Below are 57,671 nucleotides of genomic sequence, written 5' to 3' on the forward strand. Positions count from 1 at the left end.
CGGACCGGCCGATCAAGAAACTTCCGACCCTGCGCGGCCGTACCGTCGTCAACCTCTTCTTCGAGGACTCGACGCGGACCCGTATCTCCTTCGAGGCGGCCGCCAAGCGGCTCTCCGCCGATGTCATCAACTTCTCCGCCAAGGGCTCGTCCGTCTCCAAGGGCGAATCGCTCAAGGACACCGCGCTGACCCTGGAGGCGATGGGCGCGGACGCCGTCGTCATCCGGCACGGAGCCTCCGGCGCCCCCTACCGGCTCGCCACCTCCGGGTGGATCGACGGCGCGGTCGTCAACGCCGGGGACGGCACGCACGAGCACCCCACCCAGGCGCTGCTGGACGCCTTCACCATGCGCCGCCGGCTGGTCGGCGTGGAGGCCGGAATCGGGCGGGACCTGGCCGGCCGCCGGATCACCGTGGTGGGCGACGTCCTGCACAGCCGGGTCGCCCGGTCGAACGTCCATCTGCTGCACACGCTGGGTGCCCAGGTGACCCTGGTGGCCCCGCCCACCCTGGTGCCGATCGGCGTCGAGCACTGGCCCTGCGAGGTGTCGTACGACCTGGACCGGGTGCTGCCCAAGTCCGACGCGGTGATGATGCTGCGGGTGCAGCGGGAGCGGATGAACGCCGCCTTCTTCCCGACCGAGCGCGAGTACGCACGCCGCTACGGCCTGGACGGCGACCGCATGGCGCGGACGCCCGAGCACGCCATCGTGATGCACCCCGGACCGATGAACCGGGGCATGGAGATCACCGCCGACGTCGCGGATTCCGATCGCTGCACGGTGGTCGAACAGGTCGCCAACGGCGTCTCCATCCGGATGGCCGTCCTGTATCTGCTGCTCGGCGGCTCCGAGCCCGCCCCTACCACGCGTACCGAGGAGAGCAAGTAACGATGAGCAAGATCATGATCCGTGGTGCGAAGGTGCTCGGCGGCGAACCGCAGGACGTCCTGATCGACGGCGAGACGATCGAAGCGGTGGGTACCGGCCTGTCCGCCGAAGGCGCCGAGGTCATCGAGGCGGAGGGCAGGATCCTGCTGCCCGGCCTGGTCGATCTGCACACCCACCTGCGGGAGCCCGGCCGGGAGGACTCCGAGACCGTCCTCACCGGTACCAGGGCCGCCGCCGTCGGCGGATTCACCGCCGTGCACGCCATGGCGAACACCTTCCCGGTCGCCGACACCGCCGGTGTCGTCGAGCAGGTCTGGCGGCTCGGCCGGGCGTCCGGCTACTGCGACGTGCAGCCCGTCGGCGCCGTCACCGTCGGCCTGGAGGGCAAGCAGCTCGCCGAGCTCGGCGCCATGCACGATTCCGCCGCCGGCGTGAAGGTCTTCTCCGACGACGGCAAATGCGTCCACGACGCGGTGATCATGCGCCGCGCTCTGGAGTACGTGAAGGCCTTCGACGGAGTCGTCGCCCAGCACGCCCAGGAGCCGCGTCTCACCGAGGGCGCCCAGATGAACGAGGGCGTGGTCTCGTCCGAACTCGGGCTCGGCGGCTGGCCCGCGGTCGCCGAGGAGTCGATCATCGCCCGTGATGTGCTGCTCGCCGCACATGTCGGTTCCCGTGTGCACATCTGCCATCTGTCGACCGCCGGCTCCGTGGAGATCGTCCGCTGGGCCAAGTCCAAGGGCTGGAACGTCACCGCCGAGGTCACCCCGCACCACCTGCTGCTCACCGACGAGCTGGTGCGCACATACAACCCGGTCTACAAGGTGAACCCGCCGCTGCGCACCGAGACCGACGTGATGGCCCTCCGGGAGGCACTCGCGGACGGCACCATCGACTGCGTCGCCACCGACCACGCCCCGCACCCGCACGAGGACAAGGACTGCGAGTGGGCCGCGGCCGCCATGGGCATGGTGGGCCTGGAGACCGCGCTCTCCGTTGTTCAGCAGACGATGGTCGACACCGGTCTTGTGGACTGGGCCGTCGTGGCCGACCGGATGTCCTTCCGGCCCGCGGCCATCGGCCGGCTGGCCGGACACGGCCGCCCCATCGCGGCCGGCGAGCCCGCGAACCTGACCCTTCTCGATCCGGCTTACCGTGGAGAGGTGGACCCCGCGGGCTTCGCCTCCCGCAGCCGCAACACTCCCTACGAGGGCCGCGAGCTGCCGGGACGCGTCACCCACACCTTTCTGCGGGGCCGGGCAACGGTCGTGGACGGGAAGCTGGCGTGACACCTCTCAGCACACTTCACCTCGCAGCGGATCAGAAGTCGGCGCAGGTCACCGACTGGTCTGGGCGGATCGGCTGGATCGTCGGCCTGCTGCTGTTCATCGCACTCCTCTACTGGCTGATGCGCGAGGGCTGGAAATGGCGAGGAACGCTCCAGAGCGACCTCCCCGAACTCCCTGGCGCGCCGACCGAACCCGGTACGGCCGGACTGAGCATGAGCGGCCGCTATCACGGCTCCACCACGGCCGGTCAGTGGCTCGACCGGATCGTCGCGCACGGCCTGGGTACCCGGAGCAGAGCCGAGGTGACGCTCACGGACGCCGGACTGGACGTCGTACGTCCGGGGGCGAACGACTTCTTCATCCCGGCCGCCCAACTGCGTGAGGCCAGGCTCGACAAGGGCATCGCCGGCAAGGTCCTCACCGAGGGCGGACTGCTCATCGTCACCTGGCAGCACGGCGACAAGCTGATCGACTCCGGCTTCCGCTCGGACCACGCGGCCGAACAGAGCGCCTGGGTCGAGGCCATCAATTCCATGAAGCACCCGGTTACGACGGAAGGCACCGCACGATGACCCTCTCCACCAGGGGGGCCGCCCAGGCTCCCGCCGTACTCGTCCTGGAGGACGGCCGAAGCTTCCGCGGCCGCGCCTACGGGGCCGTGGGGGAGACCTTCGGTGAAGCGGTGTTCAACACCGGCATGACCGGTTACCAGGAGACCCTCACCGACCCCTCGTACCACCGCCAGGTCGTCGTGATGACCGCCCCGCACGTGGGCAACACCGGCGTCAACGACGAGGACGACGAGTCGAAGAAGATCTGGGTCGCCGGCTACGTCGTGCGCGACCCCGCACGCGTGCCGTCGAACTGGCGCTCCCGGCGCTCCCTCGACGAGGAACTGACGCGGCAGGGCATCGTCGGGATCAGCGGTATCGACACCCGCGCCCTCACCCGCCATCTGCGGGAACGCGGCGCCATGCGGGTGGGCATCTTCTCCGGCAACGCACTGCCCGACGAGGGCACCCTGCTGGCCAAGGTGCGGCAGGCCCCCGAGATGAACGGCGCCGACCTCTCCGCCGAGGTCGCCACCACCGAGACCTACGTCGTCCCGGCGATCGGGCCCGACGGCGAAGCCGTCCCGATCGGCACCGCGAAGTTCACCGTCGCCGCACTCGACCTCGGCATCAAGGGCATGACCCCGCACCGCCTGGCCGAGCGCGGCATCGAGGTGCACGTGCTGCCCGCCACCGCGACCGTCGACGAGGTGTACGCGGTCGACCCCGACGGTGTGTTCCTGTCCAACGGACCCGGGGACCCCGCCACCGCCGACCTCACGGTCATCAAGGCCGTCCTCGACCGCAGGACACCGCTCTTCGGTATCTGCTTCGGCAACCAGCTGCTCGGCCGTTCGCTCGGCTTCGGCACGTACAAGCTGAAGTACGGCCACCGCGGCATCAACCAGCCCGTGCAGGACCGCAGCACCGGCAAGGTCGAGGTCACCGCGCACAATCACGGGTTCGCCGTCGACGCGCCGCTCGACACGGTCTCCGACACGCCCTACGGCCGGGCCGAGGTCTCGCACGTCTGCCTCAACGACAACGTGGTCGAAGGCCTCCAACTGCTCGACCGACCCGCGTTCAGCGTCCAGTACCACCCCGAAGCAGCCGCCGGCCCGCACGACGCCGCGTACCTCTTCGACCGCTTCACGTCTCTGATGAACACAGCCCAGATGGAGGGCCAGCGTGCCTAAGCGCACCGATATCCAGTCCGTCCTGGTCATCGGTTCCGGACCGATCGTCATCGGCCAGGCTGCCGAGTTCGACTACTCGGGCACCCAGGCCTGCCGGGTCCTCAAGACCGAGGGCCTGCGGGTCATCCTGGTCAACTCCAACCCGGCCACGATCATGACCGACCCGGAGATCGCCGACGCCACCTACGTCGAGCCGATCACACCGGAATTCGTCGAGAAGATCATCGCCAAGGAACGCCCGGATGCCCTGCTGCCGACCCTGGGCGGCCAGACCGCGCTCAACACCGCGATCTCCATGCACGAGAACGGTGTCCTGGAGAAGTACGGCGTCGAGCTGATCGGCGCCAACGTCGAGGCGATCAACAAGGGCGAGGACCGCGACCTCTTCAAGGGCGTCGTCGAGGCCGTCCGCGGGAAGATCGGCTACGGCGAGTCCGCCCGCTCGGTCATCTGCCACACCATGGACGACGTCATCGGTGGCGTCGACGAACTCGGCGGCTACCCCGTCGTCGTGCGCCCCTCCTTCACCATGGGCGGCGCCGGCTCCGGCTTCGCGCACACCGAGGAGGAGCTGCGCCGGATCGCCGGCCAGGGCCTGATGCTCTCGCCCACCACCGAGGTACTCCTGGAGGAGTCGATCCTCGGCTGGAAGGAGTACGAGCTGGAGCTGATGCGCGACAACCACGACAACGTCGTGGTGGTCTGCTCCATCGAGAACTTCGACCCGATGGGCGTGCACACCGGCGACTCGATCACCGTCGCACCGGCGATGACGCTGACCGACCGCGAATACCAGCGGCTGCGTGACATCGGCATCGCGATCATCCGCGAGGTCGGAGTGGACACCGGCGGCTGCAACATCCAGTTCGCCGTCAATCCGGACGACGGCCGGATCATCGTGATCGAGATGAACCCGCGGGTCTCCCGCTCCTCCGCGCTGGCGTCGAAGGCGACGGGCTTCCCCATCGCGAAGATCGCTGCCCGTCTCGCTGTCGGTTACACGCTGGACGAGATCCCCAACGACATCACCGAGAAGACCCCGGCATCCTTCGAGCCGACTCTCGACTATGTCGTGGTGAAGGTGCCGCGCTTCGCCTTCGAGAAGTTCCCGGCCGCCGACGCCACCCTCACCACCACCATGAAGTCGGTCGGCGAGGCCATGGCCATCGGCCGCAACTTCTCCGAGGCGCTCAACAAGGCGCTCCGCTCGCTGGAGAAGAAGGGCTCGCAGTTCTCCTTCACCGGCGGACCGGGCGACAAGGACGCGCTGCTGGAGACCGCCAGGACCCCCACCGACGGCCGGATCAACACCGTCATGCAGGCCATGCGGGCCGGTGCGACCCCCGAGGAGGTCTTCGAATCGACGAAGATCGACCCGTGGTTCGTCGACCAGCTCTTCCTGATCAAGGAGCACGCGGACGAGCTCGCCGCCGCCGAGAGACTGGATCCCGAGCTGCTCGCGGACGCCAAGCGGCACGGCTTCTCCGACAGCCAGATCGCCGAGATCCGGGGCCTGCGCGAGGAAGTCGTCCGTGAGGTGCGGCATGCGCTGGGAGTCCGCCCGGTCTACAAGACGGTGGACACCTGCGCCGCCGAGTTCGCCGCGAAGACCCCGTACTTCTACTCCTCCTACGACGAGGAGAGCGAGGTCGCGCCGCGTGAGAAGCCCGCAGTGATCATTCTGGGTTCGGGCCCGAACCGGATCGGGCAGGGCATCGAATTCGACTACTCCTGCGTCCACGCCTCCTTCGCGCTGAGCGACGCGGGCTACGAGACGGTGATGGTCAACTGCAACCCCGAGACCGTCTCCACCGACTACGACACCTCCGACCGGCTCTACTTCGAGCCGCTCACCCTGGAGGATGTCCTGGAGATCGTGCACGCCGAGACTCTCGCCGGCCCGGTCGCCGGAGTCGTCGTGCAGCTCGGCGGCCAGACCCCGCTCGGGCTTGCCCAGGCGCTCAAGGACAACGGCGTGCCGGTGGTCGGCACCCCGCCCGAGGCGATCCACGCCGCCGAGGACCGCGGCGCTTTCGGCCGGGTGCTCGCCGAGGCCGGTCTGCCCGCGCCCAAGCACGGCACCGCGACCACTTTCGACGAGGCCAAGGCCATCGCCGACGAGATCGGCTACCCGGTGCTGGTACGCCCGTCGTACGTGCTCGGCGGCCGCGGCATGGAGATCGTGTACGACGAGGCCCGGCTCGCCTCGTACATCGCGGAGTCCACCGAGATCAGCCCCACCCGCCCGGTGCTGGTCGACCGCTTCCTCGACGACGCGATCGAGATCGACGTCGACGCGCTCTACGACGGCACCGAGCTCTACCTCGGTGGCGTCATGGAGCACATCGAGGAGGCCGGCATCCACTCCGGCGACTCGGCCTGCGCACTGCCCCCGATCACCCTCGGCGGCTTCGACATCAAGCGGCTGCGCACCTCCACGGAGGCCATCGCCAAGGGCGTCGGGGTCCGCGGACTGATCAACATCCAGTTCGCCTTGGCCGGCGACATCCTCTACGTCCTGGAGGCCAACCCGCGCGCCTCCCGCACCGTGCCCTTCACCTCGAAGGCAACCGCGGTGCCCCTCGCCAAGGCCGCTGCCCGCATCTCGCTGGGCGCGACCGTCGCCGAGCTGCGCGCCGAAGGCATGCTGCCGGCCACCGGCGACGGCGGAACCCTGCCGCAGGACGCACCGATCTCCGTCAAGGAGGCCGTGATGCCCTGGTCGCGCTTCCGCGACATGCACGGACGCGGCGTCGACACCGTGCTCGGCCCGGAGATGCGCTCCACGGGCGAGGTCATGGGTATCGATTCGGTCTTCGGCACGGCGTACGCCAAATCGCAGGCCGGCGCGTACGGCCCGCTGCCCACCAAGGGCCGGGCGTTCATCTCGGTCGCCAACCGCGACAAGCGCTCGATGATCTTCCCGGCCCGGGAGCTCGTCGCGCACGGCTTCGAACTGCTCGCCACCTCGGGCACCGCCGAGGTACTGCGCCGCAACGGCATCAAGGCCACCGTGGTCCGCAAGCTGAGCGAGGGCGAGGGGCCCGCCGGTGAGCGGACCATCGTCCAGCTCATCCACGACGGCGAGGTCGACCTCATCGTCAACACCCCCTACGGAACCGGCGGCCGCCTCGACGGCTACGAGATCCGCACGGCGGCCGTGGCCCGCTCCGTGCCCTGCCTCACCACGGTCCAGGCGCTGGCCGCGGCAGTCCAGGGCATCGACGCGCTCAACGGCGGGGACGTCGGAGTGCGTTCTCTCCAGGAACACGCACAACACCTGACCGCCGCGCGCGAGGTCTAGCAGCCCAGGAGGGGGACACCGGACACGGTGTCCCCCTCTTCATGAGCCCCGGTCTTCCTGAGGAAAAACCTGATGTACAAACTCTTCTTCACTCTGGTCTTCAAGCGGATGGACCCGGAGCAGGCGCACCACCTGGCCTTCCGCTGGATCCGCCTCGCCGCCCGCGTCCCGGTGCTGCGCACCTTCGTCGCGGCTGCCCTGGCTCCCCGGTACGAGGAGCTGCGCACCGAGGCCCTCGGCCTGCGGATGCACGGTCCGTTCGGGCTCGCCGCCGGATTCGACAAGAACGCGGTCGCCATCGACGGTATGGCCATGCTCGGCTTCGACCACATCGAGGTCGGTACGGTCACCGCCCAGCCGCAGCCGGGCAACCCCAGGAAGCGCCTCTTCCGCCTGGTGCAGGACCGTGCGCTCGTCAACCGCATGGGCTTCAACAATGAGGGCTCCGCGGCCGTGGCGGCCCGGTTGGCGGCCCGGAAGGCCGTCTTCCGTACCACCGTCGGCGTCAACATCGGCAAAACCAAGGTGGTGCCCGAGCAGGAAGCCGTCGCCGACTACGTCGCTTCGGCCGAGCGGCTGGCCGGCCACGCCGACTACCTGGTGGTGAACGTCTCGTCCCCGAATACCCCGGGGCTGCGGAACCTGCAGGCCACCGAGGCGCTCCGCCCGCTGCTCACGGCGGTCCGCGCGGCGGCCGACCGCGCGGTGCCCTCCCGGCACGTACCGCTCCTGGTGAAGATCGCTCCCGACCTGGCCGACGAGGACGTGGACGCCGTCGCCGACCTGGCCGTCGAACTCGGCCTCGAGGGCATCATCGCCACCAACACCACCATCGCCCGCGACGGCCTCGGCCTGGGGTCGCACCCGGCGCTCGTCAAGGAGACCGGCGGCCTCTCGGGTGCGCCGCTCAAGGAACGCTCGCTGGAGGTCCTGCGCCGTCTGTACGCCCGGGTGGGCGACGACCTCACCCTCATCGGGGTCGGCGGCGTGGAGAGCGCGGAGGACGCCTGGCAGCGCATCCTCGCCGGTGCGACCCTCGTCCAGGGATACAGCGCCTTCATCTACCGGGGCCCCTTCTGGAGCCGCACGATCCACCAGGGCCTTGCCGCCAGGCTCCGGGCCAGCCCGTACGCCACCCTCGCCGACGCCGTCGGCGCCGAGCACCGGAAGGCCACCCGATGAATCTGCCCGAACCCTTCGGCGCCCGTCTGCGCCGTGCCATGGACACCCGCGGTCCGCTCTGCGTGGGCATCGACCCGCACGCCTCCCTGCTCACCGCCTGGGGCCTGGGCGACGACGTCGCGGGCCTGGAGCGCTTCACCCGTACGGTCGTCGAGGCATTGGCCGACCGGGTCGCCGTGCTCAAGCCGCAGTCCGCCTTCTTCGAACGCTTCGGCTCGCGCGGAATCGCCGTGCTGGAGACCGCCGTCGCCGAAGCACGCGCGGCGGGCGCCCTGGTACTGATGGACGCCAAACGCGGAGACATCGGCTCCACCATGGGGGCCTACGCGGCGACCTATCTGGAGAAGGACTCACCGCTCTTCTCGGATGCCGTCACCGTTTCGCCGTATCTCGGCTTCGGCTCGCTGCGCCCGGCGCTGGACGCGGCCGTCATCAGCGGCTCCGGTGTCTTCGTGCTCGCGCTGACCTCCAACCCCGAGGGCGCCGAGGTCCAGCGGTCCGTCGCAGCCGACGGTCGGGCCGTGGCCCAGCTGCTGCTCGACCGGGCGGCGGCCGAGAACGAGGGCGTCGCCCCGCTCGGCTCGGTCGGCGCCGTCGTCGGTGCCACGCTCGGCGACGCGGGGGTGCGGCTGGACATCAACGGCCCGCTGCTCGCCCCCGGCATCGGAGCCCAGGGAGCCACCCCCGCCGACCTGCCTGCCGTGTTCGGCTCGGCGGTCGGCAATGTACTGCCCAGCGTCAGCCGGGGGGTGCTGCGGCACGGTCCGGATATCGCCGGTCTGCGCGATTCGGCCGCCCGCCTCACCGACGAGGTGCGCACCGCGGTCGCCGGCTGAGGAGCGCCCGAGGTCCGAGACGGATGACGGCCAAATCCTCGGACAGCAGCGCAAAGAATCAGCCAGTCGGTGCCCGGCGGCCCGAAAACCGGGTGCTTATGCCCTAAATGTCGGCCCGAGTCTCAGCTGACCAGGACTTTTCGTCTGTTCTCGCTGACTGGAGCGGTCCTGGCCGCTAGTCTCCGTCGAGAGCGGACACGCAATTTCCTTGCAACGCCGCTCACCAGGTGTGGGGCGATCACGTTCCGCACCGGTCCGTATCCGACAGTTCGACATCCGAGGTGACGTAGGCGTGGCTCTTCCGCCCCTTACCCCTGAACAGCGCGCAGCCGCGCTCGAAAAGGCCGCCGCGGCTCGCCGGGAGCGGGCCGAGGTCAAGAATCGACTCAAGCACTCCGGCGCCTCCCTCCACGAGGTCATCAAGCAGGGCCAGGAGAACGGCGTCATCGGGAAGATGAAGGTCTCCGCTCTCCTGGAGTCCCTGCCCGGCGTGGGCAAGGTCCGTGCCAAGCAGATCATGGAGCGGCTCGGCATCTCCGAGAGCCGCCGGGTGCGTGGTCTCGGCTCCAACCAGATCGCCTCTTTGGAGCGCGAGTTCGGTGGCGGCGCTGCCTGACGTTCCCAGGCACCCCTGGGAAGCTGGAATAATCGCCGCATGGCTGTAACACCCCGGGGGACGTCCCCCGTATCCCCGGACCCCTGTCCGCGGCTGACCGTGCTCTCCGGCCCCTCCGGGGTCGGCAAGAGCACGGTCGTCGCGCACATGCGCAAGGTTCACCCCGAGGTATGGCTCTCGGTGTCGGCGACGACCCGCAAGCCGCGTCCCGGGGAGCGCCATGGTGTCCAGTACTTCTTCGTGGACGACGGCGAGTTCGACAAGCTCGTCGCCAACGGCGAACTGCTGGAGTGGGCCGAGTTCGCGGGCAACAGGTACGGCACGCCGCGTCGCGCCGTGCTCGAGCGCCTGGAGGCCGGCGAGCCGGTACTCCTGGAGATCGATCTCCAGGGTGCCCGGTTGGTGCGGGAGTCGATGCCCGAGGCCCAGCTGGTGTTCCTGGCTCCGCCGAGCTGGGACGAGCTGGTCCGCCGGCTCACCGGGCGCGGCACCGAGGCGCCCGAAGTCATCGAGCGCCGGCTGGACGCTGCAAAGATCGAACTGGCCGCCGACGCGGAGTTCGACACCACCCTTGTCAATACCTCCGTCGAGGACGTGGCCCGCGAGCTGCTAGCCTTGGTGAAGGTTCTTTGATTTTCACCCCATCGGAAGGCAGAGAGTGTCCTCTTCCATCACCACGCCCGAGGGCATCATCAACCCGCCGATTGATGAGCTGCTCGAGGCAACCGACTCGAAGTACAGCCTCGTGATCTACGCCGCCAAGCGCGCGCGCCAGATCAACGCGTACTACTCGCAGCTGGGCGAAGGCCTGCTCGAGTACGTCGGTCCGCTGGTGGACACTCACGTCCACGAGAAGCCCCTCTCGATCGCGCTCCGCGAGATCAACGCGGGTCTGCTGACCTCCGAGGCCATCGAGGGCCCCGCGCAGTAACGCAGACGGCGAGATTTTCTTCACCATTCTCTTCACTGCAGGCCCGGCAGCGCGACTGCCGGGCCTGTGGTGTGTCATGGGTGTACGCATCCGAAGCGGAGCCGGGGAGAGGCATGGACGTGGCGGACAGGCCGAAGGTCGTTCTGGGGGTCAGCGGGGGCATCGCCGCGTACAAGGCGTGCGAGGTGCTGCGCCGGCTGACCGAGTCGGGCCATGACGTACGCGTCGTACCGACCGCGTCCGCGCTCCACTTCGTCGGTGCCGCGACCTGGTCGGCGCTCTCCGGACACCCGGTGTCGACCGAAGTGTGGACCGATGTGCAGGAAGTCCCGCACGTACGGATCGGCCAGCACGCCGACCTCGTGGTGGTCGCTCCGGCCACCGCCGACCTGCTCGCCAGAGCGGCGCACGGCCTGGCCGACGACCTGCTGACCAACACCCTGCTCACCGCGCGCTGTCCGGTGGTCTTCGCCCCGGCCATGCACACCGAGATGTGGGAGCACCCGGCCACTCAGGAGAACGTGGCCACCCTGCGCCGCCGAGGCGCCCTGGTGATCGAGCCCGCCGTCGGCCGGCTCACCGGTGTCGACACCGGCAAGGGCCGGCTGCCCGACCCCGAAGAGATCTTCGAGGTCTGCCGGCGGGTACTCGTCCGCGGCATCACCGGTCCGGACCTCGCGGGCCGCCACGTCGTGGTCAGCGCGGGCGGCACCCGGGAGCCGCTCGACCCGGTGCGGTATCTGGGGAACCGTTCCTCCGGAAAGCAGGGCTACGCTCTCGCCCGTACGGCCGTGGCCCGTGGCGCCCGAGTGACGCTGATCGAGGCCAACACCGGCCTGCCGGATCCGGCAGGTGCGGACGTCGTGCACGTCGGGACCGCCCAGCAGCTGCGGGAGGCCGTCGGCAAGGCGGCGGCCGACGCCGACGCGGTGGTCATGGCCGCCGCCGTCGCCGATTTCCGTCCAGCGGCCTACGCCCAGGGAAAAATCAAGAAGAAGGACGACCAGGAGCCCGCGCCGATCGGCCTGGTCCGTAATCCGGACATCCTGGCGGAGATCTCCGCCGAGCGCGCCACGCCCGGGCAGATCATCGTCGGATTCGCCGCCGAGACCGATGATGTCCTCGCCAACGGCCGGCGGAAGCTGCAGCGCAAGGGCTGTGACCTGCTGGTGGTGAACGAGGTGGGGGAGCGCAGGACCTTCGGCTCCGAGGAGAACGAAGCGGTCGTCCTGGACGCCGAAGGAGGCGAGACCCCCGTGCCCCACGGGCCGAAGGCCGCTCTCGCCGACACGGTCTGGGATCTGGTGATACCTCGACTCGGATGAAATTCTTGTGTCGTTCCACCCGATGGTGAAACCTGACACAGCAGGCCGTACACCCCGGAAACCGGGGTACCGGCCGTACCGGAAGGAGCACTGCCCGGGTCACAGGGCTCCCACGTGTCGAGACACGTGGCCCACCGGCCGGGGCTGACCGATAAACTGGTCGCGGAACGAGTCGGGCGCAGCCCCCGGCCGTTCCATCCATGATCAGCCAGCAGCCGCTGCAACCCCAGGGAGCGTTGTGTCCCGTCGTCTGTTCACCTCGGAGTCCGTCACCGAGGGCCACCCCGACAAGATCGCTGACCAGATCAGCGACACGATTCTCGACGCACTGCTGCGTGAGGACCCGACCTCCCGGGTAGCCGTGGAGACCTTGATCACCACAGGCCAGGTGCATGTGGCCGGCGAGGTCACCACCAAGGCCTACGCGCCGATCGCACAGCTCGTGCGCGACAAGATCCTCGACATCGGCTACGACTCCTCGAAGAAGGGCTTCGACGGCGCCTCCTGCGGCGTCTCGGTGTCCATCGGCGCGCAGTCCCCGGACATCGCCCAGGGCGTCGACACCGCCTACGAGAAGCGGGTCGAGGGCGATGAGGACGAGCTCGACAAGCAGGGCGCCGGCGACCAGGGCCTGATGTTCGGCTACGCGTGCGACGAGACGCCCGAGCTGATGCCGCTGCCCATCGACCTGGCCCACCGGCTCTCACGCCGGCTGTCCGAGGTGCGCAAGAACGGCACCATCCCCTACCTGCGCCCCGACGGCAAGACCCAGGTCACCATCGAGTACGACGGTGACAAGGCGCTGCGCCTCGACACGGTCGTCGTCTCCTCGCAGCACGCGAGCGACATCGATCTGGAGTCGCTGCTCACCCCCGACATCCGTGAGTTCGTCGTCGAGCACGTCCTCAACCAGCTCATCGAGGACGGCATCAAGCTGGACACCGAGGGCTACCGGCTGCTGGTCAACCCGACGGGCCGTTTCGAGATCGGCGGCCCGATGGGCGACGCCGGCCTGACCGGCCGCAAGATCATCATCGACACCTACGGCGGCATGGCCCGGCACGGCGGCGGCGCCTTCTCGGGCAAGGACCCGTCGAAGGTGGACCGTTCCGCGGCGTACGCGATGCGCTGGGTCGCCAAGAACGTAGTGGCGGCGGGTCTCGCCTCGCGCTGCGAGGTCCAGGTCGCCTATGCGATCGGCAAGGCCGAGCCGGTCGGTCTGTTCGTCGAGACCTTCGGTACCGCGGCGGTCGACGTCGAGAAGATCGAGCAGGCGATCGGCGAGGTCTTCGACCTGCGCCCGGCCGCGATCATTCGCGACCTCGACCTGCTCCGCCCGATCTACGCCCAGACGGCAGCCTACGGGCACTTCGGCCGCGAGCTCCCCGACTTCACCTGGGAGCGCACCGACCGGGTGGACGCACTCCGTAAGGCCACCGGTCTCCTGTAACACCGACCCTGTCGGTACGGACCCCGGAAGACTCGAGCGGCACGGCCCCGGACCCGACGGTCCGGGGCTCCGTTCGTCTGCGACCGGGCCGGACTGTCAGTGGTGTCTGGTAGGACTTTGGCTGTGAGCAGCGAGAACGAACCGAACCCGGGACCGCGGCCGGCCGCGGTCCCCGAGCAGCTCGCGCTCATCCGGGAGACCGTGCGCACGGCCAAGGTGCCCCGGGCCAAGCCGAGAACCTGGCGAGGGGCCGCGCTCGCCAAGGAACGTCCGGTGGCGCGGGTCGTGGTGAACAAGGGCGTGCTCCACCTCGACCAGTTCTTCGACTACGCGGTACCGGAAGAGCTCGACGAGGCCGCCCAACCCGGTGTGCGGGTGCGGGTGCGCTTCGGCGCGGGCAACCGCAACGTCCGGGACGGCCGGCGGGAGGGCGGCGGACTGATCGACGGGTTCCTGGTCGAGCGGCGCTCCGATTCGGACTACTCGGGGCCGCTTGCCGCGCTCGCCGCAGTGGTGTCGCCGGAGCCGGTGCTCAGCCCCGAACTGCTGGGCCTCGCCCGTGCGGTCGCCGACCGCTACGCGGGCAGCCTCGCCGACGTACTGCAGCTGGCCGTGCCACCGCGGAACGCGCGCGCCGAAGGCCGGCCGTCCCCGGAGCCGCTGGAGGCGCCCGCGCCGCCGGAGCCGGGGACCTGGGGCCGCTATCCGCAGGGGCCAGCGTTCCTGCAGGCGCTGGCCACGGGCGGAGCGCCGCGCGCCGTGTGGACGGCGCTGCCGGGGCCGCACTGGCCGCAGGAACTGGCGAGCGCCGTCCGGGCCGCACTCGCGTCCGGACGCGGGGCGCTGGTGGTGGTGCCCGATGGACGGACGGCGGCGCGGGTGGACGCGGCTCTCACCGAGGCGCTGGGGTCCGGCCGGCACGCCCTGCTCACCGCCGATGCCGGGCCGGAGAAGCGGTACCGGCAGTGGCTCGCGGTGCAGCGCGGATCGGTGCGCGCCGTGGTGGGCACCCGCGCCGCGATGTTCGCGCCGGTCCGCGATCTCGGGCTGGTCGTCATCTGGGAGGACGGGGACTCCAGCCACAGCGAGCCGCACGCGCCGCTGCCGCACGCCCGCGAGGTGCTGCTGCTGCGGGCGGCGCATGACAGGTGCGGCTTCCTGCTCGGCTCCGCCAGCTGCACGGTGGAGGCCGCTCAGCTGGTGGAGAGCGGCTGGGCCGCGCCGCTGACCGCCGACCGGGAGCAGCTCCGGACGGCGGCGCCCCTGGTGCGCACCGTGGGGGACCTGGACCTGGCCCGGGACGAGGCGGCCCGCGCCGCGCGGTTGCCCAGCCTCGCCTGGCAGGCCGCACGCGAAGGCCTGAAGAACGGGCCGGTCCTGGTGCAGGTGCCGAGGCGCGGCTATGTGCCACGCCTCGCCTGCGAGCGCTGCCGGACACCCGCGCGGTGCGCGCACTGCTCGGGGCCGCTGGAGGCCCCGGACAAAAGAGCGCTGCACTGCGGGTGGTGCGGACGCGATGCCACCGGCCGGCGGTGCGCCGAGTGCGGCCACACCGGGCTGCGGGCTCAGGTCGTCGGGGCCCGGCGTACGGCGGAGGAGCTGGGCCGGTCGTTTCCCGCCGTGCCCGTGCGGACGTCCGGACGTGAGCACGTGCTCGACACCGTGGACGGCCGGCCCGCCCTGGTGGTCAGCACCCCGGGCGCCGAACCGGTCGCCGAGGGCGGCTATGCGGCGGCTCTGCTGCTCGACGGCTGGGCCATGCTCGGACGGCCCGATCTCCGGGCGGGCGAGGAGGCGTTGAGACGGTGGATCGGTGCCGCCTCGCTGGTGCGCGGTCAGAGTGAGGGTGGCACGGTGGTGGTCGTCGCCGAACCGACGCTGCGTCCCGTCCAGGCGCTGGTGCGCTGGGACCCGGTGGGGCACGCGGTGCGAGAACTGGCCGAGCGCGCCGAGTTGGGCTTCCCGCCGGTCTCCCGGATGGCCGCGGTGTCCGGGCGGGCCGACACCCTGGAGGCCTTTCTGGCGACCGTCCAACTGCCTGCGGACGCGGAGGTGTTGGGTCCGGTGGTGGTCCCGGTCGCGGATCCGCGCAGGCCCGGCGGACCCGGCGACGCACCCTCCGGTGAGCAGGGGCGTCGCGCGCTCATCCGGGTGCCGCCCGGCAGCGGCGCGGCGCTCGCCGCAGCACTGAAGACAGCGCAGGCGGCCCGGCTGACGCGGGGCGGTGACCCGGTGCGGATCAGGGTGGACCCGCCGGAGATCGGCTGAAGCCCGTCCGTGGGGAAACCCGGTCAGCCGTTGCGCGGACCGGGAAAGGCACTCGGACGCGCCTCGTCACGGAGCGGCTGACCGCCCGGCGCCGGCTGCGGCGGCATCGAGCGTGCGGCGGGGACAGAAGGGATCCCCGGCGTGCCCGGCAGTGGCCGGGCGGGACCGGGCAGCGGTGCGCCGTCCGCATCGGGGCGTTCGGCCTCGCCCGATCCGGTCGTCGGGCCGGTGGTCGGGCCGCCCGAAGCGGTGGCCGACGCGGTGGCCGCGGCGGTGGCCCGTCGGGTGCCGTACCTGCGGTGTACGGCCTGTTTGGTGACCCCGAGCGCCGAGCCCACCGCGTCCCACGAAAAGCCCAGCGAACGGTCGAAGTCCACCGCGGCCGTGACCAAGGTCTCGACGCTGTCCCGCAGTTCCTGGGCCAGCCGGACGGTGGGCGCGGGCGCCCTGCCGTAGACGACGAAGCCCGCCGAAGGGCCGGAGCGGCGCGGGCGATACACGTTGCCCAACTGGGCGGTCAGCGTACGAAGTGCGTCCACCTGTCGGCGGACCCGCTCGATGTCCCGCACCAACAGGTGGAGACTGGCCCGCGCTTGGGCGTCGTGGGATGCGTGGTCGGCCATGAACAAGCCTCTCGAACCGGCGTTGAAAAGGAGCGGGTCGCATCGGCGGCCCCTGTCGTTACGGTCAATCTCTCTTGACCAACGCGCCACCCGCTGTTGGGGTCACGCTGCGGGGGCGTATGGGCATATGCGAGGGGCGCGCAGCGGTGCGTACGCCCCTGCGGCACCGGCAGGCATCCGGCCTGCGGACAGCGGCGTAGTACGCTGTGGCCCTGCCCCTGGTCAGCGGTCAGGGCTTGGCTGTCATGAAGGCATTGCGGAGCCGAGTGAGAAGCCGCCCCGTTCGCGGGGCGGAGGAGTCACGGACTGGTGCGCTGCTCGAATCCCGTACCGGCTTGAGAGGCCCTCAGATGAAACTCGTCCTCGCAGGCACCCCCGAGGTGGCCGTACCCGCACTGGATGCCCTGATCGCCTCCGACCGTCACGAGGTGGCCGCCGTCGTCACCCGCCCCGACGCACCTGCGGGCCGCGGACGCAGACTGGTCGCGAGCCCGGTCGCACAGCGCGCGCAGGAGGCCGGCATCGAGGTGCTGAAGCCCGTCAGGCCGCGCGACGAGGACTTCCTGGCCCGCCTGCGCGAGATCGGCCCCGACTGCTGCCCGGTTGTGGCCTACGGCGCACTGCTCCCGAGGGCCGCCCTGGACATCCCGTCCCGCGGCTGGGTCAATCTGCACTTCTCGCTGCTGCCCGCCTGGCGTGGGGCGGCCCCCGTGCAGCACGCCATCATCTCCGGCGACGAGGTCACCGGCGCCTCGACCTTCCTGATCGAGGAAGGCCTCGATTCCGGCCCGGTGTACGGGGTGGTGACGGAGGACGTACGCCCCACCGACACCAGCGGTGATCTGCTCACCCGGCTTGCCTTCGCGGGCTCCGGACTGCTCGTCGCCACCATGGACGGCATCGAGGACGGCACCCTGCACGCCGTCCCGCAGCCGGCCGACGGTGTCTCGCTGGCCCCGAAGATCAGTGTCGAGGACGCCCAGGTGGACTGGAAGGCCCCGGCCCTCGGCGTCGACCGGCTGGTGCGCGGCTGCACGCCTGCGCCCGCCGCGTGGACGGTCTTCCGCGGCGAACGGCTCAAGCTGATCGGGCTGACCCCGGTCGGCGACCGCACCGGTCTCGCCCCGGGAGAGCTGTCGGTCGCCAAGAACAACGTCTACGCGGGCACCGGCTCGCACGCCGTGGAACTGCGCTGGGTCCAGCCGCAGGGCAAGAAGCCGATGCCGGCCGCCGACTGGGCGCGCGGGATGCGGATCGCAGCGGGGGAGCAGCTCGGCGGGTAGCTCCCGTCGGACAGCCCCTGCGGCGTGCGAGTGTCCGTGGTGTCGGACGTAGGCTGGCAGGGTTCGTCCCCCTCACCATCAGCGGAGCACCTTTCACGTGACCGACCAGCCGCGCCGCCGCCCCGGCCAGCAGCCGAAACACCCGTCGAAGCGCCGGACCGACCACCCGTCGAAGCCCTACCGGAGGCCGCAGAAGGATCCCGTGCGGATCCTCGCCTTCGAGGCACTGCGGGCGGTCGACGACCGGGACGCGTACGCCAACCTCGTCCTCCCGCCGCTGCTGAAGAAGGCGCGGGAGAACCCGCAGTTCGACGGACGGGACGCGGCGCTGGCGACCGAGCTGGTCTACGGCACGCTGCGCAGGCAGGGCACCTACGACGCGATCATCTCGGCCTGCATCGACCGGCCGCTGCGGCAGGTCGATCCGCCGGTGCTCGATGTGCTGGCGCTGGGCGTGCACCAGTTGCTGGGGACCCGCATCCCCACGCACGCCGCGGTCTCGGCCAGTGTGGAGCTGGCCAGGGTGGTACTCGGTGACGGACGGTCGAAGTTCGTCAACGCGGTGCTGCGCAAGGTCGCGGCCGACGATCTCGACGGGTGGCTGGAGCGCGTCGCACCGCCCTACGACGAGGACGCCGAGGACCATCTGGCCGTGGTGCACTCGCACCCCCGCTGGATCGTCTCCGCGCTGTGGGACTCGCTCGGCGGCGGCCGGGCAGGCATCGAGGACCTGCTGGAGGCGGACAACGAACGGCCGGAGGTCACGCTGGTCGCCAGGCCGGGGCGGGCCACGACGGACGAGCTGATCGAGGCCGTCGGCGAGGAATCGGCGCTGCCGGGACGCTGGTCGCCGTACGCGGTACGGCTGGCCGAGGGCGGCGAACCCGGCGCTGTCGATGCGGTGCGGGACGGCCGGGCCGGCGTCCAGGACGAGGGAAGCCAGCTGGTCGCCGTGGCCCTCGCCGACGCTCCGCTGGACGGTCGTGACGAGCGCTGGCTCGACGGCTGCGCGGGCCCCGGCGGCAAGGCCGCGATGCTGGCCGCGCTGGCCGCACAGCGTGGTGCTTCGTTGCTGGCCGCCGAGAAGCAGCCGCACCGGGCCCGCCTCGTCGAGCGGACCCTGACCGGCAACCCCGGCCCGTACCAGGTGGTCGCTGCGGACGGCACCCGGCCGCCGTGGCTGCCCGGCTCCTTCGACCGGGTGCTGATGGATGTGCCGTGCACCGGGCTCGGCGCCCTGCGGCGCAGGCCGGAGGCGCGCTGGCGGCGGCGTCCCGAGGACCTGGAAGGCTTCGCACCGCTGCAGCGCGGCCTGCTGCGAGAGGCCCTCGCCGCGGTGCGCGTCGGCGGCGTCGTCGGGTACGCGACCTGCTCGCCGCACCTCGCCGAGACCCGGGTGGTCGTCGACGACGTGCTCAAGGGGCGCGGCGGCGAGCCGATCGAAGCCGAGTGGATCGATGTCCGGCCGCTGATGCCCGGGGTGCCCGCGGTGGGAGAGGGCCCCGACGTACAGCTGTGGCCGCATCTGCACGGTACGGACGCCATGTACCTCGCGCTGCTGCGGCGAACGGCCTGATTCTTGCCGGGTACCCGGCTCCAGGAGGGACCACCGAAGACGCCCGGGGCCCCGGCGCGGCGAGAAACGCCGGGATTGCGCGGTGTGTACGCATCCCTGGGGACCTCGGTCCCCACCGTGTCGGGCAACCGCGCCGGTCCATGGCAGGCTTGGGGCATGGCCGTGCAGATCAACCCCAGCATCCTGTCCGCCGACTTCTCGCGACTCGCCGAGGAAGCGAAGGCAGTCGAAGGCGCCGACTGGCTCCATGTCGACGTGATGGACAATCACTTCGTCCCCAACCTGACGCTCGGCGTCCCGGTGGTGGAAGCCCTCAGCCGGGCGACGGACACCCCGCTCGACTGCCACCTGATGATCGAGGACGCGGACCGCTGGGCCCCGCAGTACGTCGAGGCGGGCGCCGGCTCCGTCACCTTCCACGCCGAGGCCGCTGCCGCCCCGGTACGGCTGGCGCGCGAGATCAGGGCGAAGGGCGCTCGCGCCTCCATGGGCCTGAAGCCGGCGACCCCCATCGAGCCCTACGAGGATCTGCTCCCCGAGCTCGACATGTTGCTGATCATGACGGTGGAGCCCGGCTTCGGAGGCCAGTCCTTCCTGGACATCATGCTGCCGAAGATCCGCCGTACCCGTGAGCTGATCTCCAAGCACGGACTGGAGCTGTGGCTGCAGGTCGACGGCGGGGTGTCCGCATCGACCATCGAGCGGTGTGCGGAGGCCGGCGCGGACGTCTTCGTCGCGGGCTCCGCCGTGTACGGCGCGGAGGACCCGGCGGCAGCCGTCCGCATGCTGAGGCACCAGGCGAAGGAGACCACCGCCGCGGCGGCCTGGGCATGCAGCCACTGAGCTGCCGGCAGATGAACGGAGCCCTTCCGGGCTGATCAGGATGTGCCGGATCTGACAGGATGGTTGATCCGGGGAGCACAACAGCAGTGAGGAGATCGCGGTGTCTGGTATCTCGTCGGGCAGACCGGCCCTGCGGATGGGACCCGCGGAGCTGGTACAGGCGGCGGCCATGGCACGCCGCTTCTACCTGGAGGGCAAATCCAAGATCCAGATCGCGGAGGAGTTCGGCGTCAGCCGCTTCAAGGTCGCACGGGTCCTGGAGACCGCTCTCGAGCGCGATCTGGTACGGATCGAGATCCGTGTCCCCGCGGAACTGGACGCGGAGCGTTCGGACGCCCTCCGCGCGCGCTACGGGCTGCGCCACGCCGTCGTGGTCGAGTCACCGGCCGACGCAGCGGACGACGCGCCCGACCCGGAGAACCTGGGCGAGGTGGCAGCCGATCTGCTGGGCGAGCTGGTGACCGAGGGCGATGTGCTCGGCCTGGCCTGGGGCCGGTCCACCATCCACATGGCGGCGGCACTGAGCAGCCTGCCGCCCTGCACGGTCGTCCAGCTCACCGGTGTGTACGACGCGGGGACGGCCGAACGCGGCTCGGTCGAGGCCGTACGGCGCGCCGCCCAGGTGTCCGGGGGAGAGGCGCATCCCATCTACGCCCCGATGCTGCTGCCCGACCCGGCGACGGCTGCCGCGCTGCGCAACCAGACCGGGATCGCCCGCGCCTTCGAGTACTTCGACAAGGTCACCGTGGCCGCCGTGTCCATCGGCTCCTGGGAACCCGGCATCTCCACCGTCCACGACATGCTCAGCGACAAGGAACGGGAGCACTACGCCTCGCTCGGTGTCGCCGCCGAGATGTCCGCCCACCTCTTCGATGCCCAGGGGCGGCGGGTCGGGCGGGACCTCGGCGAGCGGTGCATCACCGTCGAGGCCGACCGGCTGCGCCGGATCCCCGAGGTGGTGGCGATCGCGGGCGGCCAGCGCAAGGCCGCGGCGATCGGCGCCGTGCTCAAGTCAGGTCTGGTCACCAGCCTGGTCACCGACACGGCCGCCGCCGACATCCTGCTGACCGGGACGGGACCGGGACCCCGCCGGGCCCTGGACCGGGGCGACCCCGACGGAAACTGACTCTGCCGGGCCTTGGACGAAGACACCAACGCCATGCCCGGGACTCCGTCGAAAGGTCCAGAGCGAGCGGCGTGGCTCGCCAGAGCGCAGCTCCATCGGCGATGATGGCCTAGGAGCCGCAGCCTGATCCCTTGCTGGACGGCGCTGACTTCCCGCCCGCCCATTCTGTAAAACCGCAGGTGAGAGAGTTAGCATGCGTTTCCTCAATGGCTTGAGCCCCTCGTACGACCTCACGTATGACGACGTGTTCATGGTGCCGAGCCGTTCCGCAGTCGGCTCCCGGCTGGCCGTCGATCTCGCAGCTCCGGACGGCACCGGCACCACCATTCCGCTGGTCGTCGCGAACATGACCGCCATCGCCGGCCGGCGCATGGCGGAGACGGTCGCCCGCCGCGGTGGGCTCGTCGTCATTCCGCAGGACATCCCGATCGACGTCGTCACCGAGGTGATCTCCTGGGTGAAGACCCGGCACCTCGTGCTGGACACCCCGATCGTGCTGGCGCCCTCCCAGACCGTGGCCGACGCGCTCTCGTTGCTGCCCAAGCGGGCGCACAACGCCGGAGTCGTCGTCGACGACGCGGGCAGGCCGGTCGGGGTCGTCACCGACGAGGACCTGGCCGGCGTGGACCGCTTCACCCAGCTCTCCGAGGTCATGTCGAGGGATCTGCTGCTGCTCGACGCGGAGATCGACCCGCGGGAGGCCTTCAACCGGCTCGACGGGGCCAACCGCCGCTACGCCCCCGCGGTCGACGCGGACGGCAAGCTGGCGGGCATCCTGACCCGTAAGGGCGCGCTGCGCGCCACCCTGTACACCCCGGCCGTGGACACGCAGGGCAGGCTGCGCATCGCCGCCGCCGTCGGGATCAACGGAGACGTCGCGGGCAAGGCGAAGCAGCTTCTCGACGCGGGCGCCGACACCATCGTGGTGGACACCGCGCACGGACACCAGGAGTCGATGATCGCCGCGGTGAAGGCGGTCCGTGCACTCGACCCCGCGGTGCCGATCGTGGCCGGCAACATCGTGGCCGCCGACGGGGTGCGTGACCTCATCGAGGCAGGCGCCGACATCATCAAGGTCGGTGTGGGCCCCGGGGCCATGTGCACCACCCGGATGATGACCGGTGTCGGCCGCCCGCAGTTCTCCGCAGTGCTCGAATGCGCCACCGAGGCACGGAAGTTCGGCAAGCACGTCTGGGCCGACGGTGGTGTCAGGCACCCGCGCGATGTCGCCATGGCGCTGGCCGCCGGCGCGTCCAACGTCATGATCGGCTCCTGGTTCGCCGGTACGTACGAGTCGCCCGGCGATCTCCAGCAGTCCGCCGACGGCCGGTGGTACAAGGAGTCGTTCGGCATGGCGTCGGCCCGGGCCGTCCGGAACCGAACGAGCGAGGACTCGGCCTACGAACGGGCCCGCAAGGGGCTGTTCGAGGAGGGCATCTCCACCTCCCGGATGTTCCTCGACCCGGCGCGCCCGGGCGTCGAGGACCTGATCGACTCGATCATCGCCGGCGTCCGCTCCTCGTGCACCTACGCCGGCGCCAACTCCCTGGAGGAGTTCGCCGAGCGGGCCGTGGTCGGCGTACAGAGCGCCGCCGGATATGCCGAGGGTATGCCGCTGCACGCCAGTTGGGGCTGACCGTCCCGGCCCTCGTTCGATGCCGGCCCCCGCAGGTGTGCGGGGGCCGGCTCGGTTGATACGGCGAAGCAACGATTGTCCGTCCGCTCCGTCCCTGCGCAACGATCGTGCGCCGATGCGCAAGATTGATGCATTACGGGCGCACTCACCCACCTCGTAGGGTCTTGCGCAGTACGTGGAGTGGCGGGGACCGCCTGCTCGGCGGTCCCCCACATGCGGGTTGCCTGTGAACATCGGCATGCGCGCGGTCGGTGTCCGCCGCGGGTCCTTGTCGCCGGACCGGCAGCGATCAAGGAGCCACCTCAGTGTTGGATCAGGGCACAGCGCCATCCGCCGCGCAGGACGCGGTCGCCACCCGACGGGCCCCCGTCGGCTTCGGCGCCCGCCTGGTGCGCCGCAAACCGGTCGAGCTTCTTGTCGCCGAGGGGGGCCAGGGACAGGGCGGCTCGCTGCGGCGCTCGCTCGGCATGTGGCAGCTGACGATGATCAGCATCGGCGCCACCCTGGGCACCGGAATCTTCGTGGTGCTCGGCGAGGCCGTGCCGAAGGCCGGACCCGCCGTGGTCATCTCGTTCGTCATCGCCGGAATCACCGCGCTGTTCTCGGCCCTGTCGTACGCGGAGCTGGCGGGCACCATCCCGGTTTCCGGGTCCTCCTACTCCTACGCGTACGCGACACTCGGGGAACTCGTCGCCTGGGTCTGTGGCTGGTGTCTGATCCTCGAGTACGGCGTGTCCGTGGCGGCCGTGGCCGTTGGCTGGGGGCAGTACCTCAACGAACTGCTCGACGGCACCATCGGCGTCACCATCCCCGCCGCACTCGCCAATCCGCCCGGCGAAGGCGGCGTGTTCAACCTCCCGGCGCTGCTCGTGGTCCTGCTCTGCATGGCCTTCCTGCTGGGCGGCGCTCGGGAAAGCGCCCGGGTGAACACCATCATGGTGGGCGTGAAGATCGTGGCCCTGCTGCTCTTCTGTGCGGTCGCGTTCACCGGCATCCGGGCGGGCAACTACAAGCCCTTCATGCCGCTGGGCATCGGGGGCGTCAGCGCCGCCGGCGCCACTCTGTTCTTCTCGTACATCGGATTCGACGCCGCGTCCACCGCGGGCGAAGAGGCCAAGAACCCCAAGCGCGACCTGCCGCGCGCGATCATGCTGTCGCTGCTGATCGTCACCGCGCTGTACGTCCTGGTGGCGGCCGTCGCGGTCGGTGCGATGCCCTGGAAGGGCTTCGAGGGATCGGAGGCCGCACTCGCCGGGATCATGAAGGACGTCACCGGTCAGAGCTTCTGGGCCGTACTGCTCGCGGCCGGTGCGGTGGTCGCCATCGCCAGTGTCGTGCTGACCGTGCTGTACGGGCAGACCCGCATCCTCTTCGCGATGTCCCGCGACGGACTCGTACCGAAGGTCTTCTCCCGGGTCCACGCGCCCACCGGCGTGCCGCGCACCAATACCGTCGTCGTGTCCCTGTTCTGCGGCGTCCTCGCCGCCGCCATTCCGCTCGGCCAGCTGGCCGACGCCACCAGCATCGGCACCCTCTTCGCCTTCGGCCTGGTCAATATCGCGGTCATCGTGCTGCGCCGGACCCGCCCGGACATGCACCGGACGTTCCGGGTCCCGCTCGCGCCGGTATTTCCGGCGATCGGCTTCCTGCTGTGCGTGTACATGATGGGCAGCCTCTCCCTGGTCACCTGGTTGGTCTTCGGAGGCTGGATGATCGTCGGGCTCGTGTTCTACTTCGGATACGGGATGCGCAGGTCCCGGCTCGGCCGTGAGGACCTGCCCGCCCGGGAAGCCCCGCAGGCACCAGCAGAGAAGTGAACCAGCCGCAGTGCGACAGATGAACGACCTCGACCAGCGCATCGTGCACGCCCTCGCCCAGGACGCGCGACGCTCCTATGCCGACATCGGTACGGAGGTCGGCCTGTCCGCGCCCGCCGTCAAGCGGCGCGTGGACAGGCTGCGCGCCGAGGGGGCCATCACCGGATTCACCGTCCGGGTGGACCCGGCGGCTCTCGGCTGGAAGACCGAGGGGTTCATCGAGATCTACTGCCGCCGGAACACCTCCCCCGAGTCGATCCACCGCGGCCTCTCCCGCTATCCGGAAGTCGCCTCCGCGTCCACCGTCACCGGTGACGCGGACGCCATCGTCCAGGTCTTCGCCTCCGACATGCGCCATTTCGAGCGGGTGCTGGAACGGATCGCCGGGGAGCCGTTCGTGGAACGTACGAGGTCGGTCCTGGTGCTCTCGCCACTGCTGCGCCGGTTCAGCTCCGGCGCCCCCGCCTGAGGCAGCCGCAGCGGACCCGCGCAACGAATCGACGCGGAGGCCGCGCAACGCGCAATGAATGCGGCGCAGCTGCGCAACGGTGGCGGCTTGTCCGGCCGGCGGCCCGCCCCGTAGCGTCGAAACGTCTCCTCCCTCCCTCGTGTCACCCTCACCCGTCTCAGTTGAAGAGGTCCCATGGCGCCGCTGCGCATCGCGCTGTACCAAGGCCCCGCCGGCGTCCCCGACACCACCTCGGTCACCCTGGCCGCGCTGGCCGGAGCCGCCCGGCGCGCCGCCGATGCGGGCGCCCGGCTGCTGCTCACCAACGAGCTGTACCTCACCGGCTACGCGCTCGGTGCCGGGGTCCTGGAGCGCGCCGAGCCGGCGGACGGCCCCGGCGCCGAAGCCGTTGCCGCCGTCGCCGCCGAACACGGCCTCGCCATCGGTTACGGCTATCCGGAACGCGAGCGGGACGCCGTCTTCAACGCCCTGCAGCTGATCGGCCCGGACGGCGCCCGGCTGGCGAACTACCGAAAGGCCCATCTCTTCGGCGCCTTCGAGACCACCTACTTCACGCCCGGCGACGAGCCCGTCGTGCAGGCCGACCTCGGCGGCCTGCGCCTGGGCCTGCTGATCTGCTACGACGTGGAGTTCCCGGAGCCCGTGCGGGCACACGCCCTGGCAGGCACCGAACTGCTGCTCGCGCCGACCGCGCTGATGCGCCCGTACGAGATCGTCCCGCAGACGGTCATCCCGGCCCGCGCCTGGGAGAGCCAGCTCTACATCGCCTACGCCAACCGCAGCGGCACCGAGGGCGAGTTCAGCTTCGCGGGCATGAGCTGCGTCGCCGGGCCCGACGGAACCGTACGGGCGCGGGCCGGCGCGGGCGAGGAGCTGGTGATCGCCGATGTCGACCCGGGCTTCCTGCGGGCGTCCCGCGCCGAGAACACCTATCTGAACGACCGCCGCCCCGAGCTGTACACCACGCTCGTCTGAGCCCCGGAAGCGCCGTACTTCCCCGGCGGACGCAAGCCCCCAGCCACCTTTTCCAGTAGGAGAGTTCAGCCGATGACGTCCACGGTGCCCACCGCCGTCCACGACGAGCAGCACGCCGAGGCCCAGGCCGAGCCGCCGATCACCATGTTCGGACCGGACTTCCCGTACGCGTACGACGACTACCTGGCCCATCCGGCCGGTCTCGGCCAGATACCCGCGACCGAGCACGGCGCCGAGGTCGCGGTCATCGGCGGTGGCCTGTCCGGTATCGTCACCGCGTACGAGCTGATGAAGATGGGCCTCAAGCCCGTCGTCTACGAGGCGGACCGGATCGGCGGCCGGCTCCGGACCGTCGGCTTCGAGGGCTGCGACGAGAACCTGACGGCGGAGATGGGCGCCATGCGCTTCCCGCCGTGCTCCACCGCGCTGCAGCACTACATCGACCTGGCGGGCCTGGAGACCAAGCCGTTCCCCAACCCGCTGGCCGCGGACACCCCGTCGACCGTCGTCGACCTGAAGGGTGAAACGCACTACGCCACTTCGGTGGACGACCTGCCCGAGGTCTACCACCAGGTCATGCATGCCTGGAACGCCTGTCTGGAGGACGGCGCCGACTTCTCCGACATGCAGCGGGCGATCCGCGAACGCGACATCCCCACGATCCGCACGATCTGGGCGCAGCTCGTCGAGAAGCTCGACAACCAGACCTTCTACGGCTTCCTCTGCGACTCCCCGTCCTTCAGGTCCTTCCGGCACCGGGAGATCTTCGGCCAGGTCGGCTTCGGTACCGGTGGCTGGGACACCGACTTCCCGAACTCGATCCTGGAGATTCTGCGCGTCGTCTACACCGGCGCGGACGACGACCACCGCGGCATCGTCGGCGGCAGCCAGCAGCTCCCGCTGCGGCTCTGGACGCGCGAGCCGCAGAAGCTCGTCCACTGGGAGCGGGGCACCTCGCTCTCCTCGCTGCACGGCGGCGAGCCGCGCCCGGCCGTGACCCGGCTGCACCGCACCGCGGGAAACCGGATCACCGTGACGGACACGGACGGAGATATCCGTACGTACCGCGCGGTGGTGTTCACCGCCCAGTCGTGGATGCTGCTCTCCAAGATCGCCTGCGACGACTCACTCTTCCCCATCGACCACTGGACGGCGATGGAGCGCACGCACTACATGGAGTCTTCGAAGCTGTTCGTGCCCGTGGACCGGCCGTTCTGGCTGGACAAGGACGAGGAAACCGGCCGGGACACCATGAGCATGACGCTCACCGACCGGATGACCCGCGGCACGTATCTGCTGGACGACGGGCCGGACAAGGCCGCCACCATCTGCCTCTCGTACACCTGGTGCGACGACAGCCTGAAGTGGCTGCCGCTCTCCGCGAACGAGCGGATGGAGGTCATGCTCAAGTCGCTGGGCGAGATCTACCCGAAGGTCGACATCCGCCGCCATGTCATCGGCAACCCGGTCACCGTCTCCTGGGAGAACGAGCCGTACTTCATGGGCGCCTTCAAGGCCAACCTGCCCGGTCACTACCGCTATCAGCGGCGGTTGTTCACCCACTTCATGCAGGACCGGCTGCCGGAGGACAAGCGCGGGATCTTCCTCGCCGGTGATGACATCTCCTGGACGGCCGGCTGGGCCGAGGGCGCCGTGCAGACAGCGCTCAACGCCGTGTGGGGTGTGATGACGCAGTTCGGCGGGGCGACGGACGCGACGAACCCCGGGCCGGGGGACGTCTTCGACGACATCGCGCCGGTGGAGCTGCCGGAAGACTGACCCGGTCCGATACATCAGCCCAATGGGGTCAGCAGGTACCGTCCGACCAGGCCGATCCCCGAGTCCATCCGGTCTCTGAACTCCTCGGCCAGCTGGGGCAGTCCGCGCAGGCCCCAGAGGATCCGCGCCGCCGACCAGGCGGCGTCCCTGGCTCGCTCCAGGCTCCAGGATCCGAGCAGGTGGGTGAGGGGGTCGGCGATCTCCAGGAGATCCGGGCCGGGCATCAGGTCCTCGCGGACCCGTTCCTCCAGCAGCACCAGGACATCGCCGACCCGGTCGAATTCCCCTTCGAGTTCGGCCGGGTCGCAGCCGAGCAGCTGGCAGCTGTCCACCACGGCGAGGGCCAGATCATGCCCGATGTGGGCGTTGATCCCGGCCAGTGCGAACTGCAGCGGACGGACCCCCGGATGGTGCCGGTACTGGAAGAGCGGCCGCCAGCAGGCGGGCGGCCGCCGTCCGTCGGCCGCTGCTTCCACCGCGGCGAGATAGCGCTCAGCGAACAGCACATCCAGCGTCTCCGCCGAGCGGCGCCAGGCGAACTCCCGGACGTCGATGCGCCGGCCGATCTCCTCGGTGACCGTCAGGTAGACCTGGTTGAAGACGGCGACACCGTCCGCAGGGGGCCAGGACGCGCGGAAGGCACGCATGCGGGCCACCACACCGTCGACCGTCGGCTCGTCGAGGACCGTCGGCACACCGAGGCCGGGCCGCGTCGCGGAACGTTCCGTCTTCGCCATGCGCACAGCCTGGCAGCACTCCGGCGCCCACGGGTGGCGCGACGCCCGTACTTCCTCAGAACGGGGGAAGCCGGCCGCCCGGGACGCGGAACGGCCGGCTTCCGGGGGCGGTCAGCCGGTCATCTGCCACTTCTGGTTGGCGCCTCCGCTGCAGTCCCAGATCTGCAGCCTGGTGCCGTCGGCCGAGCTGTTGCCGGTCGCGTCGAGGCACTTGTTCGCGGCCGGATTGACGATGTCGTGCGCGGCGGTGAGGGTCCACTTCTGGGCCCCGGTGCCGTTGCAGTCGTAGAGCTGCACCGGGGTGCCGTTGGCGGTGCCCGCCGCGGTGACGTCCAGGCACTTGCCGAGTGCGCGCAGTGTCCCGTCCGAGCCCGCCGTCCAGGACTGGGCGGCGTTTCCGGTGCAGTTGTGGAGCTGGATGGGGGTGCCGTTGGCGCTGCTCGCCCCCGCCACGTCGACGCACATGCCGCCGATGCCGGTGATGGGGTGGGCGGTTCCGCCGCTCGAGCTGTCGCCGGTGGTGACGTGGACGTAGTCGACGACCAGTTGCTGCGGGAAGGAGGTGTTGCCGTCCGGGTCGCCGGGCCAGTAGCCGCCCACGGCCAGGTTCATGATGAGGTAGAAGGGGTGGTCGAACACCCAGCGGTTACCGTTCAGATCGGCGGGTGTACGGGTCTCGTACACCTGGCCGTCGACGGACCAGGAGATCGAGCCGGGGGCCCAGTCGACGGCGAAGGTGTGAAAGCCGTCGGAGAAGCTCTGGCCGTTGGGGAGGGTGTATCCGGCGCCGATGCCACCCGAACCGGAGTAGCCGGGGCCGTGGATCGTGCCGTGCACGCTGCCGGGTTCGAAGCCGACGTTCTCCATGACGTCGATCTCACCGCTGTTCGGCCACCCGGCGGTTCCGATGTCGTTGCCGAGCATCCAGAACGCCGGCCACATGCCCTGGCCGCGCGGGAGTTTCATCCGCGTCTCGAAGTGGCCGTAGGCCTGGGTGAACTTCGTCGGGGTGGAGAGCCGCGCCGAGGTGTACTGACAGGTGCCGTACCAGCACTGGTAGTTGGCCGGGTTCTCCTTGCGGGCGGTGATGACCAGGTTGCCCTGGCCGTCGAGGGCGGCATTGTGGGTGCCGCTCGTGTAGTACTCCCGCTCGTGGTTGTTGACGTTGTCGCCGGTCTCGTAGCCCCACTTGGAGCTGTCGACCGCGCTGCCCGCGGGGCCGTTGAAATCGTCGGTGAACGTGGCGGTCGCCGCGGCCGGGGCGACGCCGGGGGAGTGCGCCGTATCCGGAGACGCGGCCTGCGGCAGCCAGCTGCCGAGCAGCAGCGCGGCCGATGCGAGCAGAGTGAGCGGGCGGAGATGTCTGTGGGGGGCTGAAGCCGACATGCCGGACTCCTTGGTCGCGACTCACGGAAGGTCATGCACCTGTCATGCAGGTGCTTACCTCATGGCTTAGTTCACGGCTCGATTTAATGGCCGCGGTGAGAAGGCGTCAACACTTCCGGCGCAGGTCCGTACCAAAAACTACTGTGGCTCCTGCGGCTCCCGGTCATACGTGGAGGTCCCGGCATCGAGCAGCGGTGCCTCCCGCGTCAGATGCGACGGGGCCAGCGCCCGCAGCGCGTGATAGCCGCTGAGCACGATCAGGGTGCCGAGGGCGATGCCGCTGAGCTGGAAATTGTCCGTGAACTTCAGGCTCACATTGCCGATACCGATGATCAGGCCGGCGGCGACGGGCACCAGGTGCAGCGGATTGGCGAGGTCGACGCGGGCGCGGATCCAGATCTGAGCGCCGAGAAGCCCGATCATGCCGTAGAGGATGACCGTGATCCCGCCGAGTACCCCGCCCGGAATCGCGGCGACGACGGCGCCGAACTTCGGGCAGAGGCCGAAGAGGATGGCGAAGCCGGCCGCGCACCAGTAGGCGGCGGTGGAGTAGACGCGGGTGGCCGCCATCACGCCGATGTTCTCGGCGTACGTGGTGGTCGCCGGGCCGCCGACGGCGGTGGAGAGCACGGTGGCCGCGCCGTCGGCCATGATCGCACCGCCGAGCCGGTCGTCGAGCGGATCGCCGGTCATCTCACCGACCGCCTTGACGTGCCCGGCGTTCTCGGCGATCAGTGCGACCACGACGGGCAGAGCCACCAGCACGGCCGAGAGCGAGAAGTTCGGGGCGTGGAACGAGGGAAGGCCGATCCACTGCGCATGGCCCACTCCGGAGAGGTCGAGCCGCCAGTGGTCGGTGGCGGCCCCCGCGCCGGTGGCCGAGTGGATCCGGCCGAAGATCCGGTCGGAGAGCCAGGAGATCCCATAGCCGAAGACCAGCCCGAGGAAGATCGCCACCCGGGACCAGAAACCGCGCAGCACCACCAGGGCGAAACCGGTGAAGAGCATGGTGAGCAGCGCGGTCCACTGGTCCTGCGGCCAGTAGGTTCCCGCCGTCACCGGGGCCAGGTTGAAGCCGATCAGCATCACGACGGCGCCGGTGACGGCAGGCGGCAGCACCGCATGGATGATGCGCGCGCCGAGCGCCCGGACGGCCGCTCCGCACAGGAAGAGCGCCGCGCCGACGACGAGCAGGGCTCCGGTGAGCGTGGCGATGTCGCCGCCCTGCGTCTTGATGACCGCGGCCACCCCGACGAAGGACAGGCTGCTGCCGAGATAGCTCGGGATGCGGCCGCGGGTGGCGAGCAGAAAGAAGACGGTGGCCACGCCGGAGGCCATCACGGCGAGATTGGGGTCCAGGCCCATCAGGACCGGTGCGACGAAACAGGCGCCGATCATCGAGACCACGTGCTGGGCACCGAGTCCCGCGGTGCGTCCCCAGGTGAGCCGCTCATCCGGTTTGACGACTTCGCCGGGTGCGAGGGTCTTGCCGTCGCCGTGCAGCTTCCAGCCGAAGCCCGCCATGGTCCTGCTCCTCATGCTCTGTACTGCCGGGCCCCGGCCCGGAGCGGGTTCTCCGCCGGCCTACGCCATCCGGCGTACGCCGGGTCATGTTATGCGGAACCGGAGCATCCTCTTTGCCCCGGGAAGCGGGAGCGCCTCAAGGGCGCGGACCGGGAACTTCCGCTTCGGCGGGGTAACCCTTCGCCGTCGTGGCCCCGGCGGCCGGACGGAGTACCCCCGCCCCCAGCACCAGGCCGAACGCCAGCACGGTCACCAGGACGAAAGACTGCACCAGGGAGGTCGCGTTGGCGATTCCGCCGATCGCCGACGGCGCCACGAGCCCGGAGGTGTAGGTGATGGTGGCGACACCCGCGATGGCCTGGCTCGGACGGGGCCCGCTCCGGCCGGCCGCCGCGAACGCCAGGGGGACGACGACCGCCACGCCGAGGCCGATCAGCGCGAAACCGGCCATGGCGGCCGGTGCGTCGGGCGCCAGCACGACCAGCAGCCCGCCGAGCGTCGCGAGCACGCCGCCGGCCCGCACGGTCCGCACCGCGCCGAAGCGGTCCACCACCCGGTCGCCGGCGAGCCGGGCCAGGGCCATGGTCAGGGAGAAGGCAGTGGTGGAAGCGGCGGCCAGGCCCGGCGAGGTGTCCAGGGTGTCCCGCAGGAAGACCGCCGACCAGTCGAGGCTGCCGCCCTCGGCGAAGACCGCGCAGAACCCGACCGCGCCGATGATCAGTGCCGACCTCGGCGGCAGCGCGAACCGTGGCGGCGCCGCCCCACCCGGGGCGCTCCGCACATCGAGCACATTCCGGCATGCCACCAAACCCAGCACGGTGAGGACCGCGGCGGCCACGCAGTGATGCACGCGGCTGTCACTGCCGAGGTGGGCGGCCACCGTGCCGGCCGCCGATCCGAGCAGCGCGCCCGCGCTCCACATACCGTGCAGACCCGACATGATCGACCGGCCCAGACGGTTCTCGGTCTCGACGCCCAGCGCGTTCATCGCCACGTCCGCCATGCCCGCCGTGGCGCCGTAGACGAAAAGCGCCGCACAGAGCGTGAGCAGATTCGGCGAGAAGGCGGGCAGCGCCAGCGCCAGCGTCCACAGCGCGAGCAGCCCGCTGAGCGCCCGGCGGGCACCGAAGCGGTGGGTGATCGCACCGGACACCGGCATGAGCAGGACGGAGCCGATGGCCGGAAAGGCCAGGGCGAGGCCGAGTTGCCCGGCGCTGACACCGGCGTGTTCCTGGATCCACGGGATGCGGGTGGCGAAACTGCCGGTGACGGCGCCATGTACGCAGAACACCGCGGCCAGTGCGTACCGCCCCCGCTTCAGCGTCTGTCGGCTGAAGCCCGTTCCGCCGGTCATGCACCCTCCCCGGGTCTCGTGGTCACGGTCCCGTTCTGTTGGCTTCGCTGTGCCGGACCCTGATGCGGCAGAAAACTATCAGGTAACCTGCCTGATAAATAGATCTGGAAGGATCCCGGCATGCCCGCATCCTCGAGCACCGCCCGGGCCATCAACGACCGGATCGCCCTCCACCTCCTCCGGGACGAAGGGCCGTTGACGGCAGGTCAACTGAAAACGCTCACCGGTCTCTCGCGCCCGAGCGTCGCCGATCTCGTGGAGCGACTGCAGGGCGCCGGGCTCATCACGGTCGTCGGCGAGTCGGGTGCCCAGCGCCGCGGTCCCAACGCCCGGCTCTACGGCATCGTGGCCGACCGGGCGCACCTCGCCGCTCTCGACGTACGGACCGGAAGCGTCGCCGTCGTCGTGACCGACCTGCTCGGCGCCACCCTCGCCGAGGCGACGCTGCCGATCGGCCGGGACACCGGTACCGGGCCCGCCGTGGAACAGGCGGTCGCGCTGCTCGAACGCACGGCGCACGCGGCAGGCGTGACCCGGCTGCACAGCGTCGGCGTCGGGGCCCCGGGGCTCATCGACCCGGTGACCGGCGAGCTGCGGGCCACCACCGGCCTGCCCGCCTGGCATCGCAAGCTCGTCATCGCTCTCCAGCAACGGCTGCCCGCCACGGTGCTGGTGGAGAACGAGACCAACCTCGCGGCCATCGCCGAACAGCGCAGCGGAGCCGCCCGCGGCATCGGCACGTTCGTCCTGCTCTGGCTCGGTCACGGGGTGGGGGCCGCCGTCGTACTGGAGGGCAGAATCCGCCGTGGAGCCTCGGGCGGCGCCGGTGAACTCGGGTTTCTCCCGGTGCCCGGCTCGGGCGGGCTGCCGTCGGCCACCAGCTGCGACGACGGATTTCACGCCCTGGTGGGCAGCGCCGGGATCTGCGTGCTCGGCGCCGAGCACGGCATCGACGCCGCCCCCGCCGCGCAGGAACCGGCTGCTGCGGCCCTGGTGCGGGCCGCACCGTCCGCCGGGGAACCCGGTGAGCGCTTCCTGGACGAGCTCGCCACCCGTATCGCGGTCGGCGTCGCGGCGGTGGCGGCCGTGCTCGACCCCGGATGCGTGGTGCTCGCAGGCGAGGTCGGCGAGGCCGGCGGCGCGGCGCTCGCCGCCCGGGTCGGCGCTCACCTGGCACGGCTCTCGCCTCTGCACACGGAGGTCAGGGCCGGGATCCTGGGCGGTGGTGCGGTACTGCGCGGGGCGCTGCTGACGGCGCGGGACGCCGCTCAGGACGAGTTGTTCAGCGGCTGAGAGGCAACCGGCCGGGACGGCACGGCAGCCGTTCGGCGCCTGTCTGTGAGCCACCCCACAGTGATCGCCCGCATGGCCGATGGCCGGACGTGGCAGACTTGCCCTGTACCAGTAGCAGCGCACTCCGGGGTCGGTGTAATTCCGAACCGGCGGTTATAGTCCGCGACCCGTCCGCATCCAGCGGCCGGTTGACCAGGTGAAATTCCTGGACCGACGGTGAAAGTCCGGATGGGAGGCAGTGCGCGGCGGGCCGTATGGGTACGCCGTGGTCGGTGACACGTCCCAGGACGTGACTCACCTTCCGCATCGGCGCCCCGTGTGTTCCCGCTCTCTGTCGTCATCGACAGGCCCCGGAGTCCGTGCCCGAAAAGGCAGGAGGACCCGGTGGCCACCGTGAACGCGGCATCCGTAGCTGCCGCATCCGTGGACGCGAATGCCATGCGCCGAGCCATCGAGCTCGCCGCCCGCGGACTCGGCTCCACCAGCCCCAATCCGATCGTCGGCTGCGTCATCCTCGATGCCGCGGGCGAGATCGTGGGCGAAGGCTTCCACCAGCGGGCCGGCGGCCCGCACGCCGAGGTGAACGCGCTCGCAGCAGCAGACGGACGGGCCGGTGGCGGCACCGCGTACGTCACTCTCGAACCCTGCAACCACACCGGCCGCACCGGCCCCTGCGCCCAGGCGCTCATCGACGCGGGCATCGCCCACGTCGTCTACGCGGTGGGCGACCCGAACCCGCAGGCCACCGGGGGTGCCGACACCCTGCGCGCGGCCGGGGTCGAGGTGACGGCCGGGGTTCTCACCGCCGAGGCCGAAGCGGGCAACGCCGCCTGGCTCACCTCCGTACGCCTCGGCCGTCCCCATGTCACCTGGAAGTACGCGGCATCCCTGGACGGCCGCATCGCGGCCGCCGACCGCTCCAGCCGGTGGATCACCTCGCCCGAGTCGCGCGCCGACGTCCACCGGCTGCGCGCCGAGTCGGACGCGGTCGTCGTCGGATCGGGCACCGCCCGCGCGGACGACCCGCACCTCGCCGTACGCGGCACCGAAGGCGTCACCCAGCCGCTGCGGGTGGTCGTCGACACCGGAGCCTCGGCGGTCGTGCCGGGCGCCCGCGTCCTCGACGACGCGGCACCGACCCTGATCGCGGTCGCCGACGGCGTACCCACCGACCTGCCCGACGTCGTACATCTGCCCCGAGGCGCCGGCGGGCTCGATATCCGGGCGCTGCTCGCGGCGCTCCACGAGCGCGGCGTCCGCTCGGTCCTCCTCGAGGGCGGACCGACCCTGGCCGGGGCCTTCGTCGCGGCCGGAGCCGTCGACCGGGTCGTCGGCTATCTCGCCCCCGTACTCATCGGCGCGGGCCCCGCCGCACTCGCCGATGCCGGAATCACCACCATCACCGAAGCGTTGCGGCTCACGATCACCGAGACCGTACGCATCGGCACCGATCTGCGGATCACCGCCACTCCTGAGGAGCGCTGAGCGCCGTGTTCACCGGAATTGTCGAAGAACTGGGTGAGGTCACCGCCGTCGAGAACCTCGGCGACGCCTCCCGCTTCCGCCTGCGCGGACCCGTCGTCACCGACGGCGCCCAGCACGGCGACTCGATCGCCGTCAACGGCGTCTGTCTCACCGTGGTCGACTTCGGCAGCGGCGAGTTCACCGCCGACGTCATGGCCGAGACCCTCAACCGCTCCAGCCTCGGGGCACTCGAGGTGGGCTCCCGCGTCAACCTGGAACGGCCGATGGCGCTCGGCGGCCGGCTCGGTGGGCATCTGGTGCAGGGCCATGTGGACGGCACCGGCACCATCGTCGAGCGCAAGCTCTCCGAGAACTGGGAGATCGTGAAGGTCTCGCTGCCCGCCGACCTCACCCGCTACGTCGTCGAGAAGGGCTCGATCACCGTCGACGGGGTCAGCCTCACCGTGGTCGACGCCGGCTCCGATCACTTCACCATCAGCCTCATCCCGACCACCCTCGCGCTGACCACGCTCGGTATCAAGCAGCCGGGCGACCCGGTCAACCTGGAGGTGGACGTGCTCGCCAAGTACGTCGAGCGGCTGCTCGGCGCCGGCGCGGTGCCCGGCGTCCCGGCGAGCGCCGCCACCGGCATCGGAGGACCGACCGCATGAGCGCCCTGTCCTGGCTGAACACCGAAGCCTTCACCGCCGTCGGCCAGCACATCATCTGGTCGGACATGCTCGGCAACACCATCGGTCTGGCAGCTCTCGCCCTCGGCTGGCGGCGGTCCATCTGGACCTGGCCCGCCCAGTTCCTGTCCGGGCTGATCCTCGTCGCCGCCAATGTCTCGGTGCAGCAGGCGGGCGGCGTCGGCAAGCAGATCGTGGTCATCGCGGTGGCGGTCTGGGGCTGGCAGCGCTGGAGCTCCGGCCGGCAGCAGGACCAGGACGGCGCCGTCGCCGTCCGTTTCGCCCGCCTCCACGAGCGCGGCTATCTCCTGCTGGGCGCCGTCCTCGGAACCCTGGCGGTCGGGGGCCTGTTCACCGCCTTCCCCTCGCTCTCCTGGAGCCCGTGGGCGGACGCGTACATCTTCGTCGGCACGGTGGTCGCGATGGTCGCCCAGGCACGCGGCCTGGTCGAGTTCTGGCTCGCCTGGCTGCTCGTCGACCTGGTCGGCGTCCCGCTCAACTTCCACAGTGGCCTCGCCTTCTCCGGCCTCATCTATGTCGTCTACGGCGCGCTCGTCCTCTGGGGCCTGCGCGACTGGTGGCTCCGCTCCCGTACGAGCGCCGGGCCCGCCATCGAAGGAGCAGCAGTATGACTGCGCAGCCCGTCTGGTACTCGACCGACAACACCGAGGATCTCTCCCTCGACTCCGTCGAGCAGGCCGTCCGCGACATCGCGGCAGGCCGTCCGGTGGTCGTCGTCGACGACGAGGACCGGGAGAACGAGGGTGACCTGGTGATCGCCGCGGAGATGGCGACCCCCGAGATCATCGCCTTCATGATGAACGAATGCCGCGGTCTCATCTGCGCACCCATGGAAGGCGCGGAGCTCGAACGGCTCGACCTGCCGCAGATGGTCGCGCACAACACCGAGTCCATGCAGACGGCCTTCACCGTCTCCGTCGACGCGGGCACCGCACACGGCGTCAGCACCGGCATCTCCGCGGCGGACCGGGCCACCACCCTTCGGCTGCTCGCCGGCGGCCGGGCCGAGGCGGGGGATTTCGTACGGCCCGGACACGTCTTCCCGCTGCGCGCCAAGGCCGGCGGCGTGCTGGTACGCAACGGGCACACCGAGGCGGCCGTCGACCTGGCCAGGCTGGCCGGCCTGCGCCCGGCCGGCGCGATCGTCGAGATCGCCGGCGAGGACGGCGTGATGCTGCGGCTGCCCGAGCTCATCCCGTTCGCCCGCAAGCACGGCCTCACGATCATTTCCATCGAGGACCTGATCGCCTACCGCCGCAGCTCCGAACCGACGGTCCGCCGCGAGGCGACCGTCCAGCTGCCCACCGTCTTCGGTGAGTTCACCGCCTACGGGTACCGCTCGACCGTCGACGGCATCGAACACGTCGCCCTGGTGCACGGCGAGATCGGCGACGGTGAAGACGTCCTGGTCCGGGTCCACTCCGAGTGCCTCACCGGCGACATCTTCCGCTCCCAGCGCTGCGACTGCGGCCCCCAGCTGGAAGCCTCCATGGCCAAGATCACCGACGCGGGCCGCGGCGTCGTCGTCTACCTGCGCGGACACGAGGGGCGCGGTATCGGCCTGCTGTCCAAGCTGCGCGCCTACGAACTGCAGGAGCGCGGCCGGGACACGCTGGACGCCAATCTCGAACTCGGACTCCCCGCCGACGCGCGCGACTACGCCGCGGGCGCCCAGATCCTGGAGGACCTGGGGGTGCACAGCCTGCGGCTGATGACCAACAACCCCGAGAAGACCTCGGCGCTCGTCGAGCACGGCCTGACCGTCACCGGGCGGGAGCCGATGCCCATCAAGGCGGGCGAACACAATCTCCGGTACCTGCGGACCAAGCGGGACCGGATGGGACACGACCTGCCCTGGCTGGACAACGCGTCCGCCTGCGGCAACCAGTAAGAAGCCAGAGGGAGAAACATGAGCGGCAAGGGCGCACCCGAACTCACCGTGAAGAACTGCGGCGACCTGCGCGTGGCCGTCATCGCGGCGCAGTGGCACGAGAAGGTCATGGACGGCCTCGTCGACGGCGCGCTGCGCGCACTGCGCGAGCTGGGCATCGACGAACCGACCCTGCTGCGGGTGCCGGGCAGCTTCGAGCTGCCGGTGGTCGCCAAGGTCCTCGCGGGACGGGGTTACCACGCCATCGTCGCCCTCGGCGTCGTCATCAGGGGCGGCACCCCGCACTTCGACTATGTGTGCCAGGGCGTGGCCAACGGCCTCACCCAGGTCGCCGTGGAAACCGGGGTTCCGATCGGGTTCGGCGTACTGACCTGCGACACCGAGGAGCAGGCGCTGGACAGGGCAGGCCTCGAGGGCTCCAACGAGGACAAGGGGCACGAAGCGGTCACCGCCGCCGTGGCCACCGCGACCACACTGCGTACCGTCAGCGAACCCTGGCACTGAGTACGGGCGCGGACCCCGTATTCTGAGCACCATCATGGCGAACAAAACCTTCGAAGAGCTCTTCACCGAGCTCCAGCTCAAGGCCGCCGACGGCGACCCCTCCACCTCCCGTACCGCCGAACTGGTGGGCAAAGGCGTGCACGCCATCGGCAAGAAGGTCGTCGAGGAGGCCGCCGAGGTCTGGATGGCTGCCGAGTACGAGGGCAACGAAGCCGCCGCCGAGGAGATCTCGCAACTGCTGTACCACGTCCAGGTGATGATGGTCGCCCGCGGGATCTCGCTCGACGACGTCTACGCCCATCTCTGAGCACGGCCCTCCCGCGCCACCGAACAACCCTGCCGTTGAACACCGCTACCTAAGGAAACCGACCCACATGCTGCGCATCGCCGTCCCCAACAAGGGTTCACTCTCCGGGCCTGCGATGGCGATGCTCCATGAGGCCGGCTACCAGCAGCGCAAGGAGTCCAAGGAGCTCGTTCTCGTCGACCCCGAGAACGAGGTGGAGTTCTTCTACCTGCGTCCGCGCGACATCGCGATCTACGTCAGCTCCGGCAAGCTCGACATCGGCATCACCGGCCGTGACCTGCTGCTGGACTCGGGAGCGAGCGCCGAGGAGATCCTGGAGCTCGGCTTCGCCCGCTCCACCTTCCGTTACGCCACCAAGCCCGGCACGGCGCAGGGCCCCGAGGACTTCGGCGGACTGACGATCGCCACGTCCTACGAAGGCATCGTCGCCAAGGACCTCGCCGACCGGGGGATCGACGCCTCCGTGGTGCACCTCGACGGCGCGGTCGAGACCGCCATCGAGCTGGGCGTGGCCCAGATCATCGCGGACGTGGTGGAAACCGGCACCTCGCTGCGCAACGCCGGTCTGGGTGTCATCGGGGAGCCGATCCTGAAGTCCGAGGCCGTCGTCATCCGGCGGACCGGAGCCGGGGCGGAGGAGCCCAAGGTGCAGCAGTTCCTCCGGCGCCTGCAGGGCGTGCTGGTGGCCCGCAGCTACGTGATGATGGACTACGACTGCCGGGTCGAGCACCTGGAGCAGGCCGTGGCCCTGACGCCCGGCCTGGAGTCGCCGACGATCTCTCCGCTGCACCACGAGGGCTGGGTCGCCGTCCGGTCCATGGTCGCCGCCAAGGAGGCCCAGCGGATCATGGACGGCCTGTACGACCTGGGCGCCCGGGCCATCCTCACCACCGCCATCCACGCCTGCCGCCTCTGACCGTCCGCCGACCAGGCCCGCGACCAGCCCGAAGGACGCACAGAGCATGACCGCCCCCGTCGAACCTCCTCCACTGCCGGCCACCTTCCGGCCGACCAGCACCCGGATCGTCCTGCTGACCGTGGGCACGGTCATGCTCGTGGTGCTCTGCTGGATCTCCGTGGCACTCGACACCCTGAACACCGGGGAGCGGGTCAGCTTCATCGTCACCGCACTGGTGTTCTTCGGCGTACTGGCCCTGCTCAGCCGGCCCAAGGTGGTGGCCGACGAGGACGGCGTCACCGTCGTCAACCTCACCTCCCGGCGCAGGCTGGAGTGGGCCGAGATCCTGCGGGTCAATCTGCGGCCGGGCGACGCCTGGGTCTTTCTCGACCTCAGCGACGGCACCACCCTGCCGGCCCTCGGTATCCAGCCCGGCATCGGCAGGGACCGTGCCATCAGGGACGCCCGCGCGCTGAGCGCCCTGGCGGAATCCCGCGGCACGGGTGCACCCAGGCGCTGAGCCCCTGCGCCAGGGCGACGCTTGTTGATTACTCTGGTGGGCGGCGGCGCTCGGAGCGCCCCGCCCCGCACCCTGTGGCCCACGTGGTCCGCGGGGCCACCCCTGCGACATGAGGAGTGACTCCTTCCAGCAATGGACGGATCGTCCGGTAGTACCTGCGCCGCCCCCCATCCGGAGGCGGCGGCATGATCATTCCGCTACTGCTCCTCGGAGCAGCTTTTCTTCTGATCCTCGCCAACGGATTCTTCGTCGCGGCCGAATTCGGCCTCGTCACCGTGGAACGGGGGGACGCCGAGGGCGCCTCCGCCGCCGGCGACCGGCGGGCCCGCAAGGTCGTCACAGCCCTCCGCGAGCTCTCCTTCCAACTCTCCGGCACCCAGCTCGGTATCACCATCACCTCGCTGGTGGTGGGCATGCTCGCCGAACCCGCGCTGGCACGACTGCTCACCGGACCGCTCACTGCGACCGGGCTGCCCGAAGGGGCCGTCTCCGGGATCAGCGTCGTCGTCGGCATGATGCTGGCGTCCGCCGTGCAGATGGTGATCGGTGAGCTGGTACCGAAGAACTGGGCGGTCTCCAAACCGCTTCAGGTGGCCAAGGTCGTCGCCGGGCCCCAGCAGCTCTTCTCGGCCGCCTTCCGGCCGGTGATCTCCCTGCTCAACACCGTCGCCAACCGGCTGGTGCGGGCGCTCGGGGTGGAACCGGCGGACGAGCTGGCCTCGGCCCGCACCCCCGGCGAGCTGGTCTCGCTGGCCCGCCACTCGGCGCAGGCGGGCGCGCTGGAGCAGGACACCGCCGATCTGTTCGTACGGACCCTGTCGCTGGCCGGGCTCACCGCCCAGCACGTGATGACGCCCCGGGTGAAGGTCAGCGCCCTGCAGTCGTCGGCAACAGCCGCGGACGTGCTCAACCTCACCCGGGCCACCGGACTTTCCCGGTTCCCGGTCTACCGGGAGCGTATCGACGAGGTCGTCGGCATGGTCCATCTCAAGGACGCCCTCGCCGTGCCCCCGCACGACCGGCAGCGGACCTCGGTGAGCCGGGTCGCGGTGACGCCGCTGCTGGTGCCGGAGACGCTGCCCGTGCAGCAACTGCTCGAGCGGCTGCGAACCGAACAGCCGATCGCCGTGGTGGTCGACGAGTACGGCGGAACCGCCGGCGTCGTCACCCTCGAGGACATCATCGAGGAACTGGTCGGCGAGGTCAGGGACGAGCACGACGGCGCCGACGCCGACCGTCCCGAACTCTCCGCCGTACCGCCCGAGGACGGGCGGCCCGCCTGGGAGGCCGACGGCAGCTGCCGGGTACTCACCCTGCGGCGGATAGGCCTCGAAGTACCCGAAGGGCCCTACGAGACCGTGGCGGGGCTGGTAGCCGACCTGCTGGGTCGCATCCCGGCCCCCGGGGACCGCGCGGAACTGCCCGGCTGGCGGCTCTCGGTGCGCCGGGTCGACCGCTACCGGGCCGAACGCGTGCGGCTGGTCCGCACCACCGACGTACCCGCCGGTCTCACGGAGGGCGTGCGATGAGCCTGCTCCAGCTTCTTTTCGCGCTGCTGCTCGTTTTCGCCAACGGTTTCTTCGTCGGCGCGGAGTTCGCCCTGGTCTCGGTGCGCCGCAGCCAGATCGAGCCGCTCGCCGCGGAAGGTTCGGCCCGCGCCCGCAGGGTGCTGCACGGCCTGGAGAACCTGCCGCAGATGATGGCGGCGGCACAGTTCGGCATCACGGTCTGCTCCCTGACCCTGGGTGCGGTCGCCGAGCCGACCGTCGCCCGCCTCCTCGAGCCGGTCTTCACGGCGGCGCGGCTGCCGCAGGGGGTGGTCCATCCGCTCGGCTATGTCATCGCGCTCGCGTGCGTCGTCTCCCTGCATCTGATCATCGGCGAGCTGGTCCCGAAGAACCTCGCCATGGCGGCGCCGGAGAAGACCGCCCTCTGGCTCAGCCCCGGCCTGGTCGGTTTCGCGGGACTGTGCCGACCGGTGACGGCTGCCCTCGGCGCGTGTGCCCGGCTGGTGCTGAAGCTCTTCGGCGTCGAGCCCAGGGACGAGGTCGAGGCGGTCTTCACCAGCGAGCAGCTCAACCGGCTCGTCGAGGACTCCGGTCAGGCAGGACTGCTGGACTCCGAGGCCCAGGAACGACTGGAGGACGCCCTCGAACTGGGCAGCCGGCCGATCGCCGATGTGCTGATCTCCCGCGCCGAGCTGATCACGGTCACCCCCTCGGTCACCCCCCAGCAGATCGAGGAGCTGACCGTGCGCACCGGATACTCCCGCTTCCCGGTCTGCGCGGACGGCGGCGCCTTCATGGGCTACCTGCACGTCAAGGATGTGCTCGACCTGGAGGAGCGCGACCGCGCGGTGCCGCAGCAGGTGTGGCGCCCGATGACCACGCTGCGCGCGGAGCTTCCGCTGGACGAGGCTCTGACGGTGATGCGCAGGGCGGCCACCCATGTGGCGCAGGCCGCGGACGGCTCGGGCAAGGTGCTGGGGCTCGTGGCGCTGGAGGACGTGCTGGAGATGCTCGTCGGGGAGGTACGGGATCCGGCCCACCGGGACGTCGCGGGACAGGTCTCCGCCCCGCGCCTGGAACAGGCCGAACAAGCCCTGGCAGGCTGATCCCCGTGCCCCCTCACATCCCCGGTGGCTCCTGGGGCCCTCGCCCCACCGGTCCCCGCCCGGACAGCACTTCCCCGTACGCCTGCATGAGATCCGGCAACCGCAACGTGGCCAGATCGTTCCGGTCGGGAACCCCCGCGTACCCCGACAACCGCAGATCCCGGTACGCACAGCTCTTCTCGTACAGCGTGCGGAGGAACCGTCCATTGCCCAGTTCATCGATCCAGCCCTGGTCCACCACATGCCCGGCGATGGAACGCAGCTCGTCCAGCGACTCCTCGTCCCAGACATCCCCGTTCTCGGTGGCGAGCACCGTGCCGATGGCGGTGAGTTCCAGCGGACGGTAGCTGGGGAAGTCGACCCGGGTGGTGAAGCGGGAGGACAGCCCCGGGTTGGTGGCGAGGAGACGGTCCATACCCTCGGGGTAGCCGGCCAGGATGACGACCAGGTGGTCACGGTTGTCCTCGGCGCGTTTCAACAGCACCTGCAGGGCCTCGTCGCCGTAGGCGTCGCCCTTGCTGTAACCGGAGTTGGAAAGGCTGTACGCCTCGTCGACGAACAGCACCCCGCCCAGCGCCGAGTCGATCAGCTCGTTCGCCTTGACGGCGGTCTGGCCGAGGAACTCGCCCACCAGGTCCGCCCGCTGCGCCTCCACCAGATGATCCCCGCCGAGCAGTCCCAGGGCGTAGAAGACCCGGCCCAGGATCCGGGCGACGGTCGTCTTCCCGGTGCCTGAAGGGCCCGAGAAGACGAAGTGGCGCTTCGGGGGCTGCACGGGCAGGCCCTCCCCGGTCCGCAGACGCGCCATGTTGAGCTGCGCCGACAGCGCCTTGACCTGACGCTTCACCGGCTCCAGACCCACCATGCGCTCCAGCTCGGCCAGCGCCTCGGCGAGCAGTTCGGGGTCGGTCGGACCGGTGGGGAGCTCAGCGGTGAACGGCTCCGCGAGGAAGATGTCCCGGTCGCGCGCCCGGTCGGTCGGCGTCGGACCGACGAGCGGATCGCTGCCGGGACGCAGCTCCCTGCCTTCGACCGGATCGCCCTCCACGAGCGTGCCCTCGGCCTGCCCGTCCACTGTGTCCTGGCCGCAGCCGGCCAGGGAGACCGCCGCATAGTCCGCTGTCTCGTCGTACCCGTCTCCCTCGGAAATCGCCGCCAGTCGTGCCGAGGTGTCCATGAACGCCGGATCGACCCGGTGAACGGCCCGGTACAGCGGCAGGGCGGCCGCGCTGCGTCCGGTGCCCTCGTGCGCACGGGCCAGCCAGTAGCGCAGCTCCTTGCGCTGCGGTTGCTCGCTGCGGCAGCGCATCAGCGCGGCGGACAGCAGCGGCTCGGCCTGGCCGTACATCTCCAGACGGACCCGCGCCATGCCACCGAACAAACCTGCCTCGATACCCAGCAGCGGGTCGTTGACCAGGGTCGCGGTGTGGCGCACCAGCCGCTCCCAGTCCTTGGCGAGGTAGGCACGGCAGGCGTGCAGGAACCGCACCTGGGGGTCGGTGTCGACCGGGGGCAGGCCGGCGAGGGCCCGGTCGAGCTCGGGCACATGGCGGCCGTCGAGCCAGTGGGAAGCGTGTGCCAGCAGCAGATCGCGCGGGCTCTCCAGGACCGGTTGTACCCACCAGCCCAGCCAGTACCAGGAGTTGAGCGCACGTCTGAGCCGGGAGCGCTGTTCGCCGAACCGCTCCCGGTGGCGGAACATCCGTAACAGCGCGGTGGTGGTGTCCACCCGCAGAGCGTGCAGCCCGAGCCAGCCGTCAGCCATGCCGGGATCGAGCCGCACCGCCGTCCTGAACTCCTCCTCGGCCTGCGGGTACGCGCCCATCGTGTAGGCGTCCACACCGCGCAGCCAGGCGAGATCGGCCGGGGCCCCAGTGCCCTGCATGCCGAAATCCATCACGTCCCCCACAGACCGTGTCCCCGTACCGTGCCGCCGGGCTCAGCGCCCTGCGGCCTGTGAACCGCCGTGCAGCGGACGGGAATTGCCGGTGCCGCCCGAAGGGCATCGTACCTGCGCAGCGGCCCGGTACCGAAGAGCGCCGGGGGAGTGGATCAGCGTGTGCGCCACTCCGCGGATGGTGACCGAGGGTGAGCGAACAGGGGTGCGGAGCGTCCGGTCGAGGACACGGGGGCAGAACGAAGCCCCCGGTCACGGGGGAACAACCGGGGGCTTCGCGTCTGCGTCAGCTTCGAAAAGCCGCACATTGAGAACGTAAGACCTGTACGGGCCCTGGGTCAAGCGGAGTTGAGGCACTCGAGGGGAGGTTTTCCGCCGGGTCCCGCTCCTGCGGAGAGCTGGTCACGATCCGTCACGCCTTGGCTCGCTCATGCTGTCACTGAGGGGTTCCGGAGCACCTCATATCCCAGGGGGAACTCGTGCACCAGGAAGTGTGCGAATGGCCGGGAAGGGTCTTCGGCGAAGTGCCGGGTTTCCGCCGCGGTCCACCCGTCCCAGAAGCCCTTGAGCCCGGGGCCGTCCCGGTGGCGGCCGCGCTGCCACGACCCCTCGGCATCCCGGTCCATCCAGAGCAGCCGTGCGAGATGCGGGCGCAGCGCCCGGCGTCCGGCGCCCACTCCCTCGAGAATGACGACGTCAGCGGGGTGCAGGATCCGTTCCGGCCCGAAGCGGCGCAGGGTCCAGTCGTACGGCGCGTACCGAGCGGCATCCCCCCGGGCGAACGGGCGCAGCACCTGGGACCGCAGCCGCTCCGTCCAGTCGAACAGCTCCTGGTGGGTGGCCAGGTCGTCCAGATGCAGTACAGGCGCCTCGTTCAGCGCATCGGCCAGCTTGGCCGAGAAAGTGCTCTTCCCCGAGCCGGCGTGGCCGTCGACCGCGATCAGTCGAACGGGCCCGCAGGAAGCGGGCAGTTCACGGACCGCAGCCGCCAGGCGATCAAGGTCTGTCATGGGGTCAGCCTAGGAGGAGATGGCCGCGTCGCAGGTCACGCCAGTGGTCGATACCAATATTGGTGGCAAGACGCGAGGGGAATCACTGGCAGAAGTGCGCCGGTAGCCGCAATAGTTGCTCCACTGCCGTGCAACTGCTGCCCCATCCGTACTCGACTGGGGGTCCACCACAGTGACCAGTTCAACTCCGCGCAGAACCGTGCTCGCCGCCGCACTCGCGGCCGCCGCGGCCTCCGCCGTGCCCGCGTCCGCTGCCGCGCCGGACACCTCGGCCGCCCCGGACGCCGTGGCCGCCTCGGCCGCGACCACCGAGAAGACCGCACCTCCGCTCGTGGACAACAGTTCCTGGACCGCGTACACCGACTGGCGCTTCGGCGCCGCGTCAGGCACCCGGGCCATCGCCGGCCGGCGCCCCGGGCTGGTGATCGACACCCCCGCCGGCCGCACGGACTACACCGATCCGCACACCGGGAAGACCGCCACCTGGGAGTACGCCACCTGGACCTCTCCGGTCCATCACTCCCGCGTCCCCGCCACCGAGGTCATCGCCTCGTGGAACGCGCACACCCCGGCGGGTACCTGGCTCCAGATCGAACTGTGCGGTACCTACACCGACGGCACCCGGACCCCCTGGTACGTGATGGGCCGCTGGGCGTCCGGCGACGCGGACATCAGGCGTACCTCGGTCGACGACCAGAGTGACGGCAAGAGCTCCATCTGGACCGACACCTTCTCCATCGACGATGCGGCGAGCGGGCTGCGCCTGACCTCCTACCGCCTCCGGCTGACCCTCTACCGCAGGCCGGGCACCCGGCTTACCCCCACCGTCTGGCGGCTCGGTGCGATGGCCTCCGACATCCCGGACCGTTTCACCGTGCCCGCTTCTTCGCCGCATCTCGCGCGGGAGCTGCCCGTGCCGCGGTTCTCGCAGGACGTCCACGACGGGCAGTACCCGGAGTACGACGGCGGCGGCGAGGCGTGGTGCAGCCCCACCTCCTCCTCGATGATCATCAAGTACTGGGGCCGCGGACCGACCGCGGCGGACCTCGCCTGGGTGAACCCCGCCTATCCGGACCCCGAGGTCTGCCAGGCGGCGCGCTACACCTACGACTACCAGTACGAAGGGTGCGGCAACTGGCCGTTCAACGCCGCCTATGCGGCGAGCTATGAGGACATGAGCTCCGTTGTCACCCGGCTGTCCTCGCTCGGTGACCTGGAGACCCTGATCCGTGCGGGCATCCCGGCCATAACGTCCCAGTCGTTCCTCAAGGAGGAACTGACCGGCGCCGGATACGGCACCTCGGGGCACCTGATGACGGTGATCGGCTTCACGGCCGAGGGCGACGTGATCGCCAACGACCCCGCCTCGCCGAACGACGACGCGGTGCGGCGTGTCTACCGGCGGTCCGAATGGGAGACCATCTGGCTCCGCACCAAGCGCCGCAACGCGTCCGGCGCGGTGGTCTCCGGAACGGGCGGCGTCTGTTACGTGTACTGGCCGGCCCACCCGACCCCCGCCCAGCGGTGTGCTCTGGCGGCCGTCGGAATCCGCTGACCGGCGAACGGCCCCGCTCGCGGCGAGCGACACCCAGCTGCCCGGGGCCGATCGTGTGCCGCACCATCGAGGGCTGTCTGCGCTACGCACAGCACCACCAGGCAGCCTTCCGCACCATCGTCACGGGTGGCGTGGGCTTCGACACCCAGGTGCAGGCGCTGCGCGACGCGGTACGCGAGGAACTGATCGCCACCATCGCGGAGGGCGCCTACGGTCACCGCGAGATCCCCCTGCTGGCCCGGCTCGCCCTGCTGGGCTGGCTGAGCGGCGTGGAGGGGGTCACCCTCGACTGGCTGAACCACCCGGAACCGGCCCGCGAGACCGTCCGGACGATGCTGGCCAGGATGCTCCGCCACACCCTGGACACCATCGGCGAACTCGTCCCGGAATGCCCGTCGCCGCCGCCCTCGGTCCGCGCCGCACCGTGAGCGCCGGCCCCGGCGACCGTGCCCCCCGTGACGGGAGTCCGCCGATCGGGCATACTCAAGCCGCCACAGCCTCTGGTCAGGCCCTTCCGCGATCCGGGCGGGCAGCATCGGCTGAGGCGAGACCCGGCAGCGCTGCCACACCCTGGCTGCGCGCATGCCGTAGCGCCCGACAGGGAGGAGAGCGTCGCCATGCCCGACCACGCCCCGCAGGTGGTGGACCGTCAGCTGCCCACCGAGGAGTCCCGGGACCTGATCGCGCTTGTGCGTGACATCGTCCAGCGGGAGATCACGCCCGGCGCGTCCGCCGAGGAACACAACGGACACTTTCCGCGTGAGATCTTCGCGCTGCTCTCCGAATCAGGGCTACTGGGCCTTCCGTACGCCTCCGAGTTCGGCGGCGGCGACCAACCGTACGAGGTCTATCTCCAGGTCCTCGAAGAGTTGGCGTCCGCCCGGCTCACGGTGGGTCTGGGTGTCAGCGTGCATTCCCTGGCCTGTCATGCCCTTGCCCGTTTCGGGACCAAGGAGCAGCAGGCCACGCACCTCCCGGCCATGCTCGGCGGCGGACTGCTCGGCGCCTACTGCCTCTCCGAACCCGCCTCGGGTTCCGACGCCGCGTCGCTGCGTACCAAGGCCGTACGGGACGGCGGGGACTGGGTGATCACCGGCACCAAGGCCTGGATCACCCATGGCGGTGTCGCCGACTTCTACACCGTCCTGGCCCGCACCGGTGGCGAGGGCGCCCGGGGTATCTCGGCCTTCCTGGTGCCGGGGGACGCCGCGGGGCTGACGGCCGCGTCGCCCGAGAAGAAGATGGGCATGAACGGCTCGCCCACCGCTCAGCTGCACTTCGACGAGGTCCGGGTGCCCGATGCACGGCGGATCGGCGAGGAGGGCCAGGGCTTCGCCATCGCGCTGTCCGCGCTCGACTCCGGCCGGCTCGGTATCGCCGCCTGCGCCGTCGGAGTCGCCCAGGCGGCGCTGGACGAGGCGGTCCTCTACGCCACCGGCAGACAGCAGTTCGGCCGCCCCATCGCGGACTTCCAGGGGCTGCGCTTCCTGCTCGCCGACATGGCGACGCAGATCGAGGCGGGCCGCGCCCTCTACCTGGCCGCCGCGCGACTGCGGGACGCCGGGCGTCCGTTCTCCCGGCAGGCCGCCATGGCCAAGCTCTTCTGCACGGACGCGGCGATGCGCGTGACCACCGATGCCGTCCAGGTGCTCGGCGGGTACGGGTACACCGTGGACTTCCCGGTGGAGCGGTTCATGCGGGAGGCGAAGGTGCTGCAGATCGTCGAGGGCACCAATCAGATTCAGCGGATGGTCATTGCCCGCCACCTCGCGGGTCCGGAATCGCACTGAACTGCCCGACCCGGACGGTGGACGCGGTCAGCCGCGTCCACTCCGGGTCGCGGCGGCCCGGCAGGGTCTTGCCGGCCCGGCCCCACTGATGGATCAGCGCCTGGTAGATCGGTGCTTCCGCAAAGCGCGGAAGCGATTCCTCAGGGGCGCAGGCGATCAGCCGACGGCGTCCGGTCCCGGTCCCGTAGTGCAGAACAGTCATGACCGGTCAACGCCGGGCGGCGCCGCCGGGTCACCGTTCCGCCGTCTCGGGCGTCTGTTCGCGGGATACGCCCGGACGCCGGCGCGCGGGCATCGGCGCGCCGATGGCCTCACCTGCGCCGTACGCTCCGACCAGCCGGCGGCTCAGGCGGCGCGCCGCACGGCCTTGACCGGACGCGAGCCGGGGCCTCCGACGTGGGAGAAGGGCTGCTTCCGCCAGTCGAGCCCCTGAGGAAGCGTCAACAGCAACGCGGTGTCCTGCTGCTGCGCCTCGACGCTCTCGTCGGCAGGCTCGGCGTCCGAGGCGTCGCGGCCGGTCCCGGCGCACACGGTGAGACCGAACGGATCCCACGGGCTGGTGCAGAGCGCGTGCTCGGGCAGCAGGTCCTCGTCGGCGAGCAGCGCGATCGGCTGAGTGCAGTCCGGGCAGATCACCCGGTACATCTCCCATGTGTCGTAGTCGCCGGGACCCCCCTCGCCCGCCAGGTCGGCGAGCTCGGCGGCCGCGACGGAATCAACGCTTTTGAGTTTCTGCATGGAGAATCTCCCCCTCGGATGGGCCGACCAGCGACTGTGGTCTCGACCACAGCAAGCACTTCCCGTCCCGCCGCCGCGGTAATCGCGCGTTCCCCACGGACACGGCTCCAGGCCTGTGGTCTTCATCACATGGGCCGGGAAGACCCCCTCCGGAGCCCTCTTCGACTGGGCCTGGAGTGACCTGGGCAATAGGTTGATCCGTATGGAGGAGCTGGATCGCCGCATCGTGGAGTTGCTCGTCAAGGACGGGCGGATGAGCTACACCGACCTGGGCAAGGCCACCGGCCTGTCCACCTCGGCGGTGCATCAGCGGGTACGCCGGCTCGAGCAGCGCGGAGTCATCCGTGGCTATGCCGCGGTGGTCGACCCGGAAGCGGTGGGCCTGCCGCTCACCGCGTTCATCTCGGTGAAGCCCTTCGACCCCAGCGCCCCCGACGACATCGCGGAACGCCTCGCCGGGGTACCGGAGATCGAGGCCTGCCACAGCGTCGCGGGCGACGAGAACTACATCCTCAAGGTGCGAGTGCCGACGCCGCTGGCGCTGGAGAACCTGCTGACCAGGATCCGCTCGCTGGCCGGGGTCTCCACGCGTACGACCGTCGTGCTGTCGACCCCGTACGAGGCGCGGCCGCCAGAGATCTGAGAGATCATGGGAGCGCCCCGGGCAGTCGCAGCGGTCCCTCCGGCCCGCGCCGGGGAGCACCGGCGGACGCCGGCCGCACGCTGTCCGCCCCGGTGTGCGGACTTCCCACCGGTAGGCGGGAGACTGTCCCCATGACCGAGAGCACCGCCGCACAGGCCGACACCCACACCGTGCTGCTGCGCGGTGGAGACATCCACAGCCCCGCCGACCCGTTCGCCACCGCGATGGTCGTGGAACGCGGGCACGTCGCATGGGTGGGTTCGGAGGGCGCCGCCGACGCCTTCGCCAAGGGTGTCGACGAGGTCATCGACCTCGAAGGGGCACTGGTGACCCCGGCGTTCACGGACGCACACGTGCACACCACATCGACCGGTCTTTCACTCACCGGTCTCGATCTGTCGCCGGCCCGGACGCCCGCCGGCGCGCTCGCCCTCCTACGGGTCCACGCGGCCTCCCGCCCGGCCGACCGGGTGCTGCTCGGCCACGGCTGGGATGCGGCGGCCTGGCCGGGGGAACGGCCGCTGTCCCGCACCGAACTCGACGAGGCGACGGGTGGCCGACCGGTGTATCTGCCGCGGGTCGATGTCCACTCGGCCGTCGCCTCCACCGCGCTGCTCGACATGGTCCCGCGGATCACCGCACTCGCCGGATACCACTCGGACGCCCCGCTCACCGGCGCCGCACACCACGCCGTGCGCGCCGCCGCCCACGCGGCGATCACCCCGCACCAGCGCGCCGAGGCGCAGCGGGCGGCCCGCCATCGGGCGGCGTCCCTGGGGATCGGCGCGATGCACGAGTGCGGCGGGCCCGACATCTCCGACGAGGAGGACTTCACCGGCCTGCTCCGGCTCGCCGCGGAGGAGCCGGGCCCGCGCCTCTTCGGCTACTGGGCCGATCGCGTCGCCGACGCCAAGGACGCGCGCCGGATCACGGAACTGGGCGCGATCGGGGCGGCGGGCGACCTGTTCGTCGACGGTTCACTCGGCTCGCACACCGCCTGCCTGCACGAGCCGTACGCGGACGATCCACACACCGGCAGCGCCCATCTGGACGCCGCAGGCATCGCCGCGCACGTCACCGCCTGCACCGAAGCAGGGCTCCAGGCCGGCTTCCACGCCATCGGCGACGCGGCGATCACGGCGGTCGTCGAGGGCGCACGGGCCGCTGCCGAGAAGCTGGGCCTGCCCCGGGTGCGCGCCGCACGGCACCGCGTGGAGCACGCCGAGATGCTCACCCCGGAGACCATCGCAGCCTTCGCCGAACTGGGGCTCACCGCCTCCGTCCAGCCGGCCTTCGACGCGGCCTGGGGCGGCGAGGACGGCATGTACGCGCAGCGCCTCGGCGCCGAGCGGGCCCGCACGCTGAACCCGTACGCGGCCCTGCTGCGGGCCGGCGTACCGCTGGCCTTCGGCTCGGACAGTCCGGTGACCGCACTCGGCCCCTGGGCGACCGTGCGCGCGGCCGCGTTCCACCGCACGCCCGAGCACCGGGTCTCGGTGCGCGCCGCCTTCGCCGCCCATACCCGCGGTGGCTGGCGGGCGATCGGCCGGGACGACGCCGGTGCGCTGGTGCCCGGTGCGCCCGCCGACTACGCCGTTTGGCGCACCGCCGATCTGGTGGTCCAGGCCCCCGACGACCGGGTCGCCCGCTGGTCGACCGACCCCCGCTCCGGCACGCCCGGGCTGCCGGACCTCACGCCGGGGGCCGAACTCCCGGTCTGTCTGCGGACGGTGGTGTTCGGCCAGACCGTCTTCACGAGGCCGGACCAGCGGCCGGAGGAGCGGCCGAACGAGTGACATCCGGACAATCGGTACCCCCGATCGATACGCCGGGAGGTCTGCCATGTGGAGCGCCACCTCCCCACTGACCTGCTGGTTCATGGAAACAGCGCAGCTCACACGGGTGTTGACAGGGAGCGGCCGGAGGCGGGTAGGTTCGGCCGAGTCCACCACAGGACGTCCGACCGGAAGACCTCCACGCAGTCGTCGAACGCCGCTGGGTCATGGGGCGGCGCGCCATGGTGCGCCACCACTGGGAGCCAGGTTCAGCGCCCGCGCCTCGGGGGCGAGGGAGGTTTCAGCCGGAAGGGCGTCCCCCCTGCTCCGCAGGAGCTCGCGGGGGAAGGTGCGACCCGGGTGGGGCCCGGACGTTCAGTAGACAACGGCCCTCGGTCGACCCGCAGCCAGCGGGCCCCAGGTCGGCCCGAAGGACACCGGGCCCCGATCCGCAGTTCTCGCACCCTCAGGGCAGCCTTCCGCACGCCCTCTGCCGCCTCCTCCGCACTTTTCTCTCAGCAACATGCGCCAATACCAGGGCTCGGCGGCGGTGCAGGAGGCCCACGCTCGATAGGGTGATGGTTCGGCAGTGACAATGTGAGGGGCAGCAGTGAACGACGGCGGTGAGCGGCAGTTCGGACCGCTCGGCAAGGCCTTGGTCATCATTCCGACCTACAACGAGGCCGAGAACATCAAGCCGATCGTCGCCCGGCTGCGTGCCGCGGTGCCCGAAGCGGACATTCTCGTCGCCGATGACAACAGTCCGGACGGCACCGGGAAGATCGCTGACACGATCGCCGCCGACGACTCCGCGGTGCAGGTGCTGCACCGTGAGGGCAAGGAAGGCCTGGGCGCCGCGTACCTGGCGGGTTTCCGGTGGGGCATCGAGCACGGGTACGACGTACTCGTCGAGATGGACGCCGACGGTTCGCATCAGCCCGAGGAACTGCCGCGTTTGCTCACCGCGCTGAAGGGTGCCGACCTGGTTCTCGGCTCACGCTGGATGCCGGGCGGACGCGTCGTCAACTGGCCGAAGTACCGGGAGATGCTGTCGCGCGGCGGCAGTACCTACTCGCGGCTGCTCCTCAACGTACCGATCCGTGATGTCACAGGCGGCTTCCGGGCCTTCCGCAAGGAGACCCTGGAAGAGCTCGATCTCGACCGGGTCTCCTCACAGGGTTACTGCTTCCAGGTGGACCTCGCGCGTCGTGCCGTGGAGGCCGGCTGCCATGTCGTCGAAGTGCCGATCACCTTCGTGGACCGGGAGATCGGTGACTCGAAGATGAGCCGGGACATCGTCGTCGAGGCACTGTGGCGGGTGACCGCCTGGGGCGTCGGATCACGGGCCGACCGGCTGCTGGGCCGCAAGCCTTCCTGACGGCCCGCTGACACCGTCTTTGCGCGTCGCCAGGCACACTGGGAACATGACAATCGGCACCCCGCCCCCGACCGCTCCCAGGCGTTCCCGCGCACGCACCCTTGTCCCGCTCGGCATCGCCGTCTGGCTGGTGCTCGAGATCTGGCTGCTGGTCCTGGTGGCGGAGGTCGCCGGTGGACTGACGGTGCTCTTCCTGCTGGTCGGCGCCGCCGTGCTGGGCGGCGCCGTCATCAAGCGGGCCGGGCGGCGCGCCTTCCGCAATCTGACCGCGACGCTGCAGCAGCAGCCGGGTGCGGAGCCCGCCACGGAGCCGCCGGGGGACCGCGAGAGCAGCGGCAACGGTTTTCTGATGCTCGGCGGGTTGCTGATCATGCTGCCCGGGCTCATCTCCGACGCGCTGGGGCTGCTCTGTCTGGTGCCACCCGTTCGGTCGCTGCTGAGCCGGTATACGGAGCGTTCGCTGGAACGCCGGATGAACCGGGCGGCGCCGGGCAGCCTGGGCGACGCCTTCCAGCAGGCCCGGATGCGGCGCCCGGACGGCAAGGTGGTCCAGGGCGAGGTCATCAAGGACGAGCGGACGGAGCAGCGCGACTCCCACGGGGACGAGGGCCCGCGCCCGCCCCTCACGCCGTGACACAGCCGGCCGCCAGGACTGTGGTGCCACGCAGCAAAGCCGCGGGCTGCGGCGCACCTGAAGTGCGCCGCAGCCCGCGGCTGCTGTTCGTGCGTACGCGAACGCCTGGACGTTACGCGGACTTGCGGCTGTCCCGCGGATGCACGGCAATGTTCATGGCGCCGGAGCGAAGGACGGCCAGCCTCTCGGCCAGCACCTCCTCGAGCTCCTCGCGTGTGCGCCGCTCCATGAGCATGTCCCAGTGCGTGCGCGCGGGCTTGCCCTTCTTCTCCTCAGGGCCGTCCCCGTCTACCAGGAGTGCTTGGGCGCCGCAGGCCTTGCACTCCCACTCTGGCGGGATGTCCGCCTCCACGGAGAACGGCATCTCAAAACGATGTCCGTTCTCGCATGCGTACTCCACGGCCTGGCGCGGAGCCAGGTCGATGCCGCGGTCGGTCTCGTAGCTGGTCACCACGAGGCGCGTGCCGCGAAGAGCTCGCTCACTCATGAATCGTGCCTCCCGGGCTTGTCGCCCACAGGACAGGTGTCGCTGTCGTCGTCATCCGGTCAACGTCCGGTCGGCGGTAAAGATTCCCGCACCTTGGTGGAGGCGCTGCGCGCCGCTGCCTTCCGTCGTGCCGCCCCTTGTTGTACCCACCAGTGCCCTGTTTGTCACATCTGACTAGGGATGTCACCCAGCGTTTTCGTTTGGTGATCACGCAGTAACGGTCCGCCTGGTAAGCCAAAGGCGTACACTACCGGCCTTTCACTTCAGAGCCTAAATTCGGTCGGGGACCGTGTTTCCGGCGGCTGCCACGGCCCGTCGCACAGGCACCCGCGCCAGCAGGGCGAATCCCAGCACGAAGAAGATCACCAGCGAGATGATCGCCTGCCGGTAACTGCCGCTCAGCTGGTAGGTGAGCCCGAAGGCCAGCGGCCCCAGCCAACTCAGTCCGCGGTCGCTCATCTCGTAGGCGGAGAAGTACTCCGCCTCCTTGCCCCGCGGCACCAGATGCGAGAACAGCGAACGCGACAACGCCTGGCTGCCCCCGAGCACCACGCCGATCGCCGCGGCCAGCAGATAGAACCAGACCGGCGTCCTGGCCGGCAGGAAATATCCCATGCAGAGGATCAGCGCCCACACGGCGAGCGACCCGAGGACGGTCGGTTTCGCGCCGTACAGCCGGGCTAGCCTTCCCATGCCCAGGGCGCCCGCCACCGCCAGCACCTGCACCAGGAGAATGGCCGTGATCAGGGTGGTCTGGCCGAGGCCCAGCTCCTCGGAGCCGTACACCGAAGCCTGCGAGATCACCGTCTGAATACCGTCGTTGTAGACCAGATAGGCCAGCAGGAAGCCGAGCGTCAGCGGGTATCGGCGCATGTCCCGCAGGGTCGCCAGAAGCTGCCGCCATCCCGCGCCGACCGTGCCGCGCTCTCCGCCGGCCACCTGCCGGTCCCGCAGCCGGCGCAGCGGTACGAGAGTGAACGCACCCCACCACACGCCGGCCGATGCGAGACAGATCCGCACGGCGGTGGATTGCGAGATGCCGAAGCTGTCGTGTGCCGTGTACAGCACCAGATCGAGCACCAGGACGACAGCGCCGGAGGTGTACCCGAACGCCCAGCCGCGCGAGGAGATCGTGTCCCGCTCGTCCGGCTCCGCGATCTGCGGGAGGTAGGCGTTGTAGAGGACCATCGAGACCGCCAGAGCGGAGTTGGCCACGATGAGCAGCAGCGCGCCCAGCAGATAGCGGTGGCCGTCCAGGAAGAACATCCCGGTGGTGGCCGCCGCGCCGAGGTACGCGGAGACGGCGAGCAGCGGCTTCTTGCGGCCGGTCCGGTCGGCGACCGCGCCGACCAGCGGCATGGCCACCACGGCGACGACGACCGAGACGGAAACCGTGTAGGCGAAGACCGACCCGGCCCGCAGCGGGATGCCGAGCGGATGGACGAACCCTTCGGTGTCCGCCGCGGCCCTGGCCACCGAGGTCAGGTAGGGGCCGAGAAACACGGTGAGCACACTCGTCGAGTAGACCGAGCACGCGAAGTCGTAGAAGTACCAGCCGTGCTGCTCGCGTCTGCGGTCGGCCGCCTCGGCCGTCCGTTCCGCCGCTCCCGCGCTCAACCCGCGCCCCTTGATCGTCAGTTCCACGTCCCCCGCTCGGTGAGGACCGTGCGCAGTGACTCGAGATGATCGGTCATGATGCCATCCACGCCCAGGTCGAGCAGGGCCGCCATCCGTACGGGGTCGTTGACCGTCCAGACGTGTACCTGCAGGCCGCGGGCATGCGCAGCCCGGACGAAGCGCCGGTCCACGACTCTGACCCTGCCGTGGAACTCGGGGACCTGGGCGCAGACGGCGCTCACGCGCAGCACCGCGGGTATCCCGTACGAGCGCAGCCGCAGCGCCAGTACGCCGCTCATGCCGTAGGAGGTGGCGAGACGCGGTCCGCCGAGAGCCTGCGCCCGGGCCACTCGGCGCTCGGAGAACGAACCGACGCACACCCGGTCCCAGGCGTCGCTCCGGCGGATCAGATCGATCAGCGGGACGAGGGCGGACTCCGCCTTGACGTCGATGTTCCAGCGGGCTCGCGGAAACTCGTCGAGCAGTTCGTCGAAGAGCGGGAGCGGCCGGCGGCCTGCTGTGCGGGCACGGCGCACCTCGCTCCACGGAAGTTTCGCGATCGGGCCCCGGAGATCCGTCATCCGGTCCAGCGTCGCGTCGTGGAAGGCGACGAGGCGGCCGTCCGACGTGGTGTGCACATCGGTCTCGAAGTACCGGTATCCGGCGCCGGCCGCGCGCGCGAAGGCGGCGCGAGTGTTCTCCATGCCGTCCGCAGCACCGCCGCGGTGGGCGAACGGTATCGGTCCTGCGTGGTCCAGAAAGGGATGGCGTATACGGGTGGCTCGGGTCACTCGGGAAGTATCGCGCCCTCGGGTGCCGACACCGCGGCCGAGGGCCGGGCGCTCTTCGCCGGGCTGCCGAACACCCGCAGAGAGACCTGTGCGAGCGGCCCGATGGCCAGGGCGTAGACGACCGTGCCGACGCCGACGGTGCCGCCGAGGGCGAAGCCGGCGGCGACCACCGCGACCTCGATGGCGGTA

Annotated in this window: 53 protein-coding genes and 1 riboswitch (2 of these 54 cut by a window edge); of the genes, 40 read left to right on the top strand and 13 right to left on the bottom strand. The window is 70.5% G+C overall.

The window, feature by feature from the left end; all coding sequences use genetic code 11:
- The 13 genes from AB0436_RS25460 to AB0436_RS25520 form a co-directional block, all read left to right on the top strand.
- Positions 1-890, top strand: the 3' portion of a protein-coding gene (locus AB0436_RS25460; protein WP_366470312.1) for an aspartate carbamoyltransferase catalytic subunit. 88 nt of this gene lie to the left of the window's left edge; the window shows 890 of its 978 coding nt (coding positions 89-978); its start codon lies beyond the left edge, outside the window; it ends in the stop codon at positions 888-890.
- Positions 891-892: 2 nt separating this feature from the next.
- Entirely contained in the window at positions 893-2,179 is a 1,287-nt protein-coding gene (locus AB0436_RS25465; RefSeq protein ID WP_366470242.1) for a dihydroorotase, read from the top strand.
- A complete protein-coding gene (locus AB0436_RS25470; RefSeq protein WP_366470243.1) occupies positions 2,176-2,751 on the top strand; it encodes a hypothetical protein in 576 nt (191 codons plus the stop codon). The genes AB0436_RS25465 and AB0436_RS25470 overlap by 4 nt, the downstream gene beginning before the upstream one ends.
- Complete coding sequence (gene carA, locus AB0436_RS25475) at positions 2,748-3,926, top strand: glutamine-hydrolyzing carbamoyl-phosphate synthase small subunit (RefSeq protein WP_366470244.1); 1,179 nt, start codon at positions 2,748-2,750, stop codon at positions 3,924-3,926. Before AB0436_RS25470 ends, carA begins: the two co-directional genes overlap by 4 nt.
- A complete protein-coding gene (gene carB, locus AB0436_RS25480) occupies positions 3,919-7,230 on the top strand; it encodes a carbamoyl-phosphate synthase large subunit (RefSeq protein ID WP_366470245.1) in 3,312 nt (1,103 codons plus the stop codon). The genes carA and carB overlap by 8 nt, the downstream gene beginning before the upstream one ends.
- A gap of 72 nt (positions 7,231-7,302) precedes the next feature.
- Positions 7,303-8,412 (top strand): quinone-dependent dihydroorotate dehydrogenase, encoded by a 1,110-nt coding sequence (locus tag AB0436_RS25485; protein ID WP_366470246.1) that lies wholly within the window; start codon positions 7,303-7,305, stop codon positions 8,410-8,412.
- On the top strand, positions 8,409-9,248 hold the full coding sequence (pyrF, locus tag AB0436_RS25490) for an orotidine-5'-phosphate decarboxylase (protein ID WP_366470247.1): 840 nt from the start codon (positions 8,409-8,411) through the stop codon (positions 9,246-9,248). Before AB0436_RS25485 ends, pyrF begins: the two co-directional genes overlap by 4 nt.
- A gap of 292 nt (positions 9,249-9,540) precedes the next feature.
- Positions 9,541-9,864 (top strand): integration host factor, encoded by a 324-nt coding sequence (locus tag AB0436_RS25495; protein ID WP_266858973.1) that lies wholly within the window; start codon positions 9,541-9,543, stop codon positions 9,862-9,864.
- A 39-nt stretch (positions 9,865-9,903) separates the two neighbouring features.
- Complete coding sequence (gene gmk / locus AB0436_RS25500) at positions 9,904-10,497, top strand: guanylate kinase (RefSeq protein ID WP_366470248.1); 594 nt, start codon at positions 9,904-9,906, stop codon at positions 10,495-10,497.
- A gap of 25 nt (positions 10,498-10,522) precedes the next feature.
- Positions 10,523-10,795, top strand: a complete 273-nt coding sequence (gene rpoZ, locus AB0436_RS25505) for a DNA-directed RNA polymerase subunit omega (RefSeq protein WP_003970369.1) — start codon at positions 10,523-10,525, stop codon at positions 10,793-10,795.
- A gap of 113 nt (positions 10,796-10,908) precedes the next feature.
- Positions 10,909-12,120: a bifunctional phosphopantothenoylcysteine decarboxylase/phosphopantothenate--cysteine ligase CoaBC gene (coaBC, locus tag AB0436_RS25510; protein ID WP_366470249.1), complete on the top strand. Its 1,212-nt coding sequence runs from the start codon at positions 10,909-10,911 to the stop codon at positions 12,118-12,120.
- Positions 12,121-12,358: 238 nt separating this feature from the next.
- Entirely contained in the window at positions 12,359-13,570 is a 1,212-nt protein-coding gene (gene metK / locus AB0436_RS25515; RefSeq protein ID WP_365854689.1) for a methionine adenosyltransferase, read from the top strand.
- Between the two features lie 123 nt (positions 13,571-13,693).
- On the top strand, positions 13,694-15,838 hold the full coding sequence (locus AB0436_RS25520; protein ID WP_366470250.1) for a primosomal protein N': 2,145 nt from the start codon (positions 13,694-13,696) through the stop codon (positions 15,836-15,838).
- A gap of 23 nt (positions 15,839-15,861) precedes the next feature.
- Here the strand turns inward: AB0436_RS25520 and AB0436_RS25525 are convergent, their stop codons facing one another.
- Positions 15,862-16,461 carry a hypothetical protein gene (locus tag AB0436_RS25525; protein ID WP_366470251.1) on the bottom strand — a complete coding sequence of 200 codons (600 nt, stop codon included), beginning with the start codon at positions 16,459-16,461 and terminating at the stop codon, positions 15,862-15,864.
- 350 nt (positions 16,462-16,811) lie between these two features.
- Here AB0436_RS25525 and fmt point away from each other — a divergent pair, with 350 nt between their 5' ends.
- From fmt to AB0436_RS25570, 9 genes are all read left to right on the top strand, one after another.
- Positions 16,812-17,744, top strand: a complete 933-nt coding sequence (fmt, locus tag AB0436_RS25530) for a methionyl-tRNA formyltransferase (protein ID WP_366470252.1) — start codon at positions 16,812-16,814, stop codon at positions 17,742-17,744.
- 202 nt (positions 17,745-17,946) lie between these two features.
- Positions 17,947-19,320, top strand: coding sequence for a transcription antitermination factor NusB (locus AB0436_RS25535; RefSeq protein ID WP_366470313.1), 1,374 nt, complete (start codon positions 17,947-17,949; stop codon positions 19,318-19,320).
- 156 nt (positions 19,321-19,476) lie between these two features.
- A complete protein-coding gene (gene rpe / locus AB0436_RS25540; RefSeq protein WP_366470253.1) occupies positions 19,477-20,163 on the top strand; it encodes a ribulose-phosphate 3-epimerase in 687 nt (228 codons plus the stop codon).
- Between the two features lie 136 nt (positions 20,164-20,299).
- Positions 20,300-21,289: a sugar-binding domain-containing protein gene (locus AB0436_RS25545; protein ID WP_366470315.1), complete on the top strand. Its 990-nt coding sequence runs from the start codon at positions 20,300-20,302 to the stop codon at positions 21,287-21,289.
- A 193-nt stretch (positions 21,290-21,482) separates the two neighbouring features.
- Entirely contained in the window at positions 21,483-22,925 is a 1,443-nt protein-coding gene (locus tag AB0436_RS25550; protein WP_366470254.1) for a GuaB1 family IMP dehydrogenase-related protein, read from the top strand.
- A 389-nt stretch (positions 22,926-23,314) separates the two neighbouring features.
- Positions 23,315-24,742 carry an amino acid permease gene (locus AB0436_RS25555; RefSeq protein WP_366470317.1) on the top strand — a complete coding sequence of 476 codons (1,428 nt, stop codon included), beginning with the start codon at positions 23,315-23,317 and terminating at the stop codon, positions 24,740-24,742.
- Positions 24,743-24,761: 19 nt separating this feature from the next.
- Positions 24,762-25,211: an Lrp/AsnC family transcriptional regulator gene (locus tag AB0436_RS25560; RefSeq protein ID WP_366470255.1), complete on the top strand. Its 450-nt coding sequence runs from the start codon at positions 24,762-24,764 to the stop codon at positions 25,209-25,211.
- A gap of 174 nt (positions 25,212-25,385) precedes the next feature.
- Positions 25,386-26,186: a carbon-nitrogen hydrolase family protein gene (locus AB0436_RS25565; protein WP_366470257.1), complete on the top strand. Its 801-nt coding sequence runs from the start codon at positions 25,386-25,388 to the stop codon at positions 26,184-26,186.
- Positions 26,187-26,258: 72 nt separating this feature from the next.
- On the top strand, positions 26,259-27,965 hold the full coding sequence (locus tag AB0436_RS25570) for an NAD(P)/FAD-dependent oxidoreductase (protein WP_366470258.1): 1,707 nt from the start codon (positions 26,259-26,261) through the stop codon (positions 27,963-27,965).
- 14 nt (positions 27,966-27,979) lie between these two features.
- On the opposite strand, the gene AB0436_RS25575 is transcribed toward AB0436_RS25570, so the two are convergent.
- From AB0436_RS25575 to AB0436_RS25590, 4 genes are all read right to left on the bottom strand, one after another.
- Positions 27,980-28,702, bottom strand: a complete 723-nt coding sequence (locus tag AB0436_RS25575) for a DUF5995 family protein (protein ID WP_366470259.1) — start codon at positions 28,700-28,702, stop codon at positions 27,980-27,982.
- A gap of 111 nt (positions 28,703-28,813) precedes the next feature.
- The gene (locus AB0436_RS25580) at positions 28,814-30,088 is read right to left on the bottom strand and encodes a family 16 glycosylhydrolase (RefSeq protein WP_366470261.1); all 1,275 of its coding nucleotides are present in this window, start codon (positions 30,086-30,088) and stop codon (positions 28,814-28,816) included.
- 138 nt (positions 30,089-30,226) lie between these two features.
- On the bottom strand, positions 30,227-31,612 hold the full coding sequence (locus AB0436_RS25585; RefSeq protein WP_366470262.1) for a solute carrier family 23 protein: 1,386 nt from the start codon (positions 31,610-31,612) through the stop codon (positions 30,227-30,229).
- Positions 31,613-31,748: 136 nt separating this feature from the next.
- Complete coding sequence (locus tag AB0436_RS25590) at positions 31,749-32,966, bottom strand: MFS transporter (protein WP_366470263.1); 1,218 nt, start codon at positions 32,964-32,966, stop codon at positions 31,749-31,751.
- 120 nt (positions 32,967-33,086) lie between these two features.
- On the opposite strand from AB0436_RS25590, the gene AB0436_RS25595 reads away from it, so the two are divergent.
- The 11 genes from AB0436_RS25595 (at position 33,087) to AB0436_RS25645 (ending at position 43,167) form a co-directional block, all read left to right on the top strand.
- Positions 33,087-34,259 (top strand): ROK family transcriptional regulator, encoded by a 1,173-nt coding sequence (locus AB0436_RS25595; RefSeq protein WP_366470264.1) that lies wholly within the window; start codon positions 33,087-33,089, stop codon positions 34,257-34,259.
- 115 nt (positions 34,260-34,374) lie between these two features.
- Positions 34,375-34,505: riboswitch (FMN riboswitch) on the top strand.
- Positions 34,506-34,697: 192 nt separating this feature from the next.
- Positions 34,698-35,744: a bifunctional diaminohydroxyphosphoribosylaminopyrimidine deaminase/5-amino-6-(5-phosphoribosylamino)uracil reductase RibD gene (gene ribD, locus AB0436_RS25600; protein WP_366470318.1), complete on the top strand. Its 1,047-nt coding sequence runs from the start codon at positions 34,698-34,700 to the stop codon at positions 35,742-35,744.
- Between the two features lie 5 nt (positions 35,745-35,749).
- Positions 35,750-36,394, top strand: a complete 645-nt coding sequence (locus AB0436_RS25605) for a riboflavin synthase (RefSeq protein ID WP_366470265.1) — start codon at positions 35,750-35,752, stop codon at positions 36,392-36,394.
- On the top strand, positions 36,391-37,044 hold the full coding sequence (locus tag AB0436_RS25610) for a nicotinamide mononucleotide transporter family protein (RefSeq protein ID WP_366470266.1): 654 nt from the start codon (positions 36,391-36,393) through the stop codon (positions 37,042-37,044). Before AB0436_RS25605 ends, AB0436_RS25610 begins: the two co-directional genes overlap by 4 nt.
- Positions 37,041-38,324, top strand: a complete 1,284-nt coding sequence (locus tag AB0436_RS25615; protein ID WP_366470267.1) for a bifunctional 3,4-dihydroxy-2-butanone-4-phosphate synthase/GTP cyclohydrolase II — start codon at positions 37,041-37,043, stop codon at positions 38,322-38,324. The genes AB0436_RS25610 and AB0436_RS25615 overlap by 4 nt, the downstream gene beginning before the upstream one ends.
- Before the next feature lie 18 nt (positions 38,325-38,342).
- Positions 38,343-38,828: a 6,7-dimethyl-8-ribityllumazine synthase gene (ribH, locus tag AB0436_RS25620; RefSeq protein ID WP_366470268.1), complete on the top strand. Its 486-nt coding sequence runs from the start codon at positions 38,343-38,345 to the stop codon at positions 38,826-38,828.
- Between the two features lie 34 nt (positions 38,829-38,862).
- The gene (locus tag AB0436_RS25625) at positions 38,863-39,135 is read left to right on the top strand and encodes a phosphoribosyl-ATP diphosphatase (RefSeq protein WP_365854726.1); all 273 of its coding nucleotides are present in this window, start codon (positions 38,863-38,865) and stop codon (positions 39,133-39,135) included.
- Between the two features lie 67 nt (positions 39,136-39,202).
- On the top strand, positions 39,203-40,051 hold the full coding sequence (gene hisG, locus AB0436_RS25630; RefSeq protein WP_366470269.1) for an ATP phosphoribosyltransferase: 849 nt from the start codon (positions 39,203-39,205) through the stop codon (positions 40,049-40,051).
- Between the two features lie 46 nt (positions 40,052-40,097).
- Complete coding sequence (locus tag AB0436_RS25635) at positions 40,098-40,553, top strand: PH domain-containing protein (RefSeq protein WP_366470270.1); 456 nt, start codon at positions 40,098-40,100, stop codon at positions 40,551-40,553.
- A 185-nt stretch (positions 40,554-40,738) separates the two neighbouring features.
- Positions 40,739-42,082 carry a hemolysin family protein gene (locus AB0436_RS25640; protein WP_366470271.1) on the top strand — a complete coding sequence of 448 codons (1,344 nt, stop codon included), beginning with the start codon at positions 40,739-40,741 and terminating at the stop codon, positions 42,080-42,082.
- Positions 42,079-43,167, top strand: a complete 1,089-nt coding sequence (locus AB0436_RS25645) for a hemolysin family protein (RefSeq protein ID WP_366470272.1) — start codon at positions 42,079-42,081, stop codon at positions 43,165-43,167. The genes AB0436_RS25640 and AB0436_RS25645 overlap by 4 nt, the downstream gene beginning before the upstream one ends.
- 13 nt (positions 43,168-43,180) lie before the next feature.
- Here the strand turns inward: AB0436_RS25645 and AB0436_RS25650 are convergent, their stop codons facing one another.
- Both AB0436_RS25650 and AB0436_RS25655 read right to left on the bottom strand, forming a co-directional pair.
- Positions 43,181-45,064, bottom strand: a complete 1,884-nt coding sequence (locus tag AB0436_RS25650) for an AAA family ATPase (RefSeq protein ID WP_366470319.1) — start codon at positions 45,062-45,064, stop codon at positions 43,181-43,183.
- 428 nt (positions 45,065-45,492) lie between these two features.
- Positions 45,493-46,074, bottom strand: coding sequence for a hypothetical protein (locus AB0436_RS25655; protein WP_366470273.1), 582 nt, complete (start codon positions 46,072-46,074; stop codon positions 45,493-45,495).
- A 172-nt stretch (positions 46,075-46,246) separates the two neighbouring features.
- On the opposite strand from AB0436_RS25655, the gene AB0436_RS25660 reads away from it, so the two are divergent.
- The 3 genes from AB0436_RS25660 to AB0436_RS25670 all read left to right on the top strand — a co-directional run bounded on the left by AB0436_RS25660 (position 46,247) and on the right by AB0436_RS25670 (position 49,419).
- On the top strand, positions 46,247-47,629 hold the full coding sequence (locus AB0436_RS25660) for a peptidase C39 family protein (protein ID WP_366470274.1): 1,383 nt from the start codon (positions 46,247-46,249) through the stop codon (positions 47,627-47,629).
- Between the two features lie 53 nt (positions 47,630-47,682).
- Entirely contained in the window at positions 47,683-48,057 is a 375-nt protein-coding gene (locus AB0436_RS25665; protein ID WP_366470275.1) for a hypothetical protein, read from the top strand.
- A gap of 189 nt (positions 48,058-48,246) precedes the next feature.
- Entirely contained in the window at positions 48,247-49,419 is a 1,173-nt protein-coding gene (locus AB0436_RS25670; protein ID WP_366470276.1) for an acyl-CoA dehydrogenase family protein, read from the top strand.
- On the opposite strand, the gene AB0436_RS25675 is transcribed toward AB0436_RS25670, so the two are convergent.
- Both AB0436_RS25675 and AB0436_RS25680 read right to left on the bottom strand, forming a co-directional pair.
- The gene (locus AB0436_RS25675; protein WP_366470277.1) at positions 49,382-49,621 is read right to left on the bottom strand and encodes a hypothetical protein; all 240 of its coding nucleotides are present in this window, start codon (positions 49,619-49,621) and stop codon (positions 49,382-49,384) included. The two genes, AB0436_RS25670 and AB0436_RS25675, sit on opposite strands and share 38 nt — an antisense overlap.
- 143 nt (positions 49,622-49,764) lie before the next feature.
- Positions 49,765-50,157 carry a hypothetical protein gene (locus tag AB0436_RS25680; RefSeq protein WP_366470278.1) on the bottom strand — a complete coding sequence of 131 codons (393 nt, stop codon included), beginning with the start codon at positions 50,155-50,157 and terminating at the stop codon, positions 49,765-49,767.
- 202 nt (positions 50,158-50,359) lie between these two features.
- Here AB0436_RS25680 and AB0436_RS25685 point away from each other — a divergent pair, with 202 nt between their 5' ends.
- The 4 genes from AB0436_RS25685 to fxsA all read left to right on the top strand — a co-directional run bounded on the left by AB0436_RS25685 (position 50,360) and on the right by fxsA (position 54,587).
- Complete coding sequence (locus AB0436_RS25685; RefSeq protein ID WP_164266613.1) at positions 50,360-50,800, top strand: Lrp/AsnC family transcriptional regulator; 441 nt, start codon at positions 50,360-50,362, stop codon at positions 50,798-50,800.
- Between the two features lie 131 nt (positions 50,801-50,931).
- Positions 50,932-52,596, top strand: coding sequence for an amidohydrolase (locus AB0436_RS25690; protein WP_366470279.1), 1,665 nt, complete (start codon positions 50,932-50,934; stop codon positions 52,594-52,596).
- Between the two features lie 589 nt (positions 52,597-53,185).
- Positions 53,186-53,953, top strand: coding sequence for a polyprenol monophosphomannose synthase (locus AB0436_RS25695; RefSeq protein ID WP_366470280.1), 768 nt, complete (start codon positions 53,186-53,188; stop codon positions 53,951-53,953).
- 46 nt (positions 53,954-53,999) lie between these two features.
- Positions 54,000-54,587, top strand: a complete 588-nt coding sequence (gene fxsA, locus AB0436_RS25700) for an FxsA family membrane protein (protein ID WP_366470281.1) — start codon at positions 54,000-54,002, stop codon at positions 54,585-54,587.
- A 112-nt stretch (positions 54,588-54,699) separates the two neighbouring features.
- Here the strand turns inward: fxsA and AB0436_RS25705 are convergent, their stop codons facing one another.
- From AB0436_RS25705 to AB0436_RS25720, 4 genes are all read right to left on the bottom strand, one after another.
- On the bottom strand, positions 54,700-55,074 hold the full coding sequence (locus tag AB0436_RS25705; RefSeq protein ID WP_161311542.1) for an RNA polymerase-binding protein RbpA: 375 nt from the start codon (positions 55,072-55,074) through the stop codon (positions 54,700-54,702).
- 270 nt (positions 55,075-55,344) lie between these two features.
- Positions 55,345-56,691: an MFS transporter gene (locus AB0436_RS25710; protein WP_366470320.1), complete on the bottom strand. Its 1,347-nt coding sequence runs from the start codon at positions 56,689-56,691 to the stop codon at positions 55,345-55,347.
- A gap of 17 nt (positions 56,692-56,708) precedes the next feature.
- The gene (locus AB0436_RS25715) at positions 56,709-57,482 is read right to left on the bottom strand and encodes a glycerophosphodiester phosphodiesterase family protein (protein ID WP_366470282.1); all 774 of its coding nucleotides are present in this window, start codon (positions 57,480-57,482) and stop codon (positions 56,709-56,711) included.
- Positions 57,479-57,671 carry the end of a hypothetical protein gene (locus tag AB0436_RS25720; RefSeq protein WP_366470283.1) on the bottom strand. Its footprint extends 452 nt past the window's final position, so only the last 193 of its 645 coding nucleotides appear in the window; the start codon falls outside the window, past its right edge; its stop codon occupies positions 57,479-57,481. Before AB0436_RS25720 ends, AB0436_RS25715 begins: the two co-directional genes overlap by 4 nt.

This window comes from Streptomyces sp. NPDC051322 (assembly GCF_040689485.1).
Taxonomy (GTDB): domain Bacteria; phylum Actinomycetota; class Actinomycetes; order Streptomycetales; family Streptomycetaceae; genus Streptomyces.

Coding starts and splice junctions, on each gene's coding strand:
- AB0436_RS25570 (WP_366470258.1), top strand. CDS start 26,259: ATGACGTCCACGGTGCCCACCGCCGTCCACGACGAGCAGCACGCCGAG.
- AB0436_RS25580 (WP_366470261.1), bottom strand. CDS start 30,088: ATGTCGGCTTCAGCCCCCCACAGACATCTCCGCCCGCTCACTCTGCTC.
- ribD (WP_366470318.1), top strand. CDS start 34,698: ATGCGCCGAGCCATCGAGCTCGCCGCCCGCGGACTCGGCTCCACCAGC.
- coaBC (WP_366470249.1), top strand. CDS start 10,909: ATGGACGTGGCGGACAGGCCGAAGGTCGTTCTGGGGGTCAGCGGGGGC.
- AB0436_RS25650 (WP_366470319.1), bottom strand. CDS start 45,064: ATGGATTTCGGCATGCAGGGCACTGGGGCCCCGGCCGATCTCGCCTGG.
- AB0436_RS25610 (WP_366470266.1), top strand. CDS start 36,391: ATGAGCGCCCTGTCCTGGCTGAACACCGAAGCCTTCACCGCCGTCGGC.
- AB0436_RS25590 (WP_366470263.1), bottom strand. CDS start 32,966: ATGACCGGCGGAACGGGCTTCAGCCGACAGACGCTGAAGCGGGGGCGG.
- rpe (WP_366470253.1), top strand. CDS start 19,477: ATGGCCGTGCAGATCAACCCCAGCATCCTGTCCGCCGACTTCTCGCGA.
- ribH (WP_366470268.1), top strand. CDS start 38,343: ATGAGCGGCAAGGGCGCACCCGAACTCACCGTGAAGAACTGCGGCGAC.
- carA (WP_366470244.1), top strand. CDS start 2,748: ATGACCCTCTCCACCAGGGGGGCCGCCCAGGCTCCCGCCGTACTCGTC.
- AB0436_RS25595 (WP_366470264.1), top strand. CDS start 33,087: ATGCCCGCATCCTCGAGCACCGCCCGGGCCATCAACGACCGGATCGCC.
- AB0436_RS25575 (WP_366470259.1), bottom strand. CDS start 28,702: ATGGCGAAGACGGAACGTTCCGCGACGCGGCCCGGCCTCGGTGTGCCG.
- AB0436_RS25465 (WP_366470242.1), top strand. CDS start 893: ATGAGCAAGATCATGATCCGTGGTGCGAAGGTGCTCGGCGGCGAACCG.
- AB0436_RS25645 (WP_366470272.1), top strand. CDS start 42,079: ATGAGCCTGCTCCAGCTTCTTTTCGCGCTGCTGCTCGTTTTCGCCAAC.
- pyrF (WP_366470247.1), top strand. CDS start 8,409: ATGAATCTGCCCGAACCCTTCGGCGCCCGTCTGCGCCGTGCCATGGAC.
- AB0436_RS25545 (WP_366470315.1), top strand. CDS start 20,300: ATGGGACCCGCGGAGCTGGTACAGGCGGCGGCCATGGCACGCCGCTTC.
- AB0436_RS25550 (WP_366470254.1), top strand. CDS start 21,483: ATGCGTTTCCTCAATGGCTTGAGCCCCTCGTACGACCTCACGTATGAC.
- AB0436_RS25565 (WP_366470257.1), top strand. CDS start 25,386: ATGGCGCCGCTGCGCATCGCGCTGTACCAAGGCCCCGCCGGCGTCCCC.
- AB0436_RS25485 (WP_366470246.1), top strand. CDS start 7,303: ATGTACAAACTCTTCTTCACTCTGGTCTTCAAGCGGATGGACCCGGAG.
- gmk (WP_366470248.1), top strand. CDS start 9,904: ATGGCTGTAACACCCCGGGGGACGTCCCCCGTATCCCCGGACCCCTGT.
- AB0436_RS25640 (WP_366470271.1), top strand. CDS start 40,739: ATGATCATTCCGCTACTGCTCCTCGGAGCAGCTTTTCTTCTGATCCTC.
- AB0436_RS25670 (WP_366470276.1), top strand. CDS start 48,247: ATGCCCGACCACGCCCCGCAGGTGGTGGACCGTCAGCTGCCCACCGAG.
- AB0436_RS25655 (WP_366470273.1), bottom strand. CDS start 46,074: ATGACAGACCTTGATCGCCTGGCGGCTGCGGTCCGTGAACTGCCCGCT.
- AB0436_RS25560 (WP_366470255.1), top strand. CDS start 24,762: ATGAACGACCTCGACCAGCGCATCGTGCACGCCCTCGCCCAGGACGCG.
- hisG (WP_366470269.1), top strand. CDS start 39,203: ATGCTGCGCATCGCCGTCCCCAACAAGGGTTCACTCTCCGGGCCTGCG.
- AB0436_RS25705 (WP_161311542.1), bottom strand. CDS start 55,074: ATGAGTGAGCGAGCTCTTCGCGGCACGCGCCTCGTGGTGACCAGCTAC.
- fmt (WP_366470252.1), top strand. CDS start 16,812: ATGAAACTCGTCCTCGCAGGCACCCCCGAGGTGGCCGTACCCGCACTG.
- AB0436_RS25585 (WP_366470262.1), bottom strand. CDS start 31,612: ATGGCGGGCTTCGGCTGGAAGCTGCACGGCGACGGCAAGACCCTCGCA.
- fxsA (WP_366470281.1), top strand. CDS start 54,000: ATGACAATCGGCACCCCGCCCCCGACCGCTCCCAGGCGTTCCCGCGCA.
- AB0436_RS25690 (WP_366470279.1), top strand. CDS start 50,932: ATGACCGAGAGCACCGCCGCACAGGCCGACACCCACACCGTGCTGCTG.
- AB0436_RS25625 (WP_365854726.1), top strand. CDS start 38,863: ATGGCGAACAAAACCTTCGAAGAGCTCTTCACCGAGCTCCAGCTCAAG.
- AB0436_RS25525 (WP_366470251.1), bottom strand. CDS start 16,461: ATGGCCGACCACGCATCCCACGACGCCCAAGCGCGGGCCAGTCTCCAC.
- AB0436_RS25675 (WP_366470277.1), bottom strand. CDS start 49,621: ATGACTGTTCTGCACTACGGGACCGGGACCGGACGCCGTCGGCTGATC.
- AB0436_RS25680 (WP_366470278.1), bottom strand. CDS start 50,157: ATGCAGAAACTCAAAAGCGTTGATTCCGTCGCGGCCGCCGAGCTCGCC.
- AB0436_RS25615 (WP_366470267.1), top strand. CDS start 37,041: ATGACTGCGCAGCCCGTCTGGTACTCGACCGACAACACCGAGGATCTC.
- AB0436_RS25685 (WP_164266613.1), top strand. CDS start 50,360: ATGGAGGAGCTGGATCGCCGCATCGTGGAGTTGCTCGTCAAGGACGGG.
- AB0436_RS25635 (WP_366470270.1), top strand. CDS start 40,098: ATGACCGCCCCCGTCGAACCTCCTCCACTGCCGGCCACCTTCCGGCCG.